This window comes from Corynebacterium suranareeae (assembly GCF_002355155.1).
GTDB lineage: Bacteria > Actinomycetota > Actinomycetes > Mycobacteriales > Mycobacteriaceae > Corynebacterium > Corynebacterium suranareeae.
Genome location: NZ_AP017369.1, coordinates 692,057 through 748,467 on the forward strand (window position 1 = coordinate 692,057; position 56,411 = coordinate 748,467).

General features: G+C 52.2%; 61 protein-coding genes and 1 riboswitch (1 of these 62 cut by a window edge). Of the genes, 32 read left to right on the forward strand and 29 right to left on the reverse strand.

Annotated elements, in window-relative coordinates; translation table 11 throughout:
- Positions 1-225: the 3' portion of an elongation factor G gene (gene fusA / locus N24_RS03290; protein WP_096454302.1), read on the forward strand. The gene continues 1,905 nt to the left of window position 1, outside the view; only the last 225 of its 2,130 coding nucleotides appear in the window; its start codon lies off the left edge, out of view; its stop codon occupies positions 223-225.
- A 362-nt stretch (positions 226-587) separates the two neighbouring features.
- Positions 588-1,778, forward strand: coding sequence for an elongation factor Tu (gene tuf / locus N24_RS03295; RefSeq protein ID WP_003854225.1), 1,191 nt, complete (start codon positions 588-590; stop codon positions 1,776-1,778).
- Positions 1,779-1,950: 172 nt separating this feature from the next.
- Here tuf and N24_RS03300 read toward each other — a convergent pair whose 3' ends face one another.
- Entirely contained in the window at positions 1,951-2,697 is a 747-nt protein-coding gene (locus N24_RS03300; RefSeq protein ID WP_096454304.1) for a helix-turn-helix domain-containing protein, read from the reverse strand.
- Between the two features lie 240 nt (positions 2,698-2,937).
- Here N24_RS03300 and N24_RS03305 point away from each other — a divergent pair, with 240 nt between their 5' ends.
- Genes N24_RS03305 through N24_RS03320 form a run of 4 tightly spaced genes read left to right on the forward strand, consistent with a single transcriptional unit; the run spans position 2,938 to position 7,160 of the window.
- On the forward strand, positions 2,938-3,246 hold the full coding sequence (locus N24_RS03305) for a hypothetical protein (RefSeq protein WP_096454306.1): 309 nt from the start codon (positions 2,938-2,940) through the stop codon (positions 3,244-3,246).
- Between the two features lie 18 nt (positions 3,247-3,264).
- Positions 3,265-4,689, forward strand: coding sequence for an ATP-binding cassette domain-containing protein (locus N24_RS03310; protein WP_269457476.1), 1,425 nt, complete (start codon positions 3,265-3,267; stop codon positions 4,687-4,689).
- The gene (locus tag N24_RS03315) at positions 4,686-6,428 is read left to right on the forward strand and encodes an ABC transporter ATP-binding protein (RefSeq protein WP_096454311.1); all 1,743 of its coding nucleotides are present in this window, start codon (positions 4,686-4,688) and stop codon (positions 6,426-6,428) included. Before N24_RS03310 ends, N24_RS03315 begins: the two co-directional genes overlap by 4 nt.
- A 39-nt stretch (positions 6,429-6,467) precedes the next feature.
- On the forward strand, positions 6,468-7,160 hold the full coding sequence (locus N24_RS03320) for a hypothetical protein (RefSeq protein WP_096454313.1): 693 nt from the start codon (positions 6,468-6,470) through the stop codon (positions 7,158-7,160).
- Here the strand turns inward: N24_RS03320 and N24_RS03325 are convergent.
- The 5 genes from N24_RS03325 to N24_RS03345 all read right to left on the reverse strand — a co-directional run bounded on the left by N24_RS03325 (position 7,144) and on the right by N24_RS03345 (position 14,280).
- Complete coding sequence (locus N24_RS03325) at positions 7,144-8,874, reverse strand: siderophore-interacting protein (protein WP_096454315.1); 1,731 nt, start codon at positions 8,872-8,874, stop codon at positions 7,144-7,146. The genes N24_RS03320 and N24_RS03325 overlap by 17 nt on opposite strands.
- Positions 8,875-9,664: 790 nt before the next feature.
- Positions 9,665-10,459, reverse strand: a complete 795-nt coding sequence (locus N24_RS03330) for an ABC transporter ATP-binding protein (RefSeq protein ID WP_096454317.1) — start codon at positions 10,457-10,459, stop codon at positions 9,665-9,667.
- A 21-nt stretch (positions 10,460-10,480) separates the two neighbouring features.
- Complete coding sequence (locus tag N24_RS03335) at positions 10,481-11,665, reverse strand: FecCD family ABC transporter permease (RefSeq protein ID WP_408607585.1); 1,185 nt, start codon at positions 11,663-11,665, stop codon at positions 10,481-10,483.
- Positions 11,655-12,701, reverse strand: coding sequence for an iron chelate uptake ABC transporter family permease subunit (locus tag N24_RS03340; RefSeq protein WP_096454319.1), 1,047 nt, complete (start codon positions 12,699-12,701; stop codon positions 11,655-11,657). The genes N24_RS03335 and N24_RS03340 overlap by 11 nt, the downstream gene beginning before the upstream one ends.
- A gap of 583 nt (positions 12,702-13,284) precedes the next feature.
- Positions 13,285-14,280 (reverse strand): GlxA family transcriptional regulator, encoded by a 996-nt coding sequence (locus N24_RS03345; protein ID WP_096454321.1) that lies wholly within the window; start codon positions 14,278-14,280, stop codon positions 13,285-13,287.
- Between the two features lie 66 nt (positions 14,281-14,346).
- Here N24_RS03345 and N24_RS03350 point away from each other — a divergent pair, with 66 nt between their 5' ends.
- The 12 genes from N24_RS03350 to rpsQ all read left to right on the forward strand — a co-directional run bounded on the left by N24_RS03350 (position 14,347) and on the right by rpsQ (position 21,586).
- Entirely contained in the window at positions 14,347-15,855 is a 1,509-nt protein-coding gene (locus N24_RS03350) for an acetyl-CoA hydrolase/transferase family protein (protein WP_096454323.1), read from the forward strand.
- 574 nt (positions 15,856-16,429) lie between these two features.
- Positions 16,430-16,735, forward strand: a complete 306-nt coding sequence (gene rpsJ, locus N24_RS03355; RefSeq protein ID WP_003854291.1) for a 30S ribosomal protein S10 — start codon at positions 16,430-16,432, stop codon at positions 16,733-16,735.
- Positions 16,736-16,767: 32 nt separating this feature from the next.
- Positions 16,768-17,424, forward strand: coding sequence for a 50S ribosomal protein L3 (gene rplC / locus N24_RS03360; protein WP_096454325.1), 657 nt, complete (start codon positions 16,768-16,770; stop codon positions 17,422-17,424).
- The gene (rplD, locus tag N24_RS03365; RefSeq protein WP_096454327.1) at positions 17,421-18,077 is read left to right on the forward strand and encodes a 50S ribosomal protein L4; all 657 of its coding nucleotides are present in this window, start codon (positions 17,421-17,423) and stop codon (positions 18,075-18,077) included. Before rplC ends, rplD begins: the two co-directional genes overlap by 4 nt.
- Positions 18,077-18,382: a 50S ribosomal protein L23 gene (gene rplW, locus N24_RS03370; RefSeq protein WP_003854294.1), complete on the forward strand. Its 306-nt coding sequence runs from the start codon at positions 18,077-18,079 to the stop codon at positions 18,380-18,382. The genes rplD and rplW overlap by 1 nt, the downstream gene beginning before the upstream one ends.
- 24 nt (positions 18,383-18,406) lie before the next feature.
- Entirely contained in the window at positions 18,407-19,249 is an 843-nt protein-coding gene (gene rplB / locus N24_RS03375) for a 50S ribosomal protein L2 (RefSeq protein WP_096454329.1), read from the forward strand.
- A gap of 16 nt (positions 19,250-19,265) precedes the next feature.
- Positions 19,266-19,544: a 30S ribosomal protein S19 gene (gene rpsS / locus N24_RS03380; protein ID WP_003854296.1), complete on the forward strand. Its 279-nt coding sequence runs from the start codon at positions 19,266-19,268 to the stop codon at positions 19,542-19,544.
- A gap of 3 nt (positions 19,545-19,547) precedes the next feature.
- On the forward strand, positions 19,548-19,910 hold the full coding sequence (rplV, locus tag N24_RS03385; RefSeq protein WP_096454331.1) for a 50S ribosomal protein L22: 363 nt from the start codon (positions 19,548-19,550) through the stop codon (positions 19,908-19,910).
- A complete protein-coding gene (gene rpsC, locus N24_RS03390) occupies positions 19,910-20,656 on the forward strand; it encodes a 30S ribosomal protein S3 (RefSeq protein WP_096454333.1) in 747 nt (248 codons plus the stop codon). Before rplV ends, rpsC begins: the two co-directional genes overlap by 1 nt.
- 2 nt (positions 20,657-20,658) lie before the next feature.
- Positions 20,659-21,075: a 50S ribosomal protein L16 gene (gene rplP / locus N24_RS03395; protein ID WP_003854302.1), complete on the forward strand. Its 417-nt coding sequence runs from the start codon at positions 20,659-20,661 to the stop codon at positions 21,073-21,075.
- The gene (rpmC, locus tag N24_RS03400; RefSeq protein WP_003854304.1) at positions 21,075-21,305 is read left to right on the forward strand and encodes a 50S ribosomal protein L29; all 231 of its coding nucleotides are present in this window, start codon (positions 21,075-21,077) and stop codon (positions 21,303-21,305) included. Before rplP ends, rpmC begins: the two co-directional genes overlap by 1 nt.
- A 2-nt stretch (positions 21,306-21,307) precedes the next feature.
- The gene (rpsQ, locus tag N24_RS03405) at positions 21,308-21,586 is read left to right on the forward strand and encodes a 30S ribosomal protein S17 (RefSeq protein WP_096454335.1); all 279 of its coding nucleotides are present in this window, start codon (positions 21,308-21,310) and stop codon (positions 21,584-21,586) included.
- Positions 21,587-21,676: 90 nt separating this feature from the next.
- On the opposite strand, the gene N24_RS03410 is transcribed toward rpsQ, so the two are convergent.
- Together N24_RS03410 and N24_RS03415 are read right to left on the reverse strand one after the other, a co-directional pair.
- Positions 21,677-21,952 carry a hypothetical protein gene (locus N24_RS03410; protein WP_096454337.1) on the reverse strand — a complete coding sequence of 92 codons (276 nt, stop codon included), beginning with the start codon at positions 21,950-21,952 and terminating at the stop codon, positions 21,677-21,679.
- 110 nt (positions 21,953-22,062) lie between these two features.
- Entirely contained in the window at positions 22,063-22,767 is a 705-nt protein-coding gene (locus tag N24_RS03415; protein ID WP_096454339.1) for an LppP/LprE family lipoprotein, read from the reverse strand.
- Between the two features lie 334 nt (positions 22,768-23,101).
- Here N24_RS03415 and rplN point away from each other — a divergent pair, with 334 nt between their 5' ends.
- The 4 genes from rplN to N24_RS03435 all read left to right on the forward strand — a co-directional run bounded on the left by rplN (position 23,102) and on the right by N24_RS03435 (position 25,430).
- Positions 23,102-23,470, forward strand: a complete 369-nt coding sequence (gene rplN, locus N24_RS03420) for a 50S ribosomal protein L14 (RefSeq protein WP_096454341.1) — start codon at positions 23,102-23,104, stop codon at positions 23,468-23,470.
- Positions 23,471-23,472: 2 nt separating this feature from the next.
- The gene (gene rplX, locus N24_RS03425; protein ID WP_096454343.1) at positions 23,473-23,787 is read left to right on the forward strand and encodes a 50S ribosomal protein L24; all 315 of its coding nucleotides are present in this window, start codon (positions 23,473-23,475) and stop codon (positions 23,785-23,787) included.
- Positions 23,787-24,362: a 50S ribosomal protein L5 gene (rplE, locus tag N24_RS03430; RefSeq protein WP_096454345.1), complete on the forward strand. Its 576-nt coding sequence runs from the start codon at positions 23,787-23,789 to the stop codon at positions 24,360-24,362. Before rplX ends, rplE begins: the two co-directional genes overlap by 1 nt.
- 93 nt (positions 24,363-24,455) lie before the next feature.
- Complete coding sequence (locus N24_RS03435; protein ID WP_096454347.1) at positions 24,456-25,430, forward strand: SGNH/GDSL hydrolase family protein; 975 nt, start codon at positions 24,456-24,458, stop codon at positions 25,428-25,430.
- A gap of 4 nt (positions 25,431-25,434) precedes the next feature.
- On the opposite strand, the gene N24_RS03440 is transcribed toward N24_RS03435, so the two are convergent.
- From N24_RS03440 to fdhF, 5 genes are all read right to left on the reverse strand, one after another.
- Positions 25,435-26,244, reverse strand: coding sequence for an aldo/keto reductase (locus tag N24_RS03440; RefSeq protein ID WP_096454349.1), 810 nt, complete (start codon positions 26,242-26,244; stop codon positions 25,435-25,437).
- A gap of 21 nt (positions 26,245-26,265) precedes the next feature.
- Entirely contained in the window at positions 26,266-26,751 is a 486-nt protein-coding gene (locus N24_RS03445) for a hypothetical protein (protein ID WP_096454351.1), read from the reverse strand.
- On the reverse strand, positions 26,751-27,644 hold the full coding sequence (gene fdhD, locus N24_RS03450) for a formate dehydrogenase accessory sulfurtransferase FdhD (RefSeq protein ID WP_096454353.1): 894 nt from the start codon (positions 27,642-27,644) through the stop codon (positions 26,751-26,753). The genes N24_RS03445 and fdhD overlap by 1 nt, the downstream gene beginning before the upstream one ends.
- 2 nt (positions 27,645-27,646) lie before the next feature.
- Positions 27,647-27,973 carry a DUF6457 domain-containing protein gene (locus tag N24_RS03455; protein WP_096454355.1) on the reverse strand — a complete coding sequence of 109 codons (327 nt, stop codon included), beginning with the start codon at positions 27,971-27,973 and terminating at the stop codon, positions 27,647-27,649.
- A gap of 110 nt (positions 27,974-28,083) precedes the next feature.
- A complete protein-coding gene (fdhF, locus tag N24_RS03460; protein WP_096454357.1) occupies positions 28,084-30,372 on the reverse strand; it encodes a molybdenum-dependent formate dehydrogenase FdhF in 2,289 nt (762 codons plus the stop codon).
- Positions 30,373-30,788: 416 nt separating this feature from the next.
- Here fdhF and N24_RS03465 point away from each other — a divergent pair, with 416 nt between their 5' ends.
- Positions 30,789-31,424, forward strand: a complete 636-nt coding sequence (locus tag N24_RS03465) for a hypothetical protein (RefSeq protein WP_096459665.1) — start codon at positions 30,789-30,791, stop codon at positions 31,422-31,424.
- A gap of 61 nt (positions 31,425-31,485) precedes the next feature.
- Here the strand turns inward: N24_RS03465 and N24_RS03470 are convergent, their stop codons facing one another.
- The 6 genes from N24_RS03470 to N24_RS03495 all read right to left on the reverse strand — a co-directional run bounded on the left by N24_RS03470 (position 31,486) and on the right by N24_RS03495 (position 39,052).
- Positions 31,486-32,286, reverse strand: a complete 801-nt coding sequence (locus tag N24_RS03470; RefSeq protein ID WP_096454360.1) for an ECF transporter S component — start codon at positions 32,284-32,286, stop codon at positions 31,486-31,488.
- Complete coding sequence (locus tag N24_RS03475; RefSeq protein ID WP_096454362.1) at positions 32,283-34,043, reverse strand: ABC transporter ATP-binding protein; 1,761 nt, start codon at positions 34,041-34,043, stop codon at positions 32,283-32,285. The genes N24_RS03470 and N24_RS03475 overlap by 4 nt, the downstream gene beginning before the upstream one ends.
- A complete protein-coding gene (locus tag N24_RS03480) occupies positions 34,040-35,209 on the reverse strand; it encodes an energy-coupling factor transporter transmembrane component T (protein WP_157736393.1) in 1,170 nt (389 codons plus the stop codon). The genes N24_RS03475 and N24_RS03480 overlap by 4 nt, the downstream gene beginning before the upstream one ends.
- 7 nt (positions 35,210-35,216) lie before the next feature.
- Positions 35,217-36,275: an oxidoreductase gene (locus N24_RS03485; protein WP_096454364.1), complete on the reverse strand. Its 1,059-nt coding sequence runs from the start codon at positions 36,273-36,275 to the stop codon at positions 35,217-35,219.
- A 20-nt stretch (positions 36,276-36,295) separates the two neighbouring features.
- Complete coding sequence (locus N24_RS03490) at positions 36,296-37,495, reverse strand: prenyltransferase/squalene oxidase repeat-containing protein (RefSeq protein ID WP_096454366.1); 1,200 nt, start codon at positions 37,493-37,495, stop codon at positions 36,296-36,298.
- A 79-nt stretch (positions 37,496-37,574) separates the two neighbouring features.
- Positions 37,575-37,736, reverse strand: a riboswitch (adenosylcobalamin (AdoCbl) riboswitch).
- A gap of 788 nt (positions 37,737-38,524) precedes the next feature.
- Positions 38,525-39,052: a GNAT family N-acetyltransferase gene (locus N24_RS03495; protein ID WP_167382015.1), complete on the reverse strand. Its 528-nt coding sequence runs from the start codon at positions 39,050-39,052 to the stop codon at positions 38,525-38,527.
- Between the two features lie 308 nt (positions 39,053-39,360).
- Between N24_RS03495 and rpsH the strand changes: the two genes are divergently transcribed.
- From rpsH to rplO, 6 genes are read left to right on the forward strand one after another with little or no spacing between them, the layout of a single operon-like run.
- The gene (gene rpsH / locus N24_RS03500) at positions 39,361-39,759 is read left to right on the forward strand and encodes a 30S ribosomal protein S8 (protein WP_096454368.1); all 399 of its coding nucleotides are present in this window, start codon (positions 39,361-39,363) and stop codon (positions 39,757-39,759) included.
- A gap of 19 nt (positions 39,760-39,778) precedes the next feature.
- Entirely contained in the window at positions 39,779-40,315 is a 537-nt protein-coding gene (rplF, locus tag N24_RS03505; RefSeq protein WP_096454370.1) for a 50S ribosomal protein L6, read from the forward strand.
- A gap of 3 nt (positions 40,316-40,318) precedes the next feature.
- On the forward strand, positions 40,319-40,723 hold the full coding sequence (gene rplR, locus N24_RS03510) for a 50S ribosomal protein L18 (RefSeq protein WP_096454372.1): 405 nt from the start codon (positions 40,319-40,321) through the stop codon (positions 40,721-40,723).
- Positions 40,724-40,763: 40 nt separating this feature from the next.
- Positions 40,764-41,399 (forward strand): 30S ribosomal protein S5, encoded by a 636-nt coding sequence (rpsE, locus tag N24_RS03515; RefSeq protein WP_003854347.1) that lies wholly within the window; start codon positions 40,764-40,766, stop codon positions 41,397-41,399.
- 3 nt (positions 41,400-41,402) lie between these two features.
- Positions 41,403-41,588, forward strand: a complete 186-nt coding sequence (gene rpmD / locus N24_RS03520; protein ID WP_096454374.1) for a 50S ribosomal protein L30 — start codon at positions 41,403-41,405, stop codon at positions 41,586-41,588.
- Positions 41,589-41,595: 7 nt separating this feature from the next.
- Positions 41,596-42,042 (forward strand): 50S ribosomal protein L15, encoded by a 447-nt coding sequence (gene rplO, locus N24_RS03525; protein ID WP_096454376.1) that lies wholly within the window; start codon positions 41,596-41,598, stop codon positions 42,040-42,042.
- A 113-nt stretch (positions 42,043-42,155) separates the two neighbouring features.
- Here the strand turns inward: rplO and N24_RS03530 are convergent, their stop codons facing one another.
- The 10 genes from N24_RS03530 to N24_RS03575 form a co-directional block, all read right to left on the reverse strand.
- Positions 42,156-42,614, reverse strand: coding sequence for a hypothetical protein (locus N24_RS03530; RefSeq protein WP_096454378.1), 459 nt, complete (start codon positions 42,612-42,614; stop codon positions 42,156-42,158).
- 362 nt (positions 42,615-42,976) lie between these two features.
- Entirely contained in the window at positions 42,977-44,470 is a 1,494-nt protein-coding gene (locus N24_RS03535) for an aldehyde dehydrogenase family protein (protein WP_096454380.1), read from the reverse strand.
- Positions 44,467-45,204, reverse strand: coding sequence for an HD domain-containing protein (locus N24_RS03540; RefSeq protein WP_096454382.1), 738 nt, complete (start codon positions 45,202-45,204; stop codon positions 44,467-44,469). Before N24_RS03540 ends, N24_RS03535 begins: the two co-directional genes overlap by 4 nt.
- Positions 45,201-46,469, reverse strand: coding sequence for an NAD(P)/FAD-dependent oxidoreductase (locus N24_RS03545; RefSeq protein ID WP_096454384.1), 1,269 nt, complete (start codon positions 46,467-46,469; stop codon positions 45,201-45,203). The genes N24_RS03540 and N24_RS03545 overlap by 4 nt, the downstream gene beginning before the upstream one ends.
- A gap of 9 nt (positions 46,470-46,478) precedes the next feature.
- Positions 46,479-46,799 (reverse strand): 2Fe-2S iron-sulfur cluster-binding protein, encoded by a 321-nt coding sequence (locus N24_RS03550; protein WP_096454386.1) that lies wholly within the window; start codon positions 46,797-46,799, stop codon positions 46,479-46,481.
- Positions 46,800-46,828: 29 nt separating this feature from the next.
- Positions 46,829-47,575, reverse strand: coding sequence for an SDR family NAD(P)-dependent oxidoreductase (locus N24_RS03555; RefSeq protein WP_096454388.1), 747 nt, complete (start codon positions 47,573-47,575; stop codon positions 46,829-46,831).
- Positions 47,568-49,496 (reverse strand): PEP-utilizing enzyme, encoded by a 1,929-nt coding sequence (locus tag N24_RS03560; protein ID WP_096454390.1) that lies wholly within the window; start codon positions 49,494-49,496, stop codon positions 47,568-47,570. Before N24_RS03560 ends, N24_RS03555 begins: the two co-directional genes overlap by 8 nt.
- A gap of 48 nt (positions 49,497-49,544) precedes the next feature.
- Entirely contained in the window at positions 49,545-50,639 is a 1,095-nt protein-coding gene (locus N24_RS03565; protein WP_096454392.1) for a PEP/pyruvate-binding domain-containing protein, read from the reverse strand.
- Positions 50,640-50,664: 25 nt separating this feature from the next.
- A complete protein-coding gene (locus tag N24_RS03570) occupies positions 50,665-51,942 on the reverse strand; it encodes a cytochrome P450 (RefSeq protein ID WP_096454395.1) in 1,278 nt (425 codons plus the stop codon).
- 185 nt (positions 51,943-52,127) lie between these two features.
- Positions 52,128-52,934 (reverse strand): IclR family transcriptional regulator, encoded by an 807-nt coding sequence (locus N24_RS03575; protein WP_096454397.1) that lies wholly within the window; start codon positions 52,932-52,934, stop codon positions 52,128-52,130.
- A gap of 394 nt (positions 52,935-53,328) precedes the next feature.
- On the opposite strand from N24_RS03575, the gene secY reads away from it, so the two are divergent.
- The 3 genes from secY (at position 53,329) to map (ending at position 56,142) form a co-directional block, all read left to right on the forward strand.
- The gene (secY, locus tag N24_RS03580; protein WP_096454399.1) at positions 53,329-54,651 is read left to right on the forward strand and encodes a preprotein translocase subunit SecY; all 1,323 of its coding nucleotides are present in this window, start codon (positions 53,329-53,331) and stop codon (positions 54,649-54,651) included.
- Entirely contained in the window at positions 54,651-55,196 is a 546-nt protein-coding gene (locus N24_RS03585; protein WP_096454401.1) for an adenylate kinase, read from the forward strand. The genes secY and N24_RS03585 overlap by 1 nt, the downstream gene beginning before the upstream one ends.
- Before the next feature lie 151 nt (positions 55,197-55,347).
- Complete coding sequence (gene map, locus N24_RS03590; RefSeq protein WP_096454403.1) at positions 55,348-56,142, forward strand: type I methionyl aminopeptidase; 795 nt, start codon at positions 55,348-55,350, stop codon at positions 56,140-56,142.
- The last annotated feature ends 269 nt before the right edge of the window (positions 56,143-56,411 follow it).

The following is a 56,411-nucleotide window of genomic DNA, read 5'->3' on the forward strand; positions in this document are numbered from 1 at the left end:
GACGTGAACTCCCGTCGTGGCCAGATCGCTTCCATGGATGACCGTGCAGGCGCCAAGCTGGTCAAGGCTAAGGTTCCACTGTCACAGATGTTCGGTTACGTCGGTGACCTGCGTTCCAAGACCCAGGGTCGTGCAAACTACTCCATGATCTTCGATTCCTACGCAGAGGTCCCAGCCAACGTTGCAGCAGATGTTATTGCTGAGCGCAACGGCACCGCTTCCTAAGAACCTTTAAGGTCCGTAGGAAAACGTCGAAAAGCATTTTGCTTTTCGACGCCCCACCCCACGCTTCTCAACGTGTCAGTAGAAGCGTAGGGTAAGTGGGGTAGCGGCTTGTTAGATATCTTGAAATCGGCCTTCAACAGCATTGATTTCGATGTATTTAGCTGGCCGTTACCCTGCGAATGTCCACAGGGTAGCTGGTAGTTTGAAAATCAACGCCGTTGCCCTTAGGATTCAGTAACTGGCACATTTTGTAATGCGCTAGATCTGTGTGCCCAGTCTTCCAGGCTGCTGATCACAGTGAAAGCAAAACCAATTCGTGGCTGCGAAAGTCGTAGCCACCACGAAGTCCAGGAGGACATACAGTGGCAAAGGCGAAGTTCGAGCGTACCAAGCCCCACGTAAACATCGGCACCATCGGTCACGTTGACCACGGTAAGACCACCACCACCGCGGCTATCACCAAGGTTCTGGCTGACGCTTACCCTGAGCTCAACGAGGCTTTCGCCTTCGACTCCATCGATAAGGCTCCTGAGGAGAAGGAGCGTGGCATCACGATCAACATCTCCCACGTTGAGTACCAGACCGAAAAGCGCCACTACGCACACGTTGACGCTCCAGGCCACGCCGACTACATCAAGAACATGATTACCGGCGCTGCTCAGATGGACGGCGCAATCCTCGTTGTTGCTGCTACCGACGGCCCAATGCCTCAGACCCGTGAGCACGTTCTTCTTGCTCGCCAGGTTGGCGTTCCTTACATCCTCGTTGCTCTTAACAAGTGCGACATGGTTGAGGATGAGGAAATCATCGAGCTCGTCGAGATGGAAGTTCGTGAACTTCTTGCTGAGCAGGACTACGACGAAGAGGCTCCAATTGTTCACATCTCCGCTCTGAAGGCTCTTGAGGGCGACGAGAAGTGGGGCAAGCAGATCCTTGAGCTCATGCAGGCTTGCGATGACAACATCCCAGACCCAGTTCGTGAGACCGACAAGCCATTCCTCATGCCTATCGAGGACATCTTCACCATCACCGGTCGTGGCACCGTTGTTACCGGTCGTGTTGAGCGCGGTACCCTGAACGTGAACGATGATGTTGACATCATCGGCATCAAGGAGAAGTCCACCTCCACCACCGTTACCGGTATCGAGATGTTCCGTAAGCTTCTTGACTCCGCTGAGGCTGGCGACAACTGTGGTCTGCTTCTCCGTGGTATCAAGCGCGAAGATGTTGAGCGTGGCCAGGTTATCGTTAAGCCAGGCGCTTACACCCCTCACACCGAGTTCGAGGGCTCTGTCTACGTTCTGTCCAAGGATGAAGGTGGCCGCCACACCCCATTCTTCGACAACTACCGTCCTCAGTTCTACTTCCGCACCACCGACGTTACCGGTGTTGTGAAGCTTCCAGAGGGCACCGAGATGGTCATGCCTGGCGACAACGTCGACATGTCCGTCACCCTGATCCAGCCTGTCGCTATGGACGAGGGCCTGCGTTTCGCTATCCGCGAAGGCTCCCGCACCGTTGGCGCTGGTCGTGTCACCAAGATCATCAAGTAATTTGATGCTCTACCTGTTGAAGCCTTTTAGGCTTTAACAAACAAAGCAGCGGCCCCAGAGGAATTATCCTCTGGGGTCGCTGCTTTGTTGTGTGTACATTCGGCACCAAAATTCTGGCAAAAAGGGGCCAAACTTAGGAAATCTTGGTGTCGAATTCACATCGGGGTTCTAGCTAAAACTGCTCTGCATAAGAACTAGGAGTTACTCCAGTTTGCCTTTTAAACGCCCTGCCAAAGGAACTGGCGGTAGAGTATCCGACGCGAAAAGCCACAGAATCAACTGGGAGTCCGAGTTTGATCAATCGCTTTGCCTCACTGATCCGGCAATGCATCCGCCATTCCTGGAAGGTTAATCCGGTTTCGTTGCAGAATTCTCGCTCGATCGTCCGGGGCGATGTATGAACGAAACGTGCCAACTGTTCAAGGGTGCGTAAATCGCCAGGGTTCTCGTTAAGGAATTCTGCAATCTGCCGAGAAGCAGCGCTTTGTGGCCACATCGGGCTATTCATGTGTTCAACTATGCGGTCAACGACATATTGGTCAAGTGCGCCCCGATCATGAATGAGAGACGAATCGCTTTGCACCATGCTCATGAGTAGATCAGATAGTTCGGCATTGACGTGCAGAATGTGTGAACTCGTTAGCTCTGCGTTGATATTGACGTGGGATTTAGGGAAGAAGATTCGCAGGAGTAACGAGTTGGAATTTACATAAAGGCTGTGTCTAAAACCGGCTGGTACCCACAAGGCTTCATCGGCTCGAAGAACCTTTGGATCGTCATTCAGGGAGATAGTAGAAGTTCCTCGATACTGCCAAAACAGAATGTGGCTTTCGGGGTGGAGTCGATCAGTGACCACTATTGGCTCAGTAATTGGAAATGCTGGGGCTTGGACAGTTTTAGAGGTCATTGTCATCGTCATTGCGGATCTCCTACTGGACACAATCAGCTCGAGGGAAATTCGGGTTTCGTCGAATAGTCGACTTTAGAAGCTTTGTTGGCGCAAAATGTTTACCAAGAAAGCTTAGCCTGTCCTATGCTACTTTTTCGACCCTGGATCTTCCTAGGCGTAGTGGCTTTGAGTCTTTCGTGTGTGCTTTCTTGACGTGACATCCGAGGCGAGACGCTTACGGGTCACATTCATTCTTGTTTAAAGCTGTCGATGAAGAACACGGAGCCCAATTTGCACGAGGCAGACACGCAACAATGGTGGGGATTCGGTGAAGCGTCCAAAAAGCCGGATCCTGATTTCCACATTGATATTGATCCGCAGTGGTCTTCTCTACAGCTCAGCAAAGCAGTGATCAAAGCAAACGGTCTTCGAATGGGTGTTTCGGCTTCCTTGTTGATTGTTTTTGGAATGGCCAACATGCTGCTTCCCTCTGCCATAGGACGGCTGGTAGATGAGGTTGCTGCACCAGCTTATTCGGGTGTTGATTTTGATCAGCTTCTCAAGCCGTTAATGCTTTAGCTTCTAGCGTTAGCGCTAATTTATTTAGCCATTAATGTGGGTTTTCGTTTTGGAAGTCGGATAAGTTGGCTTGGGGTTCAGCGCAGTCAGTTTGAGTTGTCCCAAACTGTTCTCAATAGAGTGCTCTCACCCAAAGGCTTCGATGGTCCTCGGCTGGCACCAGGGCAGTTATTGTCAGTGGCGACTGGTGATACTCAACGTGCTTGTCAGGTTTTATATATCACGGTGTACCCACCAGGGCAGATAGCGGCATTAGTCGTTGCTGTTGTCACCCTGTCATTAATCAATCTGTGGCTAGGAATCGGTGTGATGCTAGGTTTGCCGGTGTTGCTTTTCATCATGCACATGGCTGCTCGTCTACTGAGGAAGCGAAGTTTAGGTGAGCAACAAAGCCTGGCAGAAGCCACAGGAAATGCGGCAGATCTGGTCGCAGGGGCTCGTGTTCTCAACGGGCTTCATGCTGAAGACACAGCTTCTGGCATCTATCGAGGAGTTAGCCGCCGCGCTTTGCGCAAGACACTTTCAGCGAGGATGGCATATGCGGCGTTTAACGGAGTAACGACAACCGGCGCGCAGTTATTCGCAGTGTTCGTGACATTGGCAGCTACCATCTTGGCTTTCAACGGATTGATCTCAGCAGGTGAACTTATTACGGCGAGTGGTGTTGCAATCGTCATGATTGTTCCAGTAAATGAGCTGGTTGGCACTTTGGGGGCTGTGCGGGCGGTATCGCAGGCTTCATCACAAAGAGTCTTGGATTTGCTTAAAAGCGCACCGCATCCTGCCACGGCAGGGCAATTAGAAGTATTAGACGAAACTCCTACGCTGACAATCAAAAATGTTCATGTTGACGGCGTGAACATTGATGGTGAATTTTCCTTTGGTGAGTTTGTGGTTTTAGATCTACCTCAGCACGCCGGAACGCAGCTAGCAGAGGTGTTAAGTCTGCAGCGAATACCAGAACAAGGTGAGGTGACAATCGCAGATTTGCCACTGGGTAGCATCCATCCAGAGGTTCTTAGACGACATCTCTTAGTGGTGCCACATCGCCCCGGGATGTTTGCCGGCACAGTGCTGGATAATATCCGCCGTGCAGGTCCTGAAGTTTTTTCAGAAGAACAGGCTCAGCGTGCTTTGGAGATTGTTGCTTTGTCGGAGTCTGAACTGCTAGGAGGCAACTCCACTGAAATTTCTGATGGAGCCTGGGAGCTATCTGGTGGGCAACGTCAACGTATTGCACTAGCGCGAGGAATCGTAGCCAGTCCACCCATTTTGGTGTTGGTTGAACCCACAACGTCTGTAGACGCGGTTACTGAATCGCAGATCGCCACCAATCTCTACTCTCACCGAAAAGGATTTCTGACCGTGGTGATCACATCATCTCCTGTTTTTCATGCTGTTGCGGACCGTGTTATTGCATCTGAAAAGGTGAGCCGTTCATGAGTTCGAAAGCTTTGTTGCCGGTCGCAGACGCTAAGCAAGTGACAGCGTGTCTTTGGGCAATGTCGAAAGGTCGACGTTGGGCATGGGTTGGGGTATTTCTGCTTTTCCTCCTGGAATCGATGACTTCCTTGATTGTGCCTTTGGTCATTGGCCGCATCGTTGATGATTTAGTAGCTCAGCAAACAGGTGCTGCTTCAGGGACATTAACTTTAAAGATTGTCTTGCTTGTCATAGCTGCTGCCGGAGCGGGGCTTTGTACTTGGCTTGGTGGGGTGAGTTTGGCGTGGGTGGCGGAAACCCTCATTGCAGAATTACGCGAAGACTTTGTCGCAGCTGCGCTGAAGTTGCGCAGATCCACATTGGAAGGGGCGGGAGCGGGAGATGTGATTACCCGCGCTTCTGATGATATTTCAGAAGTATCGGATATTCTGCCGGAAGTGTTGCCAAAACTGTTTGTGTCAGTGTTTACGTTGATTTTGATTTCTGCGACGATGACAGTTTTGGACTGGCGATTCTTTTTAGCATTCTTAATTATTGTCCCTTTTTATGTCATTACTATTCGTTGGTATAGGCGCACAGCACCGCAGGTATATCGGCAGCAGCGCGCAGTCGAATCAGTACGCGGTCAGCATATTTTAGGAACTATTGAAAATTTAGACACGGTTGCTGCTCATCGTCTTGGAGACCAGCAGTTAAATCTCATTGCGGGTTCTTCATGGGATAAAGTGCGGTGGGCAATGCGTACCAGAATCGTGCAGAATCGCATGTTTGGACGGCTCAATTTTGCCCAAGCCGTAGGACTCATCACTGTATTAGTCGTTGGGGTGTGGTTGGCGTCGAAGGGGCAAGCAACCGCAGGAATGGTTACTTCTGCAGCGTTGTTGTTTCAACGAGTTATTCTTCCGATTCAGCAGATGATGATCGTGATGGATGAATTGCAAGCCGCAATATCATCACTGTCTCGCCTGGTTGGAGTCATTGAACACCGGGATGTAGAAGACAAAACAGAAAGCGCTCAGGGGCCGGGCAATGGATCTGTAGTGAACTTAGAGGGCGTGGGCTTTGGCTACTCACCTGAAGCCAACGTGTTAGAAGACGTTGATTTGGTGATTGACAAGGGAGAAAAGGTTGCGGTGGTAGGTGCCACTGGATCTGGGAAATCAACCTTGGCCTCTTTAATCGCTGGGATCTATCATCCCCATAAGGGGAGCATCGGTAGGGCAATACCAACGTCTGAGATTGCTTTCCTTTCGCAAGAAAGCCACGTGTTTATTGGTACCGTTCGCTCGAATCTCCTGTTGGCTGACCCGACGGCCACTGAGGAACAAGTGCTTAATGCCCTGCGGGTTGTTGGTGCTGATCAATGGGTAGCGGGCTTGCCGGATGGTTTAGACACTGAAGTAGGACATGGCCATATGCAGCTCGATCCGGCGCACGCCCAGCATTTGGCTTTGGCAAGAGTTGTGTTGTTGCAACCTCAATTAGCAATTTTGGATGAGGCCACTGCTGAGGCAGATAGTGCTGATGCGGAGTTGTTAGATCAAGCTTCACTTAACGCAATTGGCTCTGGTGCTGCGTTGATCATTGCTCATCGACTTTCTCAGGCATCTCGAGCTGATCGGATCATCATGATGAAACGTGGCAGGATCGTTGAAAATGGAACGCATGAAGAACTGCTTGGAAGCGGGGGAGAGTACGCCATCTTGTGGAACGCATGGACAGTGGGAAGTCGGAGGTAATTCCTTGTAACCGCATCGCACGCTAATAAGGTGGGTGGGGTGAACGATCATGTGAGAATCCCCGTGGTGCTTGAGCAATTACGTTTGGCCTGGGAGGGGCAGCCGGAGCTTTCCCTAGCAACGTTGTTTGGGATTTTGAGCAATCAGGGCATTGGGTGGGGCACAGATGATGAAACGCTGATGGAAGCACTGGCCCACATGCGCACCTTGCATCCCGCAGAAATTAGCGGCCCCATTTTTCAGATTGATGCACGCTACGTGGTGGAGACTGCTGATAATCACGTCACCGTTGACCCGTACCGGGTTGTCGTGCGACCGCAATCTACAGATGGTGACATTCGGCAACCAGGTATTTGGGGCTATAGCAAAGTGCAGTGCAGAGTGGGAACTGACTTGGTCGTGAGTGATCAAGAAGGCAGTGAACACCACCTGGGCTTGGTCAAGCGCATCACATTGGCCGATTCAGGCCCTCGGCCAGAGATCGAGGACCTCAGTGGGTTCCGGCGCGAGGGCATGGCTGAGCAAGTCTTTGCATTGCTTTTCGACGACGACACCCTCGTTTTACTCGACCACCGGATGACTCAGTTCCACAAGAACAGGCGCGCAGTTGATTATCATCGCATGCTGTGGGACCGCGTCATCCAGGCGCGTCCAGGTGAGTCATTGCAGGTGTCAACTCCCTCTGGGATTCATGAACTTGGAATTATCTCAAAAATTATTCCGGTGAATTGATCTCTTTAGAAAAATCGAAAACTGTCTTCCCCCAACCCACGGTGGAACGTTGCGGCTGAGGGATCCCGGCTGCGTTAAAGAGTGCTTCGTATTCTTCATTGGTGCGCAGCCCTCCTCCGGTGAGGGAGAAGTGTTCCAGGTCGTGTTCGTAGTCGTGGTCATGCGCGGTGGCGTGGTCAAGTACATCGGTGAACAGTATTACGCGTCCGCAGGCTGCTGCGTGGCGTAGTAAAGTGGCGGCATCTTCATCAGAGAGAGTCGATAGAGGATCTATAAGCAAAACAAGATCGACGTTTTCGTTAAGCTCATAGGACAGGGTCACATTAGGGTGCTTTTCTGCAATAACAGTGCCGAATACTTCGGGGGCTCTACCAATTACTGCCATGGAGGACACTTCTTCAAACACCGGAAGTGGTGCCAAAGCAGCCGCGTAATAACCTGCCAAACTTGATTCATCATCGAGGCGTGTGGCGCGAAGCTCATCACTTTCTTCATAGCCAGAAGGCTCGCCTGTTTGCACGGCTTCAAGCAATCCAAGAAGACCAGCTAGTTCCCTATGAGCATGTGAGCGAACCATGGACAAGGAGTCGGACACGCGGTCATCATCAAGCTCGCGGCCAAGGTCAGTCAGCTGATACCCACCCTCAACTTCTTCAACAATGTCGATGGAACGAAGATAGTGGAGTAATTTGCTCAATCCGATTCGGTTGGATCCTGTTGCAGCAACAAGATCACCAATAGTTCGTACATGACCTCCAAAAGCCTGGCCCAGACCAATGGTGGCAGCCACTCTTAATGCGAAGCCAGCGGTGAGGTCAGTGAGCTCGTGGAACTCTTCTCGGATATTTTTAGTAGCTGAAAGGTCTTGAATACCGTCGTGTTCTTCAGAGACCACCACTTCTTGACGCTTCCAATAGCCCGTGACCTCGATCTGCTCTTTGGATAGACCTTTTTCATTTTTAAGCCAACGGCGAATTGGTTTGAGTGTGTTTGCTTCTCCCGCAACCCACGCAAAGGCGGTGCCTTCCCACCATGGGGCGGAGAGGATGGCGTCGAAAAGCAATGTTGTTGTGCCGGCTTCGGCACCGTTATTTACCAGCCAGTGAACCTCTACTCCTTCGGGCGTGGGGAGATCGAGTTGTCGGTGTTCATCGTGGGCGACCTCGATAAATACTTGGCCACGAGCATTCTTAGGCCATTCTTCTAACCAACGCCCGATTGCTGGAAGCGCTGTTTCATCACCAGCTACCAACACCCAATCGGCGCCCTCGGGGTGAGTGGCAGAAGATTTAGGACCGGCGATTTGAATGGTTGCGCCGACTTGGACGGTACGCGCCCATGTGGTTGCAGGGCCTAGGCCGTGGACTACAAAGTCAACGTCTAATTCACCTTTCTCTGCATCCCATCGACGAACGGTGTACGTGCGCATTACCAAATGATCATTGCCACGCGGCCAATCAAGTACGCCATCTGCCTGCGTGGGGCCAATTGCTTCCTCTGCATCTGGGTGACGCAGCAAGATCTTAAACTCATCATCAAATCCGTCTGAGCGGAACTCAGCGACAGGAAATCCATTTGCAGCAGTGTGTGCCTTAAGTTGCTCACCACCGAGCGTGACCCTACGCATTCCTGGGGTGACATCGTCTGTGCGAAGTACCTGTAGGAAGCGTGTCGTGATGGGGAAAATGCTCAGAGGTCGGAGGTTGATGCTCATGGTTTCCTTAACGTGGATAAATCAGGTTGATGGACATAGGGAAAGCTGGACACATCCTAAGTAAGGAGTGCCTAAATAAGTGGCCTTTATGAGACATCTTTTATACAGATTCCGACAGATTCGGTTTAAGTGTCTTGAATTTGTATCACTTGGAGCTTCAATGGCGCTTCAGATGTCAGCCTCGGATCGGTGTGGACATACAGGCGTGCCAAGATTCCCAAATTTGAGAATCTTTGGCACGTGTGTTTGGTTTACGCTTCCCTGAGCCGGACTGGCATGACAAGAATTGTCAAAAATCAGAAATCTTGGCATGCCTGTCTGGTTTTTAGAATCAAGTCACACACTGGGGGTATAGCAGCGAACGCCAAAACCGACTTGAGGCGTTTATCGCTTGTTTAAGTCCTCGAGTATTTCGAATGAGTATTTGTATGGACGATGCCGTGAAAACCTCTTAGAAACGATTCTGGGGAGGTATGACCTTTGGGGGTGAGGGGCAAAATTCAAGCCGGACCAAACTAGGAGACCCAGAATCGTCAAAAACCGGGATGTTGGGTCTCTGTGTTTGGTACCTAGCGCGATAAACCAAACCAGGAGACCCAGGATCCCCCAAAACCCGGAAATTGGGTCTCTGTGTTTGGTCTGCCAGGGCTCCGCGAAGCAATCCGGTGTTTTAAGCCGTCATCGGGAATGGATTCTGGTTGCAGCCCTTTTGGATTCGGCTATAAAGGACAGTTTTGAGACACTTCCCCAATTAAAAAGCCTGCCACGAATAATTCGCAGCAGGCAGAGGTTAAATTTCTACGCGTTCAGGACGCAGCGGCACTACGGTGGGAGTTCCGGTTACTGGATCTGGTGCGATGATGCAGTCAAGACCGAAAGCTTCTTTTACTAGTTCGGTTGTAATCACATCTTGAGGGGCGCCGGTGGTGATGATTTGTCCTTGTTTCATCACAATGAGGTGGTCGGCGTAGCGGGCGGCTTGGTTGAGATCGTGAAGCACGGTGACCACTGTTTTGCCGGCTTCGTTGAATGCGCGCAGCAGTTCAAGAAGTTCGTATTGGTGGGCGATGTCGAGGAAGGTGGTGGGTTCGTCGAGAAGCATGATCGGTGTTTGCTGGGCGAGCAACATGGCCACCCACACTCGTTGGCGCTGACCACCGGAGAGCTCATCGACGAGGCGAGCTGCAAGTTCGGTGAGGTTTGTGGAGGCAAGTGCTTTGGCCACTGCATCTTCATCGGAGGCGCGCCATTGTTGGATCAAGCCTTGGTAGGGAGCGCGGCCGCGGGAGATGAGATCATAAACCCGAATGCCTTCTGGTGCGATGGAGGTCTGTGGCAGCAGGCCTAGTTCTCGGGCGATCTCCTTGGGTTTGAAGGAATCGAGCTGCCGGCCGTCGAGAAGCACTTTGCCGTGTTGCGGATTGAGCACGCGGGAGAAACCGCGAAGCAGGGTGGATTTGCCGCATCCGTTGGGGCCGATGATGGCGGTGAAGGTGTTGTCGGGGATGGTGACGTTGAGCTTTTCGGCGATGACGCGGTTGTCATAAGCCATGGTGACGTCTTCCATGGTTAAGCGATTATTCATGGAGTATTCCTTTGAGAAAACTTATCGGATGGTGCCGGTTCGGTATTGGCGGCGGGTTTCGCGGAGTAGAAGCCAGATCATGTAGCAACCACCGATGGAAACGGTAAGCAAACCAACAGGGATGCTGCGGTAGAAAGAGCTGATGATAAGCGATAGCAGGTGCGCGCAACTCAAAAGAGCAGCACCCATGGCGGCAGCAGCGACGAGGCTGACTCCGGCGGTGCGGGTCAGGCGACGTGCCAACTGTGGTGCAACCAATGCGATGAATGAAATAGGTCCTGCAGCAGCGGTGACCAATGCGGAAGTAGCAACACCCACCACGATCAGTGCTAAACGTGTGGAGTTGGTTCTAATTCCTAAGGTGGTGGCTACATCATCGCCCATTTCCATAAAACGCAAAGACCTAGCAAGTGCGATGGCAGCAACGATGATGATCACTGCGATGATCAGTGAAGGAATAAGCGATTGCCAGGTCACTCGGTTGATGGAACCAGCGCTCCAGAAACCAACAACCATGGCATCTTCCACATTTGCGCGAGTGATCAAATAAGCGTTGATCGAGCTCAGCATGGCTGAAACACCAATACCGACAATGATCAATCGGAAACCTTGAACACCTTTACGCCACGCCAAAATGTAGACAGCGAAAGCCGTGAGGATACCTCCGACGATGGCAGCAAACGCGATGCCCCAATAATGCGAATTTCCAGCCACCAAAATAATTAAAACCACCGCGGTGTAAGAACCGGCATCAAAACCAATAACATCGGGTGAGCCCAACGGGTTGCGGGTAATCGACTGGAAAATTGCGCCACCAATGCCCAAGAGGGCACCAAAAACTACAGCTGCAATAGCAACTGGCAAACGCCATTCCCTGACCACTAGGAGTTGGAATTTCTCACCGGTACCCGCCAAAGCGTTGATGACCTGTCCCAACGACAATGGGTAATCTCCCATGGTGATAGCCCAGGTGGCACTGCATAATGCGACGGTAAAAAGGATCGCGCTTACAACAGCAAGACGGACGGGAAACCGGAAAGAAAACCGTGAGTTTTGCACCGTGACAGATTGGTAACCTGGGTCCAATTTGCCCGGGTCCAACTTGCCTGGGTCCAGTTTGCCTGGGTCCAACTTCGGGGATGCAGCATCGGGGGTGCCGCCAACAGCTACGTCCGCACCATTTTGAGATTTGATTTTAAAGACCACTGGCTTTCCTCCGTCGAACAAGCGCAATCAGCACAGGCGCACCGATGATGGCGGTAACAATTCCCACTTCAATTTCGCCAGGTCGTGCGATGATACGTCCCAAAATGTCAGCGCCAAGTACCAACACAGGGGCACACAGCGCACTGAATGTGATGATCCATCGTTGATCAGGGCCAACAACCCAGCGCACAACGTGAGGGACCATAAGTCCGACAAAGCCAATACCACCGGTCAGAGCAGTCGCACCACCGGCAAGTAACGTGACTGAAATAATGCCCAGCACGCGAGTACGCATCACTTTGGTACCCAGGGAAGCTGCGAGATCATCACCCAATGCAATCGAATTAAGCGCACCAGACAGCCCCAGCGCAATCGCCAGACCAACGGCAAGAAACGGCAAAACAGTCACGGTGTCGCTCAAGCTTGTGCGAGCTACAGAACCAAGGTTCCAATTGCGGATGCTTTCAAAAGTCTCAGGATCAATCAGCGTTAAAAAGCTTGTGATTCCACCAAGCACCGCCGCAAGCGCCACACCCGCGAGCACCAAAGCCACCGGATTCACGCTGCCGCTGGTGCTTGCACCAATGAAATAAACCAGCAACGTTGCCACAGCTGCACCGATAAAGGCGAACCAAATGTAGCCAGTAACGCTGCTGAGTCCGAAAATTCCCACACCAACGGTCACAGCAAAACCGGCACCCGCGTTCACGCCCAAAATGCCAGGATCCGCAAGCGGGTTACGAGTCAGCGCCTGAATCAACGCACCCGCCACACCGAACGCAGCGCCGGTCACAATGCCCACCACGGTGCGCGGAATTCGCATCGACCACACAATGATCGACGCTTCAGAATTATCGTGCGCAGTAAAACCCTGCCACACCGTGCTAAACGACAAAGGGTTCGCACCAACAGCGATGCTCAGCGCAATGAGAATACCAAGTGCCACCAAGAATCCAAGTATGCCCAGCGCGCGGCGCTGGCCAAGGTGTTTGCTTATCGACGTCCCCTGCTCCTTCTTTAACGTCACCGCCGTCATATTGTGTGTCTCCATAAGATCGCAGGAAAAAATGGATTATGAGACATCGAAAGTCCTTAAAGCTAGCCGATACTAAAATGCTTAGAACATCTTAGGTGAGCCTGCTCTAAATTAAAATGTTACGTCTCTCTCCCAAGACCGGAATGGGCGAATGTGAGCCAGGAGTTCGACCAGACCAAACACACGTGCCAAGAATCTCAATTTTTAAGAATCTTTGTCACGTGTGTTTGGTTTGGCTTCCTCGAAACCTCGAAACCGAATATACGTGCCAAACTTTCGGGTTTTTGGATTTCTTGGCACGCCTGACTGGTTCCTGTCGCGGTGGTTGAAATTCTGCACTGGAGCCTGAAAAAAGTGCCCTCCCAGAATCGCTTTTAAGGGCCTTTTACGGCATCGGTAATGTAAATACTCATTCTGGAAATTGAGGCGCTTAAACGGCGCGTAGGTAAAAGGTGATGAAAACCCCCGCGTTTCCCGTCATTGCTTATGGTCGACTTCCCTCGGCCTTGGGCTAATTTCCTAGTGAAGTCGCTACCATGAAATTGAACTGTAGCTCTTGTGCAGCATTGCTCTGGAGTGTGAACTAAGGATCCACCGGAAAAGTTGAGCGGAATCTGGCTCGATATTCGGACGGGGTGATGTGTAACCATTTACTGAAGGCACGTCGAAGGCTGTCTTCACTGCCAAATCCGGAAAGTCCTGCGGTGGTGCTTATTGATTCGCCGTTGAGGATCAATTGTTGTGCCGTGTTTAAGCGAAATTGTTCCAACCATTGTGCGGGGCTAAGTCCAAGTTCGGAACGGAAAATCCTGGTTAAGTGGCGTTGGCTTACGGAGACGTAATCGGCAAGACTGGCCGCGCTGTGTGGTGCTGCTGGGGAGCTAAAAACGTGGTCAATGGCTTTTTGGAGGCTGGGGTGGCTTACGGAAGGGGCTTCGGTGGTGGTGGCAAATTGTGATTGTCCGCCGGGGCGGTGCATATAAACCACCATGTCTCTGGCGGTGTTTCGGGCGATGTGTGCTCCTTGGTCTTCTTCGATCAAACTTAACGCCAGGTCAATGCCGGCGGTGATGCCTGCTGAGGTGACAAAGCGACCATCGTGAACGTGGAGGATGTCGGGGCGTACGCGGATCTGGGGATATCGCCGTGCCAGGTCTCGAGCATTTTTCCAGTGGGTGGTGGCTTCCTTTCCGTTTAATAATCCGAGCTCTGCGAGGATGAAAGCCCCGGTGCATACGGTGGCGACGCGGCGGGGTCCGTGTGTTAGGTGGTGGGCGGCGTCGAGAAGCGAAGTTTTTAAAGGTTTTAAGGGCAGCGTGTCGGAGCCTGTGATGATCAAGGTGTCCAGTGTTGATGGATCGATGGAATGGGCGGGGAGGGTGCCTGCGATGGTGATGCCGGATGCGGTGTGGACGGCACCGCCGGCGGGGGAGAGGTAGATCAGTTCGTAGCCTGTGGAGCGGGTGAATGCTTCGGCGGGGCCGGTGAAGTCGAGGGGTGAGACGCCGTCGTAGATGAGGAAGCCGATGGTGCGAATGTGCGATGTCTTGATCTGCGGGTTATCTGGCCGAATGGACATGGCTTCAGCCTACGTCATGTATCACACTGGATAGTGATGTAATTCATATTCGGGAAAGGGTTGGAAATGTCGGAAAGAGTGCAAAACCGTGAGCTTAAAGCAAAGATTATGTCGGCGGACGAGGCTGCTCAGTTTGTTAATCACGGCGCCACGGTAGGAATGTCAGGTTTTACCGGGGCGGCTTATCCCAAGGCTTTGCCTACGGCTATCGCCAATCGCGCAAAACAAGAGCATGATGCGGGCCGAGAATATGGCATCAGATTGCTTACCGGAGCATCCACGGCACCTGATTGTGATGGTGTGCTTGCCGAGGCTGATGCGTTGAGCTTCCGAATGCCTTATCAATCAGATCCCGTGATGCGCGGAAAAATCAACGATGGGCAGTTGAATTACCAAGACGTTCACCTTTCGCACTCTGGCCTGCAGGTGGAGCAAGGGTTTTTCGGCGCCATTGATGTTGCGATCGTTGAGGTCACCCGGATTACAGAAGAAGGCCATCTGATCCCTTCCTCGGGTGTGGGAAATAACGTTGAGTACCTTGAAGCGGCAAAGCAGATCATTCTTGAGGTTAATGAATGGCAATCGCTAAACCTCGAGGGCATGGCTGATATTTACCGGGTTCCATATCTGCCTAACCGCACGCCGATCCCGATTATTAATGTTGGTGATCGCGTGGGCACAACGTATATAGAAATTGATACAACCAAGGTTGTGGCGGTTGTAGAAACCGATGCACCTGATCGAAATAGCCCATTTAAACCTTTCGATGAAGTATCGGAGCAAATCGCAGGCAACTACCTGGACTTCTTGGAAGGGGAAGTTGCTGCTGGGCGACTGGCCTATGACCACTACATCATGCAATCTGGTGTCGGAAATGTGCCGAATGCTGTGATGGCGGGCCTGCTCGATTCAAAGTTTGAAAATATTCAGGCTTATACCGAAGTCGTGCAGGATGGAATGCTCGATTTGATCGATGCGGGGAAGATGGCGGTGGCATCTGCGACTTCCTTTGCGCTCTCGCCGGAATACGCGGAGAAAATGAACCGCGAGGCGGAAAAGTATCGGAAGTATCTGGTGCTACGACCACTGCAAATTTCCAACAGCCCGGAAGTGATTCGACGCATGGGGCTAATCTCCTCCAACGGCATGATCGAGGCAGATATTTATGGAAATATCAACTCCACGCATGTTGCTGGCACGCGCGTGATGAACGGCATCGGCGGTTCAGGCGATTTCACCCGAAATGCTTTTGCCTCCACGTTCATTTCTCCCTCAGCTGCCAAGGGTGGTGCGATTTCCGCGATTGTGCCTTTTGCTTCCCACATCGATCACACGGAACATGACGCGATGGTTGTCATTACTGAATACGGTTACGCTGACCTGCGCGGGCTCGCCCCTAAACAGCGCGTGCCTAAGATGATCGCCATTGCTCACCCGGATTATCGCCCACTGCTAGAGGAATACTTTGATCGTGCGCTAAACAATGCGGATTCCTTCCAACACACCCCGCATGATCTGACCACTGCTTTTGATTTCCACAATCGCTTAAACGCGGCTGGAACCATGCAAAAATAACGCTTTTCGACGAGCCTACCCACCTTCACCGCCGGCCTGGTTGCCGGCGGTGAAGGTGGGTGAGATATTTCACGGCAAGGCCGTGAAAATAAAAACGCAACTTTCTTACACAAGTGGGTTGTTTTTCCAAATTCTTTGTGGTTAACTACTTGGGTTGCCTTAACACGGCGTGATTTAAACACGCCAGTTGGTGGGGCAAACATGACACCTTCAATTGAGGTCGAGGTACGCGAAAGTGTTCTTCAACTTCAGGAGGTATCCACTGAAGCCGGGTAACTGGTGAAGGCGGAACCGGAGAAGGGGCATGGCAAATAAACAGCGGCAGTTACGTTAGGGCCTAGCTCACGCATTGTGGTCCCTTCCGATTTTCCTGACTTTATTGTTGGGTTCATCGTGGCGCGTTTTATTTGCACAGCGCCCGTGATCCAATGTCAGAAGCATTTGACAGGTCAGGTTAAACACTGGCGTTGCGCCCGAGCCCCTAGCCCGGACAACGTTATAGAGAAAGAATGAAGCGAATTCCCACCGCTTTTCCAAAATGGAAGATGTGGGACGAGCGAGGAAGAGGATAAGCGTGGCGGGACAAAAGATCCGCATTAGGCTCAAGGCCTACGACCACGAAGCGATTGATGCGTCTGCACGCAAGATCGTTGAGACGGTCACCCGTACGGGTGCCCGAGTCGTTGGACCGGTGCCTTTGCCTACCGAAAAGAACGTATACGCCGTTATTCGTTCTCCCCATAAGTACAAGGACTCTCGCGAGCACTTCGAGATGCGCACTCACAAGCGCCTGATCGACATCCTCGACCCGACGCCGAAGACTGTTGATGCCCTCATGCGCATCGACCTTCCGGCCAGCGTCGACGTGAACATTCAGTGATCGACGGAATTTTTGGCAGCGGAGAATAAATAATGAGTGAAAACGAGATCAAGGGCATTCTGGGCACCAAGCTCGGCATGACTCAGATCTTCGACGAGGAAAACCGCGTTATTCCGGTTACCGTCGTTGAAGCGGGTCCATGCGTAGTTTCCCAGATTCGCACCGTTGAGACCGATGGCTACAACGCCATCCAGATCGCCTACGGCGAAATCGACCCACGCAAGGTGAACCAGCCAACCGCTGGTCACTTCAAGAAAGCAGGCGTTACCCCCCGCCGCCACGTCACCGAGATTCGCATGGACGATGTCTCCGGTTACGAGGTTGGACAGGACGTTACCGTTGAAATCTTCAACGACATCAAGTTCGTTGACGTCACCGGTACCACCAAGGGTAAGGGCTACGCCGGCGCTATGAAGCGCCATGGCTTCGCTGGCCAGGGTGCCGGCCACGGTAACCAGGCTGCACACCGCCGCGTAGGTGGCATTGGTGCAGCTGCTACCCCAGGTCGCATCTTCAAGGGCAAGCGTATGGCTGGCCGCATGGGTAATGACCGCGTCACCACCCAGAACCTCAAGGTTCAGAAGATTGACGCTGATGCCAACATCATCCTTATCAAGGGCGCAATCCCTGGTAACCGTGGTGGCATCGTTACCGTTAAGACCGCAGTGAAGGGCGGTGCACACGCATGACGAATCTGAAGCTGGATGTTCAGACCGCTGATGGAAACACCAACGGATCTGTAGACCTCCCTGCAGAGATTTTTGACCGTGAGGTCTCCGTCGCACTGCTGCACCAGGTTGTCAACGCACAGCTTGCAGCAGCTCGACAGGGCACCCACTCCACCAAGACCCGTGGCGAAGTACGTGGCGGTGGCCGTAAGCCATTCCGTCAGAAGGGAACCGGTCGCGCTCGTCAGGGCTCGATCCGCGCACCTCACTTCACCGGTGGTGGCATCTCCCACGGCCCTAAGCCACGCGACTACTCTCAGCGCACCCCTAAGAAGATGATCAAGGCTGCACTTTACGGTGCACTGTCTGATCGTGCACGCAATGCACGTATCCACGTCATCTCCGAATTGGTGCCTGGCCAGACCCCTTCGACCAAGTCTGCAAAGGCTTTCATCGAGCGTCTGACCGAGCGTAAGTCCGTGCTGCTCGTAGTGAGCCGCGAGGATATCAACGCCCAGAAGAGTGCCAACAACCTGCCTGGCGTCCACATCTTGGCCGCTGATCAGCTGAACACCTACGACGTTCTCAAGTCTGATGACGTTGTGTTCTCCGTTGAGGCTCTCCACACCTTCATCAACCGCGCTTCCGGTGCGGCACAGGAGGAGCAGAACTAATGGCTACTATCGCCAACCCACGCGACATCATCATCGCACCGGTCGTTTCTGAGAAGTCCTACGGCCTGATGGAGCAGAACGTTTACACGTTCTTCGTCTCCACCGACGCCAACAAGACTCAGATCAAGATTGCCATCGAAGAGATCTTCGGCGTCAAGGTTGCATCTGTGAACACCGTTAACCGTGCAGGTAAGCGCAAGCGCTCCCGCACCGGCTTCGGTACTCGCAAGGCTACCAAGCGCGCTTATGTGACTCTTCGCGAAGGCAGCGACTCCATCGACATCTTCAACGGCTCCGTCGCTTAAGACGTCGATAGAAAAGGACACATTATGGCTATTCGTAAGTACAAGCCGACAACCCCGGGTCGCCGCGCAAGCTCCGTTTCCATGTTCTCGGAGATCACCCGTTCGACCCCTGAGAAGTCACTTCTTCGCCCACTGAGCAAGACCGGCGGACGTAACTCTCACGGCCACATCACCACCCGTCACCGCGGTGGTGGACACAAGCGCCGCTACCGCGTCATCGACTTCCGTCGTAATGACAAGGATGGCATCTTGGCAAAGGTCGCTCACATCGAGTACGACCCAAACCGCACCGCTAACATTGCACTGCTTCACTACTTCGATGGCGAGAAGCGTTACATCCTCGCACCGAAGGGCCTGACCCAGGGCACCGTTATCGAGTCCGGCGCTGCAGCCGACATCAAGGTTGGTAACAACCTGCCACTGCGCAACATCCCAACTGGTACCACCATCCACAACGTGGAGTTGAAGCCAGGCGCAGGTGCAAAGCTGGCACGTTCCGCTGGCGCATCCATCCAGCTTCTTGGTAAGGAAGGCTCCTACGCAGTTCTGCGTATGCCATCCTCCGAGATCCGCCGCGTCGACATCCGCTGCCGCGCGACTGTTGGTGAGGTCGGCAACGCCGATCAGATCAACATTCGTTGGGGTAAAGCTGGTCGTATGCGTTGGAAGGGCTGGCGCCCAACCGTCCGTGGTGTCGTAATGAACCCGGTCGACCACCCACACGGTGGTGGTGAAGGCAAGACTTCTGGTGGTCGCCACCCAGTCTCCCCATGGGGACAGAAGGAAGGCCGCACCCGCAAGCCTAAGCGTTACAGCGATGACATGATTGTTCGTCGCCGTCGTGCTAACAAGAACAAGAAGCGCTAAGAGGAGGTAACGAAGAATGCCACGCAGCCTTAAGAAGGGCCCGTTCGTCGATGAGCACCTCCTCAACAAGGTAGACGCTCAAAACGAAAAGGGTACCAAGCAGGTCATCAAGACCTGGTCCCGCCGTTCCACCATTCTCCCCGATTTCATCGGTCACACCTTTGCTGTCCACGATGGACGCAAGCACGTGCCAGTTTTCGTGGATGATGCCATGGTTGGCCACAAGCTGGGCGAATTCGCCCCTACCAAGACCTTCAAGGGTCACGTCAAGGACGACAAGAAGGGACGTCGATAAGCGATGAGTGACAACATCACCTCCGCACGCGCGACCGCTCGTTTCGTCCGCGTCAGCCCAATGAAGGCTCGTCGCGTCATTGACCTCGTTCGCGGCAAGACCGTCGTCGAGGCACTGTCTATCCTGAAGTACGCGCCACAGGCAGCATCTGAGCCTGTAGCAAAGGTTGTTGCATCTGCAGCAGCTAACGCTGAGAACAACTTCGGCCTGGACCCACGCACCCTGGTTATCTCCGAGGCATACGCCAACGAAGGTCCAACCATGAAGCGTTTCCAGCCACGTGCTCAGGGACGTGCTTTCCAGATCCGTAAGCGCAGCAGCCACATCACCGTGGTCGTTGAGAGCCAGAAGGAAGGAGCCAACTAGTGGGCCAGAAGATCCATCCACACGGCCTCCGATTGGGCATCACTTCCGACTGGAAGTCCCATTGGTACGCCGACAAGTCTTACGCTGACTACGTCGCAGAAGACATCAAGATTCGCGAATTCCTGTCCAAGGGCCTCGACCGCGCCGGCATCGCCGATGTAGTTGTTGAGCGCACCCGCGACCGTGTTCGCGTTGACATCCACACCGCTCGCCCAGGCATCGTCATTGGTCGTCGTGGCGCTGAGGCTGACCGCATCCGCCGTGAGCTCGAGAAGCTCACCGGCAAGCAGGTTGCCCTCAACATCCTCGAGGTCAAGAACGTCGATGCTAACGCTCAGCTGGTGGCACAGTCCATCGCAGAGCAGCTGACCAACCGCGTGGCATTCCGTCGCGCAATGCGCAAGGCTATCCAGTCTGCAATGCGTCAGCCACAGGTTAAGGGCATCAAGGTCGTGTGCTCCGGTCGTCTTGGCGGTGCCGAGATGTCCCGCACCGAGCGCTACCACGAGGGTCGCGTTCCACTGCACACCCTTCGCGCAGAAATCGATTACGGAACCTACGAGGCTCACACCACCTTCGGCCGCATTGGCGTCAAGGTGTGGATCTACAAGGGTGACGTCGTTGGTGGACGTCGCGAGAGCGAGATCAATGCACCCGCAGAGCGTCGCGGCCGCGGCGACCGCAACGCACGTCCGCGTCGTGGTGGCCAGCGTCGTCAGCGTGCTGAGCAGAAGCAGGAGGGCTAAACATGCTTATCCCTAAGCGCGTTAAGTACCGTCGCCAGCACCGCCCAACCCGTAGCGGTATCTCCAAGGGCGGCAACCGCGTCACTTTCGGTGAGTACGGCATCCAGGCTCTTGAGCCTGCCTACATCACCAACCGTCAGATTGAATCTGCACGTATTGCAATCAACCGCCACGTCAAGCGTGGTGGCAAGGTTTGGATCAACATCTTCCCAGACCGCCCACTGACCCAGAAGCCACTCGGTGTTCGTATGGGTTCCGGTAAGGGCCCTGTGGAGAAGTGGGTTGCAAACATCAAGCCGGGCCGTATCCTCTTCGAGATGAGCTACCCGGACGAAGCAACTGCTCTCGAGGCTCTGCGCCGCGCTGGCCAGAAGCTTCCATGCAAGGTCCGTATCGTCAAGAGGGAGGATCAGCTCTAATGGCTATCGGTACCCCAGCACACGAGTTCCGTGAGCTCAACGAGGAAGAACTGGTTACCCGCCTCAACGAGGCTAAGGAAGAACTGTTCAACCTTCGCTTCCAGCTTGCCACCGGCCAGCTGACCAACAACCGCCGCCTGCGCACCGTCAAGCGCGACATCGCCCGCATCTACACCGTTATTCGCGAGCGTGAGCTGGGCTTGTCTGTGGTTCCGGGAGCTGAGGCTTAATCATGAGTGAGGCAAACGTGAACAACCAGGAAAAGAGCACCCGCAAGGTTCGCACCGGCTACGTGGTTTCTGACAAGATGCAGAAGACCATCGTTGTCGAGGTCGAAGACCGCAAGCAGCACGCTCTCTACGGCAAGATCCTTCGTTCTTCTAAGAAGGTCAAGGCCCACGATGAGGAGCAGATCGCCGGAATCGGTGACTTGGTTCGCATCGAGGAGACCCGCCCATTGTCCAAGGACAAGAACTACCGTCTGATCGAGATCGTCGAAAAGGCTAAGTAGTCTGGGCGTCATCATAAAAGATGACATATAAAACACCCCTGGCGAGAATTCCATTGTGGAATTTCTGCCAGGGGTGTTTTTGTCTAGCTGTTAAAACCCAAACACAGCAAAGCCAATAAGCAACGAAATTGCTGGGGAAAGTAGCGCAAGAATTGCAGCAGCGAAAAGCCACCAGTTCCGAGCTTTTACTGCGACGAAAAGTGCATAACCGATCAGTGGAGCAGCGATAAGAGGATAGACCCATTCTCTGGCGGAGTAGAGAGAAATAGGTACCAGCCACAGTAAAAACCCGGCTAGTGCAACAAGGACAACGGCAATCCACGCAAATTTTGAATGAGAGCTTTTGATCGTCTCGGTAGAAGTCATAAGGGCACCTGACTGCTTGTGTATAAAGCGATTGGGGAGAGTGCTTTCTTTACGCCATCAGGCTAACACAGAATAAATAGATTTCCATTGATTAATAATTTTAGGCAGTGCTAGAAGAGAAACAGGCGCATGTGCGTATCGACGCCATCGGGTAGATCTCCACGACCGGAGAGTATCCCGTTGTCGACAAAGAATGTGAAGGTGTAAAACTCCGTGACACCTTCAGCTGTTGCACCACCTGCATGTCCGTACACGACCTCTATTTCAGAATCTGAGACCCTGGTTACTGATTCCACCGTCTTCATTTCGAATGGTGCAGGGGATGCAACCGTTTGGCCATTGATGAATAAAACGACCACATCGGCGATTGATGCACCGGTTCCTGCGGATCGTTCAGCATCACCATTGGATCCGTTGAGGACGACGTAGCTTAGTTCTGTACATGAGTCATATCCGTTTTCCCCAACTTGGAAGTGATAAAACCAGTCAGGAACTTGAACGACAGAATCTGGTGTTTCGGCAAGCTCACCAAGCGGGGTTCTAGATTGTGCAAGAAAAGGGCCGAAATCAGAAGTGCGCGGATCGAGATTGCACTGCACCGGATTTATAGGAGTATGGGTCGTTTGGCTCTGAGTGCTTGGAGCCGGGGCTGCGGTAACTGTGGATGTGACAGTGGCAGGCGCAGCGGCAGTGGTGGAATCGGAGATGGACATGGATGTATCTGTAGAGCGCTCTTCAACTGCAACACATCCGACTAGCCCAGCCGTGAGAAGTGCAGCACCACTTCCTAGAGTAAATACCCGGGCAAAAGACATGATAAGTTCCTCCTAAACTAGGCGACCATCTGTGTTTAAATGAACCGAATTGGGCGACTAGTGGGTGTATCGGAAATTAGACCCAATTTGTTGCTTAGCGCCGAGTCGACGGATTTGAAATCAGTGCCATGGATGTGGTTAGATATACGGGTTGTCTGTGTAGGTCGGACTCGTGATGCTTTTCCGAATCATGTTTCCGAGACCCCTCGACGAAAGCCTTGTAGCTTTTGTTCGTTGCCCACTTTTGTGGAGTGCGTAGACATCTGTAGGACAAAGACCACGCGTGTTTGGGACGGAAATCCAGCATGCATTAATCCAGGTCAGGAGACCAGTAGTGATTCAGCAGGAATCGCGTCTGAAGATCGCCGACAACACTGGTGCACGTGAAATCCTGTGCATCCGCGTTCTCGGTGGATCCACCCGACGTTTTGCTGGCATTGGTGACGTCATCGTCGCCACTGTCAAGGAAGCAACCCCAGGCGGCAACGTGAAGGCTGGCGAGATCGTCAAGGCCGTCATCGTTCGCACCAAGAAGGAAACCCGTCGTGCAGACGGTTCTTACATCTCCTTTGATGAGAACGCTGCCGTCATCATCAAGAACGACAACGAGCCACGCGGTACCCGTATCTTCGGACCAGTTGCTCGTGAGCTTCGTGAGAAGAAGTTCATGAAGATCGTTTCTCTCGCACCGGAGGTGATTTAAGAATGAAGGTCCACAAGGGCGATATGGTTCTGGTCATCTCAGGTCCAGATAAAGGTGCTAAGGGACAGGTCATCGCGGCTTTCCCTCAGACCGACAAGGTTCTCGTCGAAGGCGTTAACCGCATCAAGAAGCACGTAGCTAACTCCGCACCAGAGCGTGGCGCAGAGTCCGGCGGAATCGTGACCCAGGAAGCTCCGATCCACGTCTCCAACGTCATGGTCATCGACTCCGACGGAAACCCAACTCGCGTTGGCTACCGTTTCGATGAAAACGGCAAGAAGGTTCGCGTTTCTCGTCGCAATGGGAAGGACATCTAATGACTGAGAATTACACCCCTCGTCTGAAGTCCCGCTACCAGGACGAAATCCGCACCAAGCTGCAGGACGAGTTCGGCTTCGAGAACGTTATGCAGATCCCTGGCGTCACCAAGATTGTCGTCAACATGGGTGTCGGCGACGCAGCTCGTGACTCCAAGCTCATCAACGGTGCTATCGAGGACCTCACCGCAATCACCGGTCAGAAGCCACAGCTTCGCCGTGCGAAGAAGTCCATCGCTAACTTCAAGCTCCGTGAAGGCATGCCAATCGGCGCAAAGGTTACCCTGCGCGGCGACCGCATGTGGGAGTTCCTGGATCGTCTGCTGACCGTGGCTCTGCCACGTATCCGCGACTTCCGTGGACTTTCCGACCAGCAGTTCGACGGCCACGGTAACTACACCTTCGGCCTCACCGAGCAGACCATGTTCTACGAAATCGACGTCGACAAGATCGACCGTCCTCGTGGTATGGACATCACCGTTGTCACCACCGCTGTGACAGATGATGAAGGTCGTTCACTGCTTAAGGCACTCGGCTTCCCATTCAAGGGTGAAGACGGCAACCGCCAGCAGTAATTTGTACAGTTAAAAGCACTTACCTTAACCGGTAGGTGCTTTTTTCATGTCTATGCAATGGGGGTACCCCCTAATTTAAATAAAGGAACTTCCATGAACGTGCAACGCAAACTGCTGGCAATAGTAGGGGTTTTCATGATTGGGATACTAACGCTGGGAACATCAACAGCACAGGCCCAAAGCAGCGGCATCAGCGCATCACAAAAAACTGAAGTTCTTCGGGGATTAACCTCATCTGCTGGTGTACCAGACGACACGGCACCAGAAGGTGGTGCAAAAGTCGTGGTTTTTGGAGATTCACACGCATCAGGAACCAACACTCCATTCAAGGTTGATGAACGTGGCTGCCTTAAAGGAAATCTATCCTGGCCTGATCAATTACAAGCACAACAAGGATTGCAGACAGGCGAGCTCATTGACCTTTCCTGCAATGGTGCCTCCATTAACTCGACGGGTTTCCATTTTTCCGATGAAGTTCGCCATGCAGAGAGCTTAGGTGCCATTGGCCCAAAGACCGAGAATATTTTCATCCAATTTGGCAAGAATGATCAGTGGGGACACTCACCAATCAATTTGCGCTATTCTGTGATCAACTGCCTTTTTGACATGATCAACGGATGTGGTGAGAAAGCTGTAGCAGCTGGAACCATGCAAGACCCATCTGCTGTCACCGGTGAAAACTATGCTCAGCGGATAAAGCCTGTTATCGACTACCTTAAGTATTACGCACCAAATGCGCAGATCACATTACTCGGATACCAGGAATACACCCCACGAAATGGAGGTGAGATCTGTGTTCGTGTGGGAAACATAGAACTGAAGAAGCCAGATGCCACCAACCTGGTGTCCTACATGAACAACCTTGAAACAGCTATTTATGATGCCTCTAAGATTCTTGAGGTACAGCACGCCAACCTTCGTGAAGCCACAGCAGGCCACAACAGCTGCTCTGCTGAGCCGTGGGTTAACGGAGTGTTGGACATGCGGGTAAACGCAGTTGGAGGCACCTGGCATCCATCTCCCAAAGGAGATGAAGTGACTGCGGCTCTCCTTGGAACCTTGATGTAACTATCTAGAACTCTTCATATACAGCTGGATCTTGATCTTTAATCCGACCGTTTTCTCTCGCCAAAGCGGTAATCGCCTGGACGTCTTCGTCGATAAGCGAAATCTTTACCGCCTCCAAGTTGCTGCGCTGCCTGGCCGGATTGGTGGAACGTGGAATCGGAACGATTCCCCTGGCATGATGCCAGGCAAGGGCGACTTCGCCCGCCCCGACCCCGTAGCGCTCGCCGATTTCCTTGAGCACAGGCTCTTCAACGAGTCCGCGGCCATTGCTGAGCGGGCTCCACGCTTCGGTGATGATGCCGAGCTCATCGTGGAAGGCGACCTGTTCCACCTGTGGGAAATATGGGTGCAGCTCAATCTGATTAACAGCAGGTAGCTCACCAGTCTCACGGCGCAGACGATCAATGTGATTCGGAAGGAAATTGCTGACTCCGATGTGCTTGACCAGGCCAGCATCGCGGACCTCAATCAGGGTCTCCCAGGCTTCTACATAAAGATCCTTGCTGGGGTTAGGCCAATGAATCAACAGAAGATCTATGTAATCCAAGTTGAGACGATACAGGCTCTCCTCAATGCGAACTCGCCCTAAATCACGAGCGTGGAAGCGACCGGGCAGTTTACTGGTAACAATGAGATCTTCGCGGGCAACCCCAGACTCGCGGATAGCCTTGCCCACAGTGCCTTCATTTTCATAGTTATACGCGGTGTCAATAAGGCGGTAACCAGCATCAATGGCAGACGTGATGGCCTCAACGCCAGGTGCGCCATCAAGATGAACAGTGCCAAAACCAATCGGCGGAAGTGTAAGAGTCATGCCCGCCAGGTTAGCGAAACTTCAGCGAAGAGGATCGGTGAGGAACTGAAGATTGGGTTTTGGGTTGGAAAATGATTCAAAAAGGCAACCGATGCGAAAATCTCCAGACACTTGGCCACGGTCTCTTTGCCGCCATTCCACTGCCCACCCGATGTAGTAGTCAATATAGAAAAACCAGCCTTCAAGGGCATTCCACAGACAGTCTTGGATTTGTTTTTGAGAGAGGGAGTCCCACCCCTTTGGAAACGATAAGGTCGCCCCGGGGTAATGAAAAGCGCCCGGGGCGTGGGAGAGAAGATCATTGATCAAAGCATCAAAATCAACGATCAGTGGTACAACAAAATCCTGGTCGTCATACGTGAAACTGAAATCAGGGAAAAGCCAACGTTTCGGTGAGAATTTCATCGCCTGACCCATGGAAAAATCCCTGTTTTCTGCAGCAGAGATAAGCCATTGTGGGAAAATTCTCGCCAGCTCTTCGCGGGCCCTTTCTGCATGTTTTGACACTAGCCAAGCTCACCGGCATAGTGGTTGAACTTGTTACCCCGAACAAAACCAGCCAGGAAAATTCCGGCATCTTGTGCAGCTTCAATAGCTAATGATGTCGCAGCACCAACAGCGATTACTCCAGAAATACCAGCCATCGCAGCCTTTTGGACGAGCTCAAAAGAAGCCCTGGAACTCATCACCAAAATTGTGTTCTCCAAGGGGAGCTTCCCAGCCATAAGCATGTTTCCAATGACCTTGTCAGCTGCATTATGCCGACCGACATCCTCACGAACAATCAACATCTCACCATCAAGCGTGGCTAACCCTGCGGCATGAACCCCGCCAGTTTTATCAAAAAGCTTCTGCTGTGATTTCAACTTATCTGGCAAAGACACAATCATCTTAGGATCCGGAGCAATCGGCGTAATCGGCCAGCCCTTTTTGTTCATCAACTGCTCAATAGACGTGGTGCCACAAACACCACATGCAGATGTAGTTACTACATTGCGTTGGACTGCCACCAGGTTTAGTTCCCTTGTTGTTCCGGAGAGCGGGCTGCGGGGTTGGTCATGGGATTTGTTTAGCGGGTTATCTTTAGGGTTTTCTTTAGGGATGACATCAAGTTCCAAAACATTGTAGGTATTTTGATTATCCGGCCCTACTGCTCCCGCACAGTACCGAGCAGTATAAACCTCAGAAGCATCCGTGATAAGGCCTTCCGATAGTAAAAGACCATGGACTAACTCGATATCATGTCCTGGCGTGCGCATGGTTGTAGTAAGTGCCGTGCCATTAACCCGAATTTCTAGAGGCTCCTCAACTGCCACAGTATCGGGGCGAGTGTTCACAAACACTTCCGTATCAGTAGATACAACGCGTGGAACCTGCAAGTTCTGGGTGATCCGACCCATTATTAATTGTCCTCCGGGTAATTTTTAGCGATGATTTCTTGAAGCCGCAGAGCGTTAACCAACGTGGATTCCGCCCAATCATCAGAACTTTCTCCAGAACGGCCGGCGGCAAGACCAAGGAGGAAAGACGTCATCGGTGCAGCTGGGCGGGACGGTCCATGTGCAACATCACGAGTGAGATTAAGCAGGTGGGGTACAACCTCTGTAAGAATGTCTGCATCAATATTCAGCTCTGCGCACACGGTGTTGAGCCACTGGTACATCTTCTGCATTTTTTCGGCTTCATCACGGGGGTTAGTGCTCGTGGCCTTACTCAATTTCACACTCATTTCTGATGATGGCTGCAACTATAAATAGGCCCGCTTCCTCGTTTATTCAAACAAGGAAGCGGGCGTGGAAAATTCCCTGAAGAGTCGACTGGCAGGTTTAAGGAAAATTTTTAGGAGGCTGTACGTCCTGTTGCTTCAAGACGAACCACAACTGACTTGGACACTGGAGTATTAGATCGCTCAGCAACAGAATCTAGAGGGACCAACACGTTAGCTTCGGGGAAATACGTGGTGACGCAGTCCCTTGCGGTGTCATATTCCACCACACGGAAGTTTGGTGCTCGGCGTTCGCCATCATCAAACACAGAGACAATATCTACGATGTCTCCGTCTTTGAGTCCGCGTTGCTTGCAGTCTTGTGGATTAACGAACACAACGCGACGACCATTGCGTACTCCACGGTAACGATCATCAAGTCCGTAAATAGTGGAGTTGTACTGGTCATGCGACCGCACCGTGTTCATGAGCAAATAGTCCTTTGGCAACTCAATCACATTCGTTTCATTGACTGTCAGTTGTGCTTTACCGTTGGACGTATTGAAAATGCGCTCACGAGGACCGTTGGGGAGGAGGAAACCACCAGGGTTATCGATGCGACGGTTGAAATCATGGAAGCCTGGGATGGTTGCTTCGATATGATCGCGGATCACATCGTAGTTATCAATCATGGGCTGCCAGAAGTCATCACCAAATGTCTTTTTACCGATGGTTCCAATGATGTCGCACTCGGACTTCAAACTTAGATCCTTGTTGGCAGTCCGCTTTCCAGTAGAAGCGTGAACAGCTCCGGCGGAATCTTCTACAGTGACACGCTGAACACCGGACTTTTGGATATCTTTGTCAGTACGAGCAATGACCGGGAGAATGAGGGATTGTTCACCAGGCCAGGCTTGCGAACCATTCGGTTTGGTGGACAAGTGAACTGTCAGCTCATTTGATTCCATTCCCTTTTCCACGACTGAGGTGTCCGAAGATACGCGCACCAAGTTGCCTCCGAGGGAGAGGAAGAACTTGGTTTTTCCTTCACGCATGGCACGAAGAGAATCCACCGTGTCGTACCCGTGCTTGCGGGGAACATCAAAACCAAATTCTTTTTCAAGTGCAGCAAGGAAAGATTCTGGCATTTTCTCCCAAATGCCCATGGTGCGATCACCTTGAACATTGGAATGCCCACGCAGCGGAGCAGTACCTGCACCAGGTTTGCCGATATTTCCAGTCAGCAGTAGGAAGTTCACCATTTCCCTGATGGTGTATACGGCGTTCTTGTGCTGGGTGACACCGAGAGTCCACGACACCACCACGGTATCGGACTTTTCCACCATGTCAGCGGCCTTTTGAATCTGAGCAGCACTAAGGCCACAGCCTTTGAGCAGAACGTCATCATCAAGTGAGTTGAGATGCGCGATGGTTTCATCCACACCAGAACAGAACTTATCCAAAAACGCATGATCCAAAGCATCTCTACGGATGAGTTCTTTGTTTAATGCTTGGAAGAAAGCACGGTCACCATCAAGTCGGATCTGCAAGTATTCATCAGCAAGCTTGTCTGAAATGCTTAAGGCACCCTTAACTGATTGAGGTTCGCGGAACTTCATCAAACCAGTTTCAGGCATGGGATTTAGCGCTAGAATTTTGCCACCGTTTTCCTTTAACTCTTTGAAGGCAGTCAGCGCACGTGGATGGTTGGTGCCAGGGTTCTGGCCCACGGAAATTAGCAAATCAGTGTTGTAGAAATCTTCCATCACCACTGAGCCTTTACCCAGACCTAATGTTTCCCCCAACGCAGTACCGGTGGACTCATGGCACATGTTTCCGCAATCTGGAAGGTTATTAGTGCCTAGTCGCCTAGCTAAAAGCTGCAGCATATAAGCAGGCTCATTTGGTGCTCGACCTGAGGTATAGAATACGGCTTCATCTGGCTCGATCTCACGAAGCTTTGACGCAATAATCTCAAAGGCACGTTCCCATGAAATAGGGCGATAGTGATCATCGCCAGAGGAACGATCGTAAAACATAGGCTCTGTGATGCGTCCGCGTTTACCGAGCCAATGATCTGTTTTTTCGCGCAGATCATAAATAGAGTGCTGTGCCCAAAATTCACGGCCAGCTCGGTCAGGGGTTGTTTCTTCCGCGACTGCTTTTGCGCCGTTTTCACAGAACTCCACAACACCAAGATTGGCAGTAGACGGTTCCGGCCATGCGCATCCAGGACAATCGATGCCACCAGGTTTGTTCATGGTGATTAGTGGCAACAATGCACGATGGGGAATAGCGTGCTGGAGAGCATGTAATACGCCTGGTACTCCGGCAGCGGAGGTTATTCTTCTTCCCACATCCGGATCATCAAATTCATTCGCGGTGGGATTCACGTTAGAAATCTCAGTTGGAGGGGTTGTCATAGATCACAGTCTAGACCCCTCAATTACATGCATGCCGAAAAAAGAATCTTTCTATCTGCATGGGGGTATTTGGAAAAACAAAAATCAGGAGAACCCCCAGTGCATCGGATAAAATCTAGCTAGTCGTTAGATATGGCAAAGTATCGAATCGAACCGTTAGTTTTTCAAGGGAAGCCGGTTAACAATCCGGCGCTGACCCGCAACCGTAGATCAACTTCACTTGAAGATTTCAAGCGAAGATGACGAGCCGGATTACTTGGAAAATTGGCTTTGACTTAGAACCTTTTCGTCGTGGACTACGAAAAGCTTGCACTTTCATTTTCTACACGCCAAGTGTTCTAAGACGACGTCTGTCCATCGGCGCTCTAATGCACATTACAGCGTTTAAAGAATTGAACATGAAAGGTTCTATAGCCTTGACCACCACTTTTAGCCGGGTTGCGCTAACCTCATTGGCAGTTGCTGCAACCACTTTGTCCCTGAGCACCGCTGCGAATGCGCAGTCTTCTGATTATGGCACTTTTGAAAAGCCTCTTGATGCTCGTGAGTGCGTCGATGCAGGAAATGTTTGGGTTTATGTTGAGTACGGCGCAGATGTTGACAAAGAACCCGAGGGCGCATGTGCCACCGAGTTCACTGATGGAGTTGTCGCACTAGAATCCGCAGGGTTTGTACTTACGTGGGAAGAATTCCCATTTGGCAAGATGATGACCGGCATCAACGGCGTTGTTCCAGTGTGGGAAGAAACTGAAACCTACTGGGTGTACTCCACCGGTGAGGTAGCAGACGACTACAGCGTCACTTATGAATACAACTCAGATGGTGCCTCTGATGCACACCCTGAGCCTGGCACGGTTGAGGCGTGGGTTGTTGGTACCGGAGCAGAAACCCCAGCGCTCGAAGTACTTCCAGAAACCCCAGCTCCTGGTTCTTCTGAAAATGGTGGATGGATCGCTGCCATTGCGGGACTTCTTGCACTTATTGGTGGTGGAATCGCTGCGCTATTCCAGGGTCTAATCACTATTCCTGGTCTGGTGTTGCCACAGTTCTAAGCGGATCACCCCATGGCGAAAGCCTAAAACCCAAAGCCTAAGACCTAGAAACCCCAAGCCACTAGGCGCCGAAGTCGCGCTCGATGCCGAAAGCGGCGCGGCGGCTGGCTCGTCGTAAAGCCCCTAAAACGGGTTTTGCTGTGAGCAGCAACAATACTGAGGTGAAAAACGCGCGCCCTAGATCCCACCCCATTGAAGTGGTCAGGCAGAACAGCACGAAGGTGTGCAAGTTTTCCAGAATGGGCGCGCCGGGGGTAAAGGACAGGCCGGTGGATACGCCGATGGCGTAGGGCCAAAAGCTCATGTTCATCATGGTGCCGTAGCCGAGCGACGCGATGGTGGCGTAGACGACGAGGATGAGTATTTCTTTTTTACCTCGAATTTGGGGGAGGAGTCCGGCACCGAAGCTGACCCAGGCGGCGGCGAGCATTTGGTAGGGGAGCCAGGGGCCGATTCCTGCGGTGAGTAGGGCAGATGCGAACAGGCCAGTGTTGCCGAGGATGAATCCGAAGCCCGGGCCGAAGGCTCGTCCGCCGAGGATGAGGACAAAAAATACTGCTTCAAAACCTGCGGCACCTGCACCAAAAGGACGTACCACGGCGACTATTGCTGTTAGAACACCGAGCATGGCTACGGCTTTGACGTCGAAACCGTTTTCGCTGATTTCTGCGATCACTGCGGCAAGCACGAGTGGGATGACAATGGCGATGTAAAGCGGTGCTTGGGCTTTATCGGAGAGAAATGACTCTGGATTCACCACAAGTGGCCAGAAAAAGATCACGATGCTTAAAACCGCAAGAAAACTTAAGGTGAAAAAGGTTTTCGGCTTAAGGGAAATGGCATTAGAGACAGTGCTGATCATGAGATCTCCCCATGGCTTAACGCTGCCTTGACTGCCGGGACAGTCAGCCAATGGGATTCTTGCTGGATACCTGCGGTGATTTTGGCAACCTGCGGGGCATAGGCCGGTGAAGCGGCCAGAATATCAACAGCTGGTCCATCGGCGAGGATTTTTCCAGAAGCCATGAACAACACACGGTCGGCGCACAGTGCGGAGAATTCCACATCGTGGGTGACCACTAATACGGAGTGACCGGAGTCTGCGAGTTGTTGGAAAGAGCGAGCTAGGGATTTCTTGCCGTCGTAATCTAGGCCTCGGGTGGGTTCGTCGAAAAGCACCACGCGTGGTTTTGCAGCAAGCTGGATGGACAGCGCGAGCGAAAGTTTCTGGCCTTCTGAAAGATCACGAGGATGCAGGTGATCTGGAATATTGGGGACTAAAGAATTGAGGATCTCTCGCGTGGTGCCCGCAGGTACGGATGCGTCTTTGTCAGAGCGTGCAAGTTCTGCGCGGACTGTTGACTCATACAAAATATCGGTAGGGGTTTGCGGAACCATGGAGACCAGGTTGCGGCGCTTGGCAGGCTTTAAAGCCTTGGGGTCCGACCAGGATTTGGGATCCGACCAGGATTTCAGGTCCGACCAGGATTTGGGATCCGACCAGGCCTCCGAACCTTCTTTTAAAACCTTCACCACACCTTGATTCCTTGTGCCAGAACCTTGCAGCGCCCACAGCAGGGAAGATTTACCGCAACCGTTTCGGCCCATCAGCACGGTGATTTCACCGGCATGCAGGTTGAGGTTCACGCCGTCAACAGCGCGAATTTCTGGAAAATCAACGACAATATCTTCCGCGATCAGCAGTGGCTGTGGATCATGCTGCAAATTTTTGCTCACAACTAATCCACGTTGGTAGAGCCGTTGGCGCATCTCAGCAGAGTGAGTGCGAGCATCACGGATCGATAGCGGTAGGGGAGTCCAGCTTGCCCAGCGCCCTAATTCCACAATCGGTGGTGCCACATCTGCCTCGGCCATGATTTCTTCAGGCATCCCCACGGTCACGTGCCCATCAGCACCCACATGTGCCACGCGGTCGACGTATTGCAGCACGCGTTCAATGCGGTGTTCGGCCAAAACGACAGTCATCGCAAGGTCGTGCGCAAGCTTGGTTACGGTTGCCAGCACGTCTTCCGCACCGTTGGGGTCCAAAGCGCTGGTTGGTTCATCCAAAATAATCAGTGCAGGGCGGGTGGTCAGCACGGCGCCGATTGCTACGCGTTGCTGCTCACCGCCAGATAGTTCCGCCAATGGCACATATCGCAGTTCGGCGATGCCTAAAAGATCAAGTGTTTCTTCCACGCGTTTGCGCATTACCGCAGGTGGTAGCCCTAGTTGTTCCATGCTGTAAGCAAGTTCTTCTTCCACCGTGCTGGTGATAAAACTTGCCGCAGGATCTTGCCCGACCACTCCGACTACATCTGAGAGCATGCGGGGCGGAAAATCTCGCGTGTCGCGCCCCACCACACGCACGTGTCCATCAAGCCTGCCTCCGGTTGCATGTGGCATCGCACCCGACATCGCTTTCAGCAGCGTCGATTTGCCTGCGCCAGTACGCCCAATAACCAGCAGGATTTCGCCTTCATTGAGCGTCAGATTCACGTCACTAATTTGTGGGGTGGCAAGCGTGCGCTCATCGTCATAATACGACGCGGCGACGTTTTCCAGCTCCAGCACCGGCTCGGTCGACCACGCTGTGCGCGCGCTAAAAGGAAGACTCATGAAACTGCCAATCTTTCCGGGCCGGCGCCTTGCGCCTGGCGTGTTTTTGCTTTTCGACGCTTGACCCTCACTTTGTTCTTCGGCAAGCGAGGAGTTAAGAATCCTGGAACAGTCGCCACAACAAGACCCGACAGCACAAGCAGGGGAACAGTGTCTGGCATGTGCAGTGGAACCCACGTGGTGATCATGGATGTGGGATCAATTTTGCGAGTTAGCGCTGCCATCAACAGCGGTAAAATTCCCGTAATACAGACCAACCACTCCGCAGCACCCCACGGCAATTGATCAAACGTTGTCGAGGTTTTTCGTCGAGAAGCAATCACTAAAGAAATATTCAAAAACCCCACGCCAGTGATAAACACCGGAACGGCAACAAACATCGGCGACGACGCATCCAACACCACAAATAATCCAACCGTCACACCAATGATCCCCAAGCTGGCAAACACAGACGTGATGCGTTTTTCCAGCTTGGAGGCGTGGGCCTGCCTGCCATATCCGCGAGCGTCCATCGAATTGGCCAAATCCAACGATCGATCCAACGTGTCCTGAAAAACAGGCATCAAAATACGAGCAAAACCCCGCACACCTTTTGCCTCATCACCACGCAAAGTGCGTGCACGATTAATACGAATCGCCGACGCCGCCATCTGAGGTGCAATCGAAATACCAATAATCACCGCCGTCGCTAATTCCCCCAACGCTCCAGGAAGTGATTTAAGCAATTTCTTAGGATCTGCCAAAGAGTTTGCTGCACCCACCGCCACGATCATCGTTCCAAGCGTCAACCCTTGAGTAGTGGCGATGATCAACCCCTCTAGATACACCGTGCCAAAAACATTGATTCCAGCAGCCCACGCCGGCAGCTGGAGGGGTGGAATACGAAACAGTTCTATCGTGCCGATTTTCGCACCCACCACAATATGCATGACCAAGCGGTACACCACCAACCAACCGGCGATCATCAAATAGATAGGAAATGCGCGAGCCCACGGCGAAGCTCCACGGCGGTTAAACACCACGAAACACAAAGTGGCAAAAGTAAGAGCTAAAATATAAGGATTGTTGGTCATGCTGGCAGAACCAGCAATGCCCAAAGCCCACACCCACCATGCCCAAGGATGCACAGCCCGCCGTGACAACACATAGCGCTTAAACCATCTCACAAGCGTTTTAACCCTGAATCTCTGAACGACGAATAGCCCACGCAGCAACTGCCGACGCTGACACCAAAGAAATAACAGCCAAAGTCAGTCCAATGATCCACCCTTGCGTCGAAGATTCCTCAGCGCTGGTGGCATAAATTTGCGGAGTGGACTCAGCCGTTCCATTTGTGGCATCGGTTCCAGCTGGAGCTACAAGCACCTGAGTCGACATGGGATCTTCTTCAGTAGCTATGGCTGTTTCGCCTGCAGGACCGGATCCAGCAGGGGCCTGGACTGCACTGGTAGTTTGTGGCGCCGCTGCCGCAGCCACCAGCTTTTCGTAATCATCCTTGGTGATCGAATTACCATCTGAATCCTGATACACCAACACCTCATTAGGGTTTTCTGGATTTATTTCTGCTGTAGCAGCTGTTCCTTGTCCACCTGCTGGACCGACACCAGAGCCTGCAATGACGGCTTCGCTTGGCTCGTTACTGTCATCAGTTCCAGAATCAGCCATCGGAGCAGAAGTAGTGGGAGTTGTTGTTTTAAAATCTGATGGATCAAAACCGTCATAATTGTAACTTGGATCCTGTGAGTCTAAGCCCAGCTCAGCTTGAGTTTTACTCACTGGGATTGCGCCGGGGCGATCGGTATCACCCCAATACCACGCCTCAACGGTGCCAGCCTCAGGGTAGTAAGAAAAAGCACCAAGATTGCTGTACTCCCATTCATCACCGCCAAGCGGTGCATGCCAATAAGCCCAGTAAGCCTCTGCCGGTGATGTGGTCATGCATTCATCTACATCAGGTCCGGGATAGTTGTTGATCCGACACAGATAATCGGGGAACTCCATGGTGGTTTCAACATCGAATCCGGCATCAAGAAGTGTTTGGTAACCATTTCCGCCAGGTTCAGCGCAGCCGACGGTAAAACCCTCAACCATCACCGTCACCTGGTCATCGTCACAGGGGGTGGTCAGAGCATGAGCAGATGGCACCCAAGGGGTCAGCGCGAGAACAACCCACATGGCCGTGGCGAGTACAAGAGCCTTTAGCGGCAGGTGCAAAGTTGAGGGGAAAGACATTGTTGAGCTTCTCTCAAGTTTTAGAATTGCGTTGGCAAGTTAGCCAGCATTGGCCCCATGACACCTGCGATAGCAGCGAGGACAGCCAAGATAGCAACGATGATCCCAGCGCTACCGAAACCACTTGATGAACCTTCAGGATCATTAGGTGTTGGATTTGGAGTTGGTTCGGGGATTGGATCTACAGGCTCATCAATGGTGAAAATATCAGAGTTGGCATAGTTGCCTCCAGCAAAAGCCAACGCAGCCTGTCCAGTTGCACGACGAACCTGATCATTTAAAACAGGGTTGTTTTGTTTGCCGGCAACATTCATAGCAAATCCACCCTGGAGTGATGGGTCTGCGTCCTGACCAAACTGGACTGATTCCAAGTATTCATAGGCTTTGAGATAGTTTTCCTTATCTCCAGCAAGTGCAAATGCAGAACCTGCAAGTCCAGTGGAATTCGAGTTCACACCAGTCCAAGGATTGAGGACTCCGCCTGTTTCATCCATTTTGGAAGCAAGATAATCAAGAGTTGCCTGGGTAGTCGGGTCTTGAGCACCATTAGCCAGAACCAATGCTTGAGCAACCATTCCTGTGGCATCGGTATCAGTGGAGTTGCATGATGGCGCTACGACTGAAGCTAGTGGGACACCACCGTCTGGGCAGACCTGTGTTTCTAGAAAATCAGTTGCTCGGGCAGCAGCCTCAGATTCACCAACGCGGTGCAATGCAAGAACACCCCAGGCTTGACTGAAGTTGTTGATTGCAGAGGTTGCTTCACCATTAGCGAGATTTTTTAGCTGGCCATTGTCTTGCACAGAGTTAACCAGCAAGTCGATGTATTCAGGATTACGCTCACCGAAAGTATCCTGAAAGACAATAGATTTAGCAAGACGATCCGTTTTTAATGTATCGCCGAAGTAAATGTAGCTTTCGAGGCTTGAGTTAATAGCGTCAAACGCAGAATCAATTTCGGAAGAATTAGGATCAAGCGCATTCAATGAAAGCAGAAGATCTTGAGAAAGGCTGATATCTGGAGTGCCAATGGGCCCAGGAATAATGCCATTGCCAGCTGAGAATTCTTTTTCAATAAACGCAGCAGCTAATTGATTATTGGCTTCAGAAGCAGTGTCTTGTGCTGTTGCAATCTGAGGAGCTAACAGAGAAACACCGGCAGCTAGCGCAACTGTTGCAGCAGACCAGTTAATGGTTTTCTTCTCACAGAGATGAGCCATGAAAACATGTCCTTAACAATGAAATGCGGAAATGTTCTGATCCCCATTTCTAAGGCAAGCGTGGCTGCACTTCATCAAACGGGGCTTCAGAACCGTAATCCTCGACGGTTTGGAGCCAATTGTCACTTCTTCAGGTAATCCGACTTAATGCACTGCCGGTTAAAGGGATATGCAAAATACGGTTGCGGGTCAGCATCGGATTCTCACCGAAATTACCCTGAAAAAGGACATATGGATTCCTACACCATAAAATCACTATCTGCGCAGGTCAAATGCGAGCCCCGCCAAGAGTGTCAGCTAAAACGTAGTATCTTGCAATTAGTTTCTAAGAATTGAGTGTGGTCCAACAACGGAACCTGATTGGGGCAGTTTCCAAAACCGGCATAAATGAATAACTGCTAGGAGCTCAGAGGGAGCTTGACCTCCAGGTGAAGTGAGACGAAATAGTAACCTCGCTTAAATTTCCTTTAGGAGGCGACATCTTAACGGGCGACTTCACGTGGTCGACTTCGCTCGGGTACGGGCGGATTTCGTAGCGATGTCGCCTGTTAAGAAGTTGAGCACGTGAAGTCGTCACCGAGAAGTCGTACTGTAGTATTTTTGCAGCCGCTGGTTGAAGTGGCCCGCTTTAAGTTCGAGACCGCACCTCCAATTTCTTAAGTTCGATACCGCTAGGAAAATCACCAAAAACGGCACGAAATTGAGCTTGTGATATTGCTGTTGCGAACTCGGTACCGTGAAATCGAACTTAAGACACCAAGGCGTTTATCGTTTGTTTAAGACGTTGAATTTTTCCGATGGGTGTTTGTATCACTTGAGGGCTTAAAGACCGTGAGAGGCGATTTTAGAGGCTCACTTTTTCTGGGCCCTTTGAGCAGTTTCTCACCGCACTTCATCTGACGACCAAGGAAGCTTCTGGTGGACCTGGGTTTGGTCTTCTGCGATGTTTTCCAGGCTTCATTATTTGACCTGGCGACCAAGGATCTTTGATCGCCCTATGTATTGGGTCTTATGTGACGGTTGTGTCGGTCAGGCGTGAATGGTGTTAATCCAATAGCGACGTAATCCTCGGATTGTTGATTCGAAGATGCCGCCGCAACGCTCGATGACTGTTCTGGATGCCACGTTATCTTCTTTAACGCACACCAAAACCTTGTCTATACCCATGGCTCGTGCTTCTTGGACTCCAAGTTTCAACGCTGCAGTGGCAGCACCTTTTTGGCGTGCCGATGGTCGAACGCTGTAACCAATATGTCCGCCCACTTCGAGGAGATGTTGGTTAAGGGTGTGCCGCAATGCTAAAAAGCCGACCAGAACATCGTCATCATTAAGGATCCAATAATAAGTACAGTGCACGAAGTTTTCTGGTGGTGGAACAGCTGGGTCGGCTGCCGCAGCGCGATCGTTTAAGTAGTGAAGAAATCCATCTTGGGAAAGGTCAATAGGTGGGTGGTTTTCAAAATAACCCGAACCGTCAATGGGGCCATCGCCGAATTCTTCCAAGGTGGCTTTCCACATGTGATAACCAGAGTTAATAGGCGCGGTTAGTTTGTACATCAGCCCAGGTTAGCAACGCTAACCTGGGCCTGCGCTAAGGGATTGTGTTTTGCGGTGTAGTGCTGTACTCTGTCCGTTTGGACTTTGCACCAGAAAACTCTATAGAGCACAACGGTGTTTTAAAGATCCATGTAAACGTAAACACCTACTTTGTTGTAGGCCCCCCGCCATGAATGGCGATCCGTGTGGGAAATGGCAGCGAGCAAACCGACTATTGAGTTCGGGGAGCGTTGAGTGGCCAGAAAACACACGGTTAACGTCCAAGGTGGGAAGGGAACCCCAACGAGAAAGGCATCAGGTCGTCTCTAATGACAATGACTGATCCAATCGCCGACATGCTGTCGCGCGTGCGCAATGCTAGCAATGCGCACCATGACACCGTGTCCATGCCATCTTCAAAGATCAAGGCAAACATCGCCGAGATCTTGAAGCAAGAAGGCTACATTGCTAACTACACCGTCGAGGACTCCAAGGTTGGAAAGACCCTGACCCTCGAGCTGAAGTACAGCAACACCCGTGAGCGCTCCATCGCTGGTCTGCGCCGCGTTTCCAAGCCAGGTCTGCGTGTATACGCTAAGTCCACCAATCTGCCACAGGTTCTGGGCGGCCTGGGCGTGGCTATCATCTCCACGTCACAGGGCCTCCTGACCGACCGTCAGGCTACCGAGAAGGGCGTAGGCGGAGAAGTCCTCGCCTACGTCTGGTAATAGGGAGGATTGACTAAATATGTCACGTATCGGAAAAGAACCGATCACCATCCCATCCGGTGTCGAAACCAAGATCGATGGACAGTTCGTTGAGGTCAAGGGCCCTAAGGGAACCCTGAACGTTAACGTTCCTGAGCCAATCTCCGTTGCAGTCGAAGACGGACAGATTGTTGTCACCCGCCCGGATGATCACCGCACGAGCCGTTCCCTCCACGGACTGTCCCGCTCCCTGGTTAACAACCTGGTAGTTGGCGTCACCGAGGGCTACACCATCAAGATGGAAATCTTCGGTGTCGGTTACCGTGTAGCGCTGAAGGGCAAGGACCTCGAGTTCTCCCTCGGCTACTCACACCCAGTTCTGATTGAAGCTTCTGAAGGCATCACTTTCGCAGTTGATGGCAACACCAAGCTTTCAGTTTCTGGCATCGACAAGCAGAAGGTTGGACAGGTCGCAGCAGTGATCCGCCGCCTGCGTAAGGACGATCCTTACAAGGGTAAGGGCATCCGCTACGAGGGTGAGCAGATCCGCCGCAAGGTCGGAAAGACGGGTAAGTAAGCAATGAGCAACACTGAAAACAAGCAGAAGCGCGTTTCCGTTGGCAAGGACATCGCGACTCGTCGTCGCGTTGCCCGTGCACGCCGCCACTTCCGCATCCGCAAGAACCTGCGTGGCACCCCAGAGGCTCCACGTTTGGTTGTCCACCGCTCTTCTCGCCACATGCACGTTCAGATCATCGATGACATCGCAGGCCACACCCTGGCAGCTGCATCTTCCATCGAAGCTGAAGTTCGCGCAACCGAAGGCGACAAGAAGGCTAAGGGCGCAAAGGTCGGTCAGCTGATCGCCGAGCGCGCTAAGGCAGCTGGTATCGAGCAGGTCGTCTTCGACCGCGCTGGTTACAAGTACCACGGCCGCGTTGCAGCTCTTGCTGACGCCGCTCGTGAAGGTGGTCTGAAATTCTAATGATGACCATTTCCAAGAACATCAACGGAAGGATTGCGTAATGCCGGGACGTGAACGGCGTGACGGCGGACGCTCCGCCGACGACAACAAGCAAAACGATCGCAACGAGCGTCGTGGCGGAGGCCGCCGCGATGACCGTCGCAATCAGCAGCAGGACGAGCGCTCACAGTACATCGAGCGCGTAGTCACCATCAACCGCGTTTCCAAGGTAGTCAAGGGTGGTCGTCGCTTCAGCTTCACCGCACTTGTCATCGTTGGCGACGGCAAGGGAATGGTCGGTGTCGGTTACGGCAAGGCCAAGGAAGTCCCTGCCGCTATCCAAAAGGGTGCAGAAGAGGCTCGCAAGAACTTCTTCCGCGTCCCAATGGTCAACGGCACCATCACCCACCCAGTTCAGGGCGAGAAGGCAGCCGGCATCGTTATGCTGAAGCCAGCTGCTCCAGGTACCGGCGTTATCGCTGGTGGCGCAGCTCGTCCAGTGCTTGAGTGCGCTGGTATCCAGGACATCCTGTCCAAGTCCCTTGGTTCTGACAACGCTATCAACGTCGTCCACGCAACTGTGGATGGCCTGAAGCAGCTGGTCCGCCCTGAAGAGGTTGCAGCCCGCCGTGGCAAGACCATCGAAGAGGTCGCCCCAGCACGTATTCTGCGTGCACGCGCAGGTCAGGAGGCGTAAGAAATGGCGCTGAAGATTACTCAGATCAAAGGCACTGTGGGCACCAAGCCCAAGCATCGCGACAATCTTCGTTCCCTCGGTCTAAAGCGAATCCGCCAGTCCGTGGTCCGTCCCGACACCCCAGAGGTTCGTGGCATGGTCCAGGCTGTTCGCCACCTGATCGTCGTCGAAGAAGTGGCGGGGGAGTAGGTAACAAATGAGCGAACCAATTAAGCTCCACGATTTGCGCCCAGCACCGGGCTCAAACAAGGCTAAGACCCGCGTTGGTCGAGGCGAAGCATCCAAGGGTAAGACTGCAGGTCGCGGTACCAAGGGTACCAAGGCACGCAAGCAGGTCTCTGCAGCATTCGAAGGTGGCCAGATGCCACTGCAGATGCGTCTTCCTAAGTTGAAGGGCTTCAAGAACCCTAACAAGGTTGACTACCAGGTAGTTAACGTTGCAGATCTTGCAGAGAAGTTCCCACAGGGCGGCGACGTCACTGTAGCTGACATCGTTGCAGCAGGACTTGTCCGCAAGAACGAACTGGTTAAGGTTCTTGGCAACGGCGACATCAGCGTCAAGCTGAACGTCACCGCTAACAAGTTCTCCGGCTCTGCCAAGGAAAAGATCGAAGCCGCTGGCGGCTCCGTCACCGTGGCATAAGTTCTCTTAGAACTTAAAAATTAGTTTGACCCCCAAGGGAAACCTTGGGGGTCAAACTTGTTTGTAGGGGACTTCTAGTGGAACTTTTGGAATGTTATCAAACTGGCAGCTGACTACATCCACCTTTTAATGTCGGGGTTCAACCACATTGGGATCTCGGCGGCGTAATCCAATAATTCGGTTACATCCTCCGGTGTCCTAAGCTCATCGAATGCATTTCTCCAATGTATCTTTTGTGGAGCATTTAGATCGATCTTCTCTATAAACCAATCACCTGCAATCCAGTCAGACCACATCAGTTGTACTGAACCAAATTCGATGTTGTCAGGAATATAGGTAGGGGAGATCTGAGAAAAATAGCCCACGAATGTTTCCCCTCTGCTTTCTTCAACCCTAAATACAACTAGGAGACAATCCTCCTGCACCCATGTAGCCGCCATAGTCAAGGTAGGCCATGTTGTTTTGTCGTGGTAGTCAAAGGCATTTTCCGACGGTATTAGATCTTCAAACATCTGTGACATACGCAAAACTACTTTTTCTAAGTCAAGTTCATAATCTGCTCTGTAGGTCATAACCGTAGGTCCAATGCTGGGATAGCTATACTAAGCCATTGCTGGAGCAACAGCGCCTTTTCATGTTTTCCTTTTGATACGCAGGAAGTGAATTGGGTTTCATGATAGCGGTTTATTTGAATATGCTGGTCACGCGAACAGTGCTAGCAAAAATAACCTCGAGGTTGCGCACTGTCTGAGCAAGTCCTTAACAGCAGCGAAGCTTGATATATAGGCCCGAAGTGTCTTGAGTCTTTTAATAAGCGAGTACATCCAAGGTTAACTTTTTGGGGCTTTAAGGGGCGCGATAACCGCGTCTCTTAAAGCCAAAAACACCCGCCACATTTCAACGTGGCGAGCGTGGCGGGTGTTTTTCCACAAAGCTAGATGGTTCGGTGAATACTCTTGTACGTCAGGTAGGCACTGAGTCCTTCGATGCCGTATTCCACTCCCATGCCGGATTCGTGGCGTCCTCCAAAAGGTGCGGAGTGGTTGGATCCGAAGAAGTTGATGCCTACGGAACCGGAATCAATTTGTCGGGCGACTTTAAGTGCTTGGTTCTCATCTGCACCAAACACTAGGCCGCCGAGTCCAAATTCAGTATTGTTGGCTAATTCGATTGCTTCTGAAACACCTTCTGTGTCGTCGTATTTCAGGATGGAAATTACGGGGCCGAAGATTTCTTCGCGTGAAATTCGCATGTCTGGGGTGACATCGGCAAACACGGTTGGTTGGATAAATTCGCCTGACTCTAACCCTTCTGAAAGTTCGGTTGATCGTGCTCCGCCTGTAACAACTCTTGCGCCTTCTTGTCGTGCAGATTCGATATAGGACATGACGGTTGAGTATTGGGAAGCGCTGGCAACTGGACCGAAAACCGTTGCTTCATCATAAGGATCACCTTGTGTACCTGCAGCGATGGTGCTTGCTACCGTGTGCACGACTTCTTCGTAGCGTGAGCTGGGCGCAATGATGCGGGTGCTGATATAGCAGGTTTGGCCAGTATTGCGCATGCAGGATCGAATCAAACGAGCAGAAAGTACTGACATATCGGCGTCGGGGAGGATTATTGCGGAGGATTTTCCGCCGAGTTCTAACGTCACTGGTCGGAGGAGTTCTCCACAGGCAGCGGCGATCTTCTTTCCAACGGGTGTGGATCCTGTGAAGGCTACTTTGTCTATGCCAGGGTGACGAACAAGGGCATCGCCGAAGCGTCCCGAACCAGTGAGTAGATTGACGACACCTGCTGGAACTCCGGCGGCTTCGATGGCTTCGATGATGAAACGGATCGATAGCGGAGTGGGGGAAGCTGGTTTGATAATGGTGGTACAGCCTGCAAGAAGTGCTGGTGCCAGTTTGATGACAACGAGGTTGATTGGGAAATTCCATGGGGCAATTAATGCGCAGACACCGATGGGATCTTTGTCCACAATGGATTCGGCACCACCGGCGGGGAATGGACGGATGTCTTCGCCATCTAGCCAAGGTGCGAGTGTGGCAAAGTATCGGAAGATTCCTGCGGCATTGGATGCAGCACCGCGGGTCTCGGAGCTGGGCGAGCCGTTTTCACGAGTATTGGTCAGTGCTAGGGCTTCGGAGCGGGATTCAATTTCCGTTGCGATTTTAAGGAGATACTCAGCTCGTTGCGCACCTGTAAGTGCACCCCAAGATTGAAGGGCTGTTCGCGCAGCATTAACCGCTGTGTCCAATTCAGCTTCGGTTGCTTCTGGAACAGATCCCCATTCTTGTCCAACTGCTGGATCTACAACAACGTTGCGTTTGGTTCCTTCTGCTTTCACCCAGGTGCCGTTGATGTAGAAATCATCAACATGGGTGTAGGGGAGGCGGAGGGCAGCACGTTTAGTTAAAGCATTCATCGGATTGCGTCCGTTCTTAATAAAGCCTTCGCACGGTTTAGATCTGCTGTGGCCATGCGGTACGCAGCTTCGGTGATTAATTCTGGGAGGATTTCCCTGTGAAGGCGGTCGACATAGTCGGATACTGGCATCCCGAACCAGGAGCTAGAAGCCATAATCCCGGCGCGATCGAATCGCCAGAGGCGGTCGCAATCGCGCACGAGGGCGTCTTCTAGGGAATAGGCGACTTGGCGGGTGTCGTGTCCGTCGATGATGTCGCAGACTTGTTCAATAAATTCGGAGGAGTATCCGAGTGAGGGGAGTACTCTGCGGGCAACGATGCAGCCTTCTGATTCGTGTTCGAATCGGATTGCGGCTTTGCGCCAGTTTCCGGAGAAGCCTTCGGAGATGATTCGGCTTTCGTCAACATGAGCCCAGCCAGTGTCGTGGAGGATTGCGGCTACGAGAACTAATTCTCTGTTTGCTAAAGGATAGGCATCGCATAAACGCTCAGCGTAGGCGGCGACGATGGGAAGATGTACGTCGTTTGCACGGGTGCGGGTTTCAGGCTCTATTGCTTTCCATAATTGTTCAAACCCTGCTGAAGGTGATGCACAAATAGTGGAGGTATCAATCGGACCTGTAGAGGGAATAGGGCGGATACCAAAATCTTCAGCAAAAGCAACGGCGCGTGGATCAGAGGCGTGGACACTGGGGTCCGCTTGCTCCCAAGCGGGAAGATTACTTCGAGTCATTGGGTTACCTCCAGGTCAACAGCGAGTTTCTTCAACGGCTGCGAGATATCGGCAGCAAGCTCGGCGGGGATGTTTTGGTTTTTGGAAAGTGCACTGCGTACTGCCATGAAATCGAGTGGGGCGTTGACACAATCGGCGGCAATGATTTGGCCGTCTCTGTAATAGAGAACCGAGAATTTCTTCTTCTCTAGATCTTGGCGGATTACTGTGGTGTCATAACCCACGGTGAGTCCGGCGATTTGTAGTTTCAGATCTCCTTGATTGGACCAAAACCAGGGGATTCCGGCGTAGGCTTCTGGTTGGCCAACTAGTGAATATGCAGCAATCTTTGCATGCTCGATGGCGTTGTTGACGCTTTCGAGGCGGATGCGTTCATCAGCGGGGGATCCAGGGATTGGGTTGGGAATGTTCGCGACATCACCAATTGCGATGGTGGTGCCATCTGAAGCGATGGCATGTTTATCCACCACGATGCCGTTGTTGATTTCCAGTCCCAGATCTGAAGCGAGCTCTGTGTTTGGAATGACACCAATGCCTACGATTACTAGCTGAGCTGGAATGACTGTGCCATCCTCTAGCTCAACGCCGCTGAGCTTTCCATCATCGCTCACAAATTGTTTCATCCGGGCATTAAGCACAATATTTACGCCACGGGAACGGTGTTGCTCGAGGAAGAATGACGCGGTTTCTTCACCTACGGCACGCCCAATCAGCCGTGGACCATATTCCAAAACTGTGACGTTTTTGCCGAGGTCATGAAGTGAACAGGCAGCTTCCAATCCGATGAAGCCACCACCGATTACAACGGCATCGGTGACAGAACCAATCATTGCCTTAAGTGCTAGGGCGTCGTCTGCATTACGCAGGTAGGTGACACCCTCCAAGTCGGCGCCCGGGAGGTCGAGGCGGCGAGGGCGGGCACCAACCGCTAGGGCGAGGCGTCGAAAAGCAAACTCTTTTCCGGCGCCGTAGGCGACCCCTGAACCGTCCTTGTTCTTTTCAATGTGCTCGATGCGCACGCCCTTGACCAGCTGAATATTGTTTTCTTCCCAGTATTCGTTGGAGCGGAAAATCAGGCGCTCTTTGTCGATCGTGCCCTGGAGAAACTCCTTGGACAACGCGGGGCGCTGGTAAGGGCGGTGGTCTTCCTCACCCAACAAAGTGATCGACTCGGTAAAACCCATGGCACGCAGGGAAATCGCCAGCTGCACACCGGCTTGATTCGCGCCGATGATCAAAATCCCAGTTTCAGTGGAAGTATTCATGGCGTAACCTCACACTTGTGTTTCTGGTGTGGTCACTGAAAGATCCATGTCTTCTGTGACCTTGATCTGGCAGGACAGGCGAGAGCACTCCTCGCGGTCAACGGCTGCACCCCACAGCATCTCATCTTCCATCTCCTCCATCGGAGGAAGAGCATCGTATTGTTCGGGGTCAACAAACACATGGCAGGTTGCACACGACAAAGAGCCACCGCATTCAGCAACAATGCCAGGAACGCCGTTGCGGACAGCAGTTTCCATCACTGAATCACCAACAGTTGCGTCAATGGTGCGAGTGTCACCTGAATGATCAATGAAATGAATAGTGGACATGATCTTCTCCTAAAAAAATTTCTCAGTATTTAGATAAACTGTCGGCCGCCATCAACGATGAGCGTTTGCCCAGTGATGTATTCAGCCTCTGGGGATGCAAGGAACAAGGTGGCACCGACGATGTCTTGCGGCTTACTTGCACGCTTGATTGACCCGCGGTCAACGCCATAGGTTTCCGCGTTATCCATCAGCCCCAAACTGGCTTCGGTCAACGTAAACCCAGGTGCAACCGCATTGACCGTGATGCCACGACCGCCTAGCTCTTTAGCCAACACCCTGGTCAAGGCAATAACCCCACCTTTAGAGGCCACATAGTGCGCCCAATGCGCAGATCCTGAAAACACAGTCGCGCTGGAAAGATTGACCACGCGGGCATTATCAGACAAAAACGGGCTTAAGCAACGAGTAACCAACCACGGGCCTTTGAGATTGACGCCCATGACCAAATCCCACTCAGCGGGATCAATATCTTCGAAAGGTGAACGAGTCACCGTCGCATACACCGCTGCATTATTCACAAGGACATCGATCTGGCCACCGCCAAACTCAGCGGCACCCGCGGCTAGTGCTTCGGTGGATTCCAAAGACGTGACGTCTACTTCAAAGGCTGCGGCGTCTGCGCCTTGAGCTTTAAGCTTGTCGACGGTTTCCTGCGCCCCATCCAGATTGATATCCGCCACCGCGATCCGGTCACCTTTCGCGGCGAAACCTTCAGCAAAAGCTCGACCCAAACCACCTGCGGCACCAGTGATAAGAACAGTGCGTGGGCTATGCATGGGCGTCCACCCCGTGTGTGTGCACCCCGTGTGTGTGCGCCCCGTGCTGATGGGAATGGCTATGCGCGCCGGGTCCTGCGATGCGTCGAGTATCCGCATCTTGGTTGACAATGACAACCTTGCCCTTGGTTCCGTCGACCTTGAGGTAATCGCCAGTTTTGATGGTGGTGGACGCAGCACCGGTTCCTGTCACAGCTGGCAAGCCATATTCGCGGCACACGATTGCAGCGTGGCTCATCATGCCACCGATATCGGTGACGGTTGCTTTGATTTTTCCAAAGATCGGACCCCAGGACGGTGCGGTGACAGGGGCTACCAGGATTTCATCTTGCTGAATGTCTGAAAGATCATCGGCGCTGAGGATCACTCGTGCGTAGCCTTCCACCACACCAGGGGAAGCAGCCATGCCTTTGAGCGTTCCTTCTTCGGCATCCTCATCATTACCCAACCAGGATTGCACCTGTTCGGTAGTAATTCCCCACAGCATGCGGGTGAAAGGTTCGGTGATGGACTCCGGTGGAGTGTTTAAAGCTGGGGCTGGCCTGGCAGTTTTCAACGCAGTGACAATGGCTTTTCTGCGCTCGATTTCTTCTGGCCAAATAATCGTGCCAATTGGGCCTTCTGGTGCGCCCACACCCCATGCAGTAGCCAGGTCGAAGAGGACATCGCGGACTTCAGTGCGGTTTAGGTACAGCATGTCATCTTCTTCTTCCCAAAAGCCGTAGCCTTGGAGAGTACGAGAGAGCTCACGGACCTTGCGCCAAAATACTGACATGGTCCAATGCTCGATGTAGAAGTTGTGGTTTTCCACATAGGGGTATGCGGTAGCAGCCAGCCCGCATTTGGCATCAAATTGTGCGAGTTGTTCACCATCTAAAAGGTCGCGGTATTCTTCGACCACTCGCTGCTTTTCTGCGATGAGTTCTTCTTTTGGCCGGGCAATAGTCTGGCCTTCATCAAGGCGACGGATGTAGTCAGCGATGTAGCCCAAAGGAAGCTCAAGGTGCTCGATCCAGTATTTATCGTGCCCGTAGAATCCATTTCCTACCGTGAAGTTGAACCATGGGTCTTGTGCTTCTTCCCAACGCGCGATCCACGTTGCACCACCTTCTGCCTCAGCGATGGATTTCAAAGTAGCTTGCGGATCATCCGGATTGGCAAAGTGAGTTTGAAGACCAAGATCGACGGCTAGTTGCGCCAAAGTTTTTAGCTCATCATCAGGGCGGAATAGTTCCATATCCACGCCCTGGACCATCATGGAAATGGATTGATCAGGGATGTCTGGGAAGACTTCTTTGCAGTAATTAAAGAAATCCAAGTATGCGATGTAGCCCAGGTTGAGGAACTCAAAGTGGTATTGCCAGTTTTGGTAGGCAAGTTGGATGAGCCGATCAAAGTTCTCCATGAGCACTTCAGTGCCATCTTTAGCTTTGCCGGAAATGATATCGTCGATGGGCACGTACTCCGGCAGTGGCTTAAATTCCAAAGACTCCAGCTCATTAATGGTGCCCAGTACTCGCTGCTTCCAATTTTCCAGCATAGGTTCCCAGTTTTGGAAGTAGTGCGTGATGCGTTCCTGGAACATCGGGACACGTTCCGCAATCTGGTCTTCAGGCACGGGGATGGGGGACATATAGAGGTATCCCAGGTGCACGCGGAACTCGATGCCGTTGGCATTCGGAATCATCAAATGCCTCGCGTTGTATTGTCCAAGACACTTCACGGCGAATTCACCACCGATGGTCTCAAAAGGCTTAAATACTGTTGGCCAGTGCTGTGAATCGCAGAACCAGAATTTCTCATTTTCCTTATCCATGAGTTTGTCTTGGAAAACGAGGTAGTAGGGGTAGAGATCTTCCCAACCTTCCGCGCCTTGAGGCACGGGAAGATCAGACGGTTTGGGGAAAGATTTATTAGCCATGGTCAAACTCCTTTAAAAAATGCTTTTCGACGAAAAGATGCGGTGGTTTTACTTTGTGCCGGTCATTGCGGCGGTGATTGAGCTGAAATCGAAACTGCCTGTAGTGTTGGCAGCCTGCGGAGTAGGGGTTTCCTTTTTCACACCGTTGGAATGGATGGTCTCTGGGCGAGATTGCAAAAGCAGAAGATTTTCTCCATCTGGAAGATCGGCATCCAATGCCCATTCGATGTCTTGCGGGCACTTGTAGTGTTTTTCTGCACGCTTGGCCATCTGTGCTACTGCGAGCATTTCTTCATCTGTCAGACTGCGGCGATCTGCGCGTTCTTGCTCAACGGGCTTTTCTACAAGGCTTCCACTGGTGGCATCGGGGATGAGTTCAGCATGCTTGCTTCCGATGTGTTCAGAAACAACCTGCAGCGTGATCTTGTCCAGCAAAATATTGTCCGGAGTTACTTCACCAGAAACCACCATTTCACCAACACCCCATGAGGAATCGATGGTGATTTTTGAGCGATCTCCGTTGGAAGGATTCATGGTGATGGCTACGCCAGCAACACGGGAATTAACCATCTTTTGCACCACCACCGCCATGGAGAGCCCTTCATTGGGGATGTTGTTTTTCAGGCGGTAAATAATGGCTCGGGAGGTAAACAGCGATGCCCAGCATTTGCGGATGTGTTCTGTCACAGCATTTAAGCCAACCTGCCACAAGTAGGTGTCTTGTTGCCCAGCGAAGGACGCATCAGGCAAATCTTCAGCAGTAGCAGAAGATCTGACAGCGACTGGGACATCGCCGCCGCAGCGTTCCATGAGTTCGCGATATGCCTGGTGTACTGCACGGCGAGCATTTTCTGGAACTTCAAGGCTGCACAGTTCATCGCGGATGATCGCGGATACTCGATCAACTTCCTTGATATCTTCGGCATCTAGATCGGTGAGAAACTTCTCGATGTGCTCCGCAACGCCAGCTTCACGGATGAATTCATCGAAGCTTGCGGTGGTAACCACAAATCCAGGTGGGACAGGCATTCCAGCATCAGTCATCGAAACTAGTGATGCACCTTTACCGCCGAGTACTTCTAGAACGGGATCCAGACCTTCATCAAAGCGTTGGACAAAGGGAATATTCAAACTGTTGGTCATGGTCTTTCCTTATTGAATAAAGGTGTTAGGCATTCCAGGTCACGGGCACTGAAGTGGGGACGCGGAAGGAGAGGTTTTCCCGGAAACTAATTGGTGTCTCCGCCGTCAATTGCAAAGAAGGCACAAGTCTGGTGACTTCCTCGAGGCAGATTTTTGCTTGAAGTTTGGCCAGCATATTGCCCAGGCAATAGTGGATGCCGAAACCAAAAGACAGGTGCTCGCGGGCATTAGCGCGACTGATGTCGAATTCTTCGCCGTTTTCAAAGCGCGCTTCATCGCGGTTCGCGGAACCCATAAGCAGAAGCACACCATCGCCTTCCTTAATGGCAACGCCGCCGATCTCGGTGTCTTTTAATGCTTTTCGACGCCACCCCACGATCGACCCGGAGTAACGCAAGACCTCATCAACTGCTGCAGGAATCAGCTTTGGATTTTCAAGAATGGCTTCCCACTGCGCTGGATGATCAAGTAGGACTCGAAAGCAATTAGAAATCAGAGTTGTAGTTGTTTCATGCCCTGCAAACAACAGCGAATACAGCAATGACGCAATCTCATGATCGGTAATTTCTTGGCCTTCTTGCTGTGCACGCACCAGATCAGCAGTGAGGTTGTCGCCACCATGTGCATGGGCATCAGCCACCATGCGTTGGCATTCCTGCCAGTACTCAACCAAATTGTGCGCGTGGGGGATCTGTTCCTCATCACTGAGATCACCCCATGTCATTGCTGCACGAGAATCTGACCAACGCTTGTAGGTGTCAACCATGGAAATATCTGCGCCAATGAGGGTGAGAATCGTGATGGTTGGAATATCGTAGGCAAGATCTGACACCATATCGCCTACCGGTTGGTCATGTGCCAACATTTTTTCCACACGATCAACCACCATGGCTCGGATGTCAGGCTCGAGTGCTTTGTAGCGACGTGGTGTGAATGCCTTCTGGGCGATGGCACGGATGCGGGTGTGCTCGGGTGGAATTCTCGCCGATAGTCCGGAGTAGGCGGTGAAACCACCATCGTTCATGATTTTGGTTGCCTGAGGTCCGCGCTTTCGAACGGGAGCTTGGGCGTTTTCAGAGGAGAAGGTTTCCCAGTCATCAAAGGTGGCTTTAATATCGTCGTACTTGGTTACCACCCAATAGCCGATCCGTTCATCAAACATCACTGGCTCTTCTTTGCGAAGTTCTTGATACGCAGGAAATGGGTTGTGCATATCGAAAGGCTCGTAGCCGTGATGGCTTGGAGCTTCGGATGTGTGCCCGAAGGGGCAACCACTGGTGGGGCTGGTTTGTTGGGAAGTCATCTCATCTCCTGTCACTGTTGTGTGGCCGAAGCCAAACATTGTGAAACTTGAATCACGTTTCTTAATGATTCGTGATGGCAGTCACTTTTAGGTGTGATTCAAAGTGTCGTCAAGATGAGACGTTGATACGAATTCTGATTCCACTGAGTGGAATCAATTTAGGTTTATGCAGGTGGAGGGCGGCTTCAGGTATCGCCTTTCCGTCCAGTATTTTTGTGTGAAGCTAAAAGCGTGTCCAAAGGAATGAGTGCTGTAGCTTTTGTGATTCTCTGGCTGGTGGCCTGGAGGATCGGGAGGTAGCGTTCAAGGTTTGCTGCCTGCGCGGTAGGAACCACCAGTCCAATCGCTGCTCCTAGTTTGCCGGTATGCCACACCGGTACTGCGATCGATGCGCCGCCAATTCTTTGTTCGTCATGGGTAATGGCAAAACCCTGCGAATGAATGTGTTTCAGTTGTAATGCCAGAATCTCTGGATCCACAATTGTCTTAGGTGTGGAAGCGTTGAGCGGCAGCTTGAGGTAAGAGTGTCTGACCCATGGTTCATCAAATGCGAGGAGAATTTTTCCGACTGCAGTGGAATTTAAAGGCAGGCGACCACCAACTCGAGCGGAGCGTGGAATCTTCTTTGTTCCATACGCACGGTCGATCAAAAGTGCCTCATCTTTATCCCGGACCACGAGTTGTGCAGTCTCCGAAGTGAGGGAGTAGAGCTCCTGAATAAATGGACGTGCTGTGTCACGCAACTGCCGTCCGGTATTTTGGGCAAGTTCCCAGATGCGTAACCCCAATTGGTATCGACCATCTGATTTCTTGGACAGCAGCCCGCCTTCGGTTAGTTCGGAAACTAATCGGTGGGTGGTGCTGGGTGGTAGATCCGCAATTTCGGCAATTTCGGTAACGCCAAGTGGGCGCATGGTGTGCTCGAATGCCCCCAAAACGGCGATTACTTTGGAGGTAACTGTCCGCCCGGGTTCACGATTTCCACCTGCCATCTGTCTGCGCTCCTTAGAAAACCTTTTTGAGGTTTAAATACATGAGTGTAAAAAGTTAGGGCACTATCTAATTGGCCAGCATAACCTTATATTGCTGGATCCTGTGGCCGTAAATTCCACGGCGTATCGAGGGAATGTGCTTTCTAATGCAGGTTTCACAGACTCTGGTGAGCTCCAGGTAAGTGAGAGGAGGGAAGTAGCTGATTTTGACTATGAAACAGATTACAAAAGATAGTTGGCGTGCAGTTCTGTAGGAAAGGCTGGTAGGGTAGACAAGTCAATCGTGTCCGATTTGTAATCGGACCAGGATCTAAAGAACACATCTCCCGGTACCTTTCAGCCCCGACTATGTAAAAGTTGTCGGGTGAAAGTGCTGAGGAGGCCAGGAGGATAAGTGTCCGCCATTATTCAGGCATTTAAGGACGCAGATCTGCGTAAGAAGATTTTCTTCACTATCGCAATGATCGTTCTATACCGCATCGGTGCGCAGATCCCTTCCCCGGGAGTTGACTATGCAACGATTAGCGGTCGTCTGCGTGACTTAACTCAGGATCAGTCAAGCGTGTATTCGCTGATTAACCTGTTTTCCGGTGGAGCGCTTTTGCAGCTGTCCATTTTTGCTATCGGCATCATGCCGTACATTACGGCTTCGATCATCGTGCAGTTGCTCACCGTGGTTATTCCACACTTTGAGCAGCTGAAGAAGGAAGGTCAGTCCGGCCAAGCCAAGATGATGCAGTACACCAGGTACCTTACGGTGGCATTGGCGTTGCTGCAGTCTGCGGGCATCGTCGCGTTGGCGGACCGTGAGCAGCTTCTTGGTGCAGGTATTCGTGTGCTGTCAGCTGACCGTAACTTCTTTGATTTGATCATCTTGGTTCTCACCATGACTGCTGGTGCAGTGTTGGTGATGTGGCTGGGTGAGCTCATCACTGAAAAGGGTGTGGGCAACGGTATGTCTCTGCTGATTTTCGCAGGTATTGCTACCCGTCTTCCAACCGATGGTATGAACATTCTGGGCAACTCCGGTGGCGTTGTCTTCGCAGTGGTACTGGTTTCCGTGCTGGTCCTCGTGGTCGGTGTTGTGTTCGTGGAGCAGGGACAGCGTCGTATTCCTGTGCAGTACGCCAAGCGCATGGTTGGTCGTCGTCAGTACGGTGGCTCCTCCACCTATTTGCCGCTGAAGGTCAACCAGGCTGGTGTTATCCCAGTTATCTTCGCATCCTCATTGATCTACATGCCGGTGCTGATCACTCAGATCGTTAACTCTGGCTCCTTGGAAGTGTCTGACAACTGGTGGCAGCGCAATGTGATTGCACACCTGCAGACTCCTTCTTCATGGCAGTACATTGTTTTGTACTTTGCACTGACCATTTTCTTCTCTTACTTCTACGTTTCTGTTCAGTACGATCCAGCTGAGCAGGCCGAAAACATGAAGAAGTACGGTGGATTTATCCCGGGTATTCGCCCAGGCCGCCCGACTGCTCAGTATCTTGGATTTGTCATGAACCGTCTGTTGTTTGTCGGTTCCTTGTACCTGGCTGTCATCGCTGTGTTGCCAAACATTATGCTGGATCTAGGCGTTGATGCCGGTTCAGCCGGAGCAACCCCATTCGGTGGCACCGCAATCTTGATTCTGGTTTCTGTTGCACTGACCACAGTGAAGCAGATTGAGAGCCAGCTTCTGCAAAGTAACTACGAAGGACTTCTAAAATAATGCGACTCGTACTCCTCGGACCTCCCGGTGCTGGTAAAGGCACCCAAGCGGCTATTCTTTCTGAGAAGCTGGGTATCCCTCACATTTCTACTGGTGACCTCTTCCGCGCCAACATTGGCGAAGGCACCCCTTTGGGTGTTGAGGCTAAGCAGTACATCGATGCCGGCAAGCTGGTTCCAACTGACGTGACTGCACGCATGGTTGCTTCCCGCTTGGCTGAGTCTGATGCTGCACAGGGCTTCCTTTTGGATGGTTTCCCACGCACTGTTGAGCAGGCGGATATCTTGGCTAACCTGCTTTCTGAAGCAGGACAGACCCTTGATGGTGTGGTTAACTACCAGGTTGCTGAAGATGTTGTTGTTGAACGCATGTTGGCTCGTGGCCGCGCTGATGACAACGAGGAGACCATCCGCACTCGTCTTGGCGTTTACCGCGATGAGACTGCACCTCTGATTGATCACTACGGTGACAAGATCATCAACATTGAGGCTGAAGGCGAAGTCGAAGAAATCAACGCTCGTACGCTTAAGGCATTGGGTAAGTAAAGATTTCTTCGCAGCTGCTGCGGTATCTACGATGAAGAGTAGATAGCAAGCAGTGGCTTGAAGTACGTATCTTTTTGGTGGCCGGTACTGCATGCTTAATGCAGTACCGGCCACCTTTGTTTTTTAGCATTTAAGAAAGTGAAATACGAGTATGGGTTTTCGTTCAAAGAAGAAGGTTATTGCGGCAAAGACCCCTGCAGAGCTAGATGCGATGCAGGCGGCGGGGGAAATCGTCGGCAAGGCTTTGCAAGCTGTGCGTGCTGAGGCTAAAGCTGGCATGAGCACGTGGGATCTCGACCAGATCGCGGAGCAGGTTATTCGTGATGCAGGTGCAGTGCCGACATTCTTGGGATACCAAGGTTTTCCAGCCTCGGTGTGTGCATCAGTCAATGAGGTGATCGTCCACGGTATCCCTTCCAAGGAAGTAATTTTGGAGGAGGGTGATCTCGTGTCGATTGACTGCGGAGCCACTTTTGATGGTTGGGTTGGTGATTCCGCGTGGAGTTTTGGCATCGGTGAACTTGATGAAGATGTACAGGGTCTAAATCTAGCTACCGAATGGGTTCTTATGGAGGGGCTGAAAGCCATGGTTCCTGGAAACCGTTTGACTGACGTTTCTCATGCACTTGAAGTGGCAACGCGCAAGGCGGAGTCCAAGTTTGGTGTGGCACTTGGCATTGTGGATGGTTATGGCGGACATGGCATTGGCCGCACCATGCATGAAGATCCGTACCTGGCTAATGAAGGAAAAGCAGGAAAAGGACCGTTGATCCAAGAAGGCTCCGTACTGGCCATCGAGCCGATGCTTACCCTTGGCACTGAGGATTCCGCGGTTTTGGAAGATGATTGGACTGTTGTCACCCTTGATGGTTCTTGGGCATCACACTGGGAGCACACCGTTGCGGCAACCAAGGGCGGCCCGCGAATCCTTACCCCACGTTATTAAAAGCATGGCCTCTGTGTGCAACTAGTGGCCGATCTAGACGGTTTTTAGGGGTTTGGTTGTGGGCACGTTTGGAAGCCAGCGTATTTGACCAAATCCAAAGGTCGATTAACGATCCTTGGTCACCAGTGCTGGTTTGAAGGCCTGCAAACCGTTATATGTGACCAAGACCCTGCTGGGCATAAGAGTTTTTGGTCGCCAGGTGAAGTGTGGTGAAAAACTGCTCAAAAGGGACAGAAAAAGTACCCCTCTAAAATCGCCTCTCAAGGCCT

Excerpts from the sequence above, each read along its gene's own strand:
- rpsS (WP_003854296.1), top strand. The coding sequence starts at position 19,266 with ATGCCACGCAGCCTTAAGAAGGGCCCGTTCGTCGATGAGCACCTCCTC.
- rpsH (WP_096454368.1), top strand. The coding sequence starts at position 39,361 with ATGACAATGACTGATCCAATCGCCGACATGCTGTCGCGCGTGCGCAAT.
- N24_RS03585 (WP_096454401.1), top strand. The coding sequence starts at position 54,651 with ATGCGACTCGTACTCCTCGGACCTCCCGGTGCTGGTAAAGGCACCCAA.
- N24_RS03340 (WP_096454319.1), bottom strand. The coding sequence starts at position 12,701 with ATGACGGCGGTGACGTTAAAGAAGGAGCAGGGGACGTCGATAAGCAAA.
- rpmC (WP_003854304.1), top strand. The coding sequence starts at position 21,075 with ATGGCTATCGGTACCCCAGCACACGAGTTCCGTGAGCTCAACGAGGAA.
- N24_RS03470 (WP_096454360.1), bottom strand. The coding sequence starts at position 32,286 with ATGATCAGCACTGTCTCTAATGCCATTTCCCTTAAGCCGAAAACCTTT.
- rplE (WP_096454345.1), top strand. The coding sequence starts at position 23,787 with ATGACTGAGAATTACACCCCTCGTCTGAAGTCCCGCTACCAGGACGAA.
- rplB (WP_096454329.1), top strand. The coding sequence starts at position 18,407 with ATGGCTATTCGTAAGTACAAGCCGACAACCCCGGGTCGCCGCGCAAGC.
- N24_RS03575 (WP_096454397.1), bottom strand. The coding sequence starts at position 52,934 with ATGGCAGGTGGAAATCGTGAACCCGGGCGGACAGTTACCTCCAAAGTA.
- rplP (WP_003854302.1), top strand. The coding sequence starts at position 20,659 with ATGCTTATCCCTAAGCGCGTTAAGTACCGTCGCCAGCACCGCCCAACC.
- rpsQ (WP_096454335.1), top strand. The coding sequence starts at position 21,308 with ATGAGTGAGGCAAACGTGAACAACCAGGAAAAGAGCACCCGCAAGGTT.
- N24_RS03570 (WP_096454395.1), bottom strand. The coding sequence starts at position 51,942 with ATGACTTCCCAACAAACCAGCCCCACCAGTGGTTGCCCCTTCGGGCAC.
- N24_RS03475 (WP_096454362.1), bottom strand. The coding sequence starts at position 34,043 with ATGAGTCTTCCTTTTAGCGCGCGCACAGCGTGGTCGACCGAGCCGGTG.
- fdhF (WP_096454357.1), bottom strand. The coding sequence starts at position 30,372 with ATGACAACCCCTCCAACTGAGATTTCTAACGTGAATCCCACCGCGAAT.
- N24_RS03530 (WP_096454378.1), bottom strand. The coding sequence starts at position 42,614 with ATGACCTACAGAGCAGATTATGAACTTGACTTAGAAAAAGTAGTTTTG.
- map (WP_096454403.1), top strand. The coding sequence starts at position 55,348 with ATGGGTTTTCGTTCAAAGAAGAAGGTTATTGCGGCAAAGACCCCTGCA.
- N24_RS03540 (WP_096454382.1), bottom strand. The coding sequence starts at position 45,204 with ATGACTCGAAGTAATCTTCCCGCTTGGGAGCAAGCGGACCCCAGTGTC.
- rplX (WP_096454343.1), top strand. The coding sequence starts at position 23,473 with ATGAAGGTCCACAAGGGCGATATGGTTCTGGTCATCTCAGGTCCAGAT.
- rplC (WP_096454325.1), top strand. The coding sequence starts at position 16,768 with ATGAGTGAAAACGAGATCAAGGGCATTCTGGGCACCAAGCTCGGCATG.
- N24_RS03455 (WP_096454355.1), bottom strand. The coding sequence starts at position 27,973 with ATGAGTGTGAAATTGAGTAAGGCCACGAGCACTAACCCCCGTGATGAA.
- rpsE (WP_003854347.1), top strand. The coding sequence starts at position 40,764 with ATGCCGGGACGTGAACGGCGTGACGGCGGACGCTCCGCCGACGACAAC.
- N24_RS03485 (WP_096454364.1), bottom strand. The coding sequence starts at position 36,275 with ATGTCTTTCCCCTCAACTTTGCACCTGCCGCTAAAGGCTCTTGTACTC.
- N24_RS03315 (WP_096454311.1), top strand. The coding sequence starts at position 4,686 with ATGAGTTCGAAAGCTTTGTTGCCGGTCGCAGACGCTAAGCAAGTGACA.
- N24_RS03490 (WP_096454366.1), bottom strand. The coding sequence starts at position 37,495 with ATGGCTCATCTCTGTGAGAAGAAAACCATTAACTGGTCTGCTGCAACA.
- rplR (WP_096454372.1), top strand. The coding sequence starts at position 40,319 with ATGAGCAACACTGAAAACAAGCAGAAGCGCGTTTCCGTTGGCAAGGAC.
- N24_RS03440 (WP_096454349.1), bottom strand. The coding sequence starts at position 26,244 with ATGACTCTTACACTTCCGCCGATTGGTTTTGGCACTGTTCATCTTGAT.
- N24_RS03495 (WP_167382015.1), bottom strand. The coding sequence starts at position 39,052 with ATGTACAAACTAACCGCGCCTATTAACTCTGGTTATCACATGTGGAAA.
- N24_RS03300 (WP_096454304.1), bottom strand. The coding sequence starts at position 2,697 with ATGACGATGACAATGACCTCTAAAACTGTCCAAGCCCCAGCATTTCCA.
- N24_RS03545 (WP_096454384.1), bottom strand. The coding sequence starts at position 46,469 with ATGAATACTTCCACTGAAACTGGGATTTTGATCATCGGCGCGAATCAA.
- rplD (WP_096454327.1), top strand. The coding sequence starts at position 17,421 with ATGACGAATCTGAAGCTGGATGTTCAGACCGCTGATGGAAACACCAAC.
- N24_RS03435 (WP_096454347.1), top strand. The coding sequence starts at position 24,456 with ATGAACGTGCAACGCAAACTGCTGGCAATAGTAGGGGTTTTCATGATT.
- rpmD (WP_096454374.1), top strand. The coding sequence starts at position 41,403 with ATGGCGCTGAAGATTACTCAGATCAAAGGCACTGTGGGCACCAAGCCC.
- N24_RS03410 (WP_096454337.1), bottom strand. The coding sequence starts at position 21,952 with ATGACTTCTACCGAGACGATCAAAAGCTCTCATTCAAAATTTGCGTGG.
- fdhD (WP_096454353.1), bottom strand. The coding sequence starts at position 27,644 with ATGGGTCGGATCACCCAGAACTTGCAGGTTCCACGCGTTGTATCTACT.
- N24_RS03560 (WP_096454390.1), bottom strand. The coding sequence starts at position 49,496 with ATGGCTAATAAATCTTTCCCCAAACCGTCTGATCTTCCCGTGCCTCAA.
- rplO (WP_096454376.1), top strand. The coding sequence starts at position 41,596 with ATGAGCGAACCAATTAAGCTCCACGATTTGCGCCCAGCACCGGGCTCA.
- N24_RS03415 (WP_096454339.1), bottom strand. The coding sequence starts at position 22,767 with ATGTCTTTTGCCCGGGTATTTACTCTAGGAAGTGGTGCTGCACTTCTC.
- N24_RS03535 (WP_096454380.1), bottom strand. The coding sequence starts at position 44,470 with ATGAATGCTTTAACTAAACGTGCTGCCCTCCGCCTCCCCTACACCCAT.
- N24_RS03345 (WP_096454321.1), bottom strand. The coding sequence starts at position 14,280 with ATGTCCATTCGGCCAGATAACCCGCAGATCAAGACATCGCACATTCGC.
- N24_RS03555 (WP_096454388.1), bottom strand. The coding sequence starts at position 47,575 with ATGCATAGCCCACGCACTGTTCTTATCACTGGTGCCGCAGGTGGTTTG.
- N24_RS03330 (WP_096454317.1), bottom strand. The coding sequence starts at position 10,459 with ATGAATAATCGCTTAACCATGGAAGACGTCACCATGGCTTATGACAAC.
- rplV (WP_096454331.1), top strand. The coding sequence starts at position 19,548 with ATGAGTGACAACATCACCTCCGCACGCGCGACCGCTCGTTTCGTCCGC.
- rplF (WP_096454370.1), top strand. The coding sequence starts at position 39,779 with ATGTCACGTATCGGAAAAGAACCGATCACCATCCCATCCGGTGTCGAA.
- rplW (WP_003854294.1), top strand. The coding sequence starts at position 18,077 with ATGGCTACTATCGCCAACCCACGCGACATCATCATCGCACCGGTCGTT.
- N24_RS03325 (WP_096454315.1), bottom strand. The coding sequence starts at position 8,874 with ATGAGCATCAACCTCCGACCTCTGAGCATTTTCCCCATCACGACACGC.
- N24_RS03550 (WP_096454386.1), bottom strand. The coding sequence starts at position 46,799 with ATGTCCACTATTCATTTCATTGATCATTCAGGTGACACTCGCACCATT.
- N24_RS03305 (WP_096454306.1), top strand. The coding sequence starts at position 2,938 with ATGAAGAACACGGAGCCCAATTTGCACGAGGCAGACACGCAACAATGG.
- N24_RS03565 (WP_096454392.1), bottom strand. The coding sequence starts at position 50,639 with ATGACCAACAGTTTGAATATTCCCTTTGTCCAACGCTTTGATGAAGGT.
- N24_RS03350 (WP_096454323.1), top strand. The coding sequence starts at position 14,347 with ATGTCGGAAAGAGTGCAAAACCGTGAGCTTAAAGCAAAGATTATGTCG.